Source organism: Pseudomonas sp. BTN1, from assembly GCF_001907715.1.
GTDB classification, from domain to species: Bacteria; Pseudomonadota; Gammaproteobacteria; order Pseudomonadales; family Pseudomonadaceae; genus Aquipseudomonas; species Aquipseudomonas paracarnis.
The window spans coordinates 1-57,671 of the sequence record NZ_MPBM01000017.1 but is presented as its reverse complement, the minus strand read 5'-3'; the positions used below and the strand labels follow the sequence as shown (position 1 = coordinate 57,671).

Here is a 57,671-nt window from a genome sequence, read left to right as displayed (position 1 = left end):
ATGCGCAGGTACAGTTCTTCAGGGTGAAAGGGTTTGCTCAGGTAATCATCGGCGCCGGCCTTGAGCCCTTCGATACGCTCGGCCCAGGAATCGCGGGCGGTGAGGATCAGCACCGGTATGGCCAACGCGGCGGCGCGCCATTGCGCCAGCACATCAAGCCCGGGCAAACCGGGCAGGCCAAGGTCGAGAATGATCAAGTCATAGGGCTCGCTGCGCCCTTGATACACGGCGTCCCGGCCGTCGGCCAGCCAGTCGACTGCATAACCCTGGCGCTGCAGGCCGGCCATCAGTTCGTCGGCCAGGGGCACGTTGTCTTCCACCAGGAGCAGGCGCATCAGTCTTCCTCATCTTTGATCAGGTCGCCATTGGTGGCATCCAGCTTGATCTCGCGCACCACGCCCTCGGTGGTCACCAGTTCCACTTCATAGGCGTATTGCCCGTGTTTCTTTTCCAGTTCGGCCTCCAGCAGCCGCGAGCCGGGGTATCGCGCCATGGCCTGCTGCAACAGCTGTTCCAATGGCAGGATCACGCCTTGCTGGCGCAGGGCCAGGGCTTCGTCCTGGTTGAGGTCGCGGGCCGCCAGGCTGGAACAAAACACCATGAGCACCAGCGCCACGCGACTGCCGACGCGTAAATTTACCTTCATTACGTATCCTGATGATTCTTGAGAACCTGCCCGGTGAGCGCATTCAATTCAACATCCCATTCAATGCCGTCGGTATCTCGTAGCTCGACTTCATAAACGTACTTGCCGTATTCCTCATCCAAATCGGTGTCCAGCAGCGTCGAACCAGGGTGAAGGGCCAGGGCCGTAGCGTCCAATTGATCGAAAGCGACAATTGTAACAGTGGCCGGCACGATCAGTGGCTTGTCGGGGTCCACGGCGGCGGCCGGGGTCGCCGTAACGAGGATGATAGCGGCGGCGCCCAGGGCAGTGAGGCGCTTCATGATAAGTCTCCGTTACATGATGTTTTCCTACGCCGGCCACGGTACGCGCTGCAACTTAACTGAAACTGAATTGCCACCATGGCAATTCCGGTTAAGCCATTTTTCCCACTGCCTGCGAGATTTCTTATACTGCCCCGCTCGCCTCAACAGAGACCGGTATGACAGCCATCCATATCAAGTTCCCGGCCTTGACCCTCAAGGCCGGCAAACGCGCCTTCACCCGCATCCGCGAGCAGGGCCTTGCGCCTGCCGACGTCGGTATCCTCCCCGGCGCGGCGGGCGGCCCCAAGGCCCTGGGTATCCAAGGGCTGGACCTGGTGCTGTTCGGTGACTGGTTGCCCCGTGCGCCGCGCGAGCGTGCGCTGATCGGCGCGTCCATCGGCTCGTGGCGGTTCGCCAGCGCCTGCCTGCCCGACCCGGTGCAAGGTTTGCTCGACCTGGGCCGCCTGTACAACGAGCAGCGCTTTGCCAAAGGCGTGACCATGGCGCAAGTCAGCCAGAGCTGCCAACGCATGCTCGACGACCTGCTGGCCGGGCGCGATGCGCGGGTGCTGGACAACCCCGACTATCGGCTGAACATCATGGTGGTCAAGAGCCACGGATTGCTCGCCGATGACCACCGTGGGCGGCTGGGGCTGGGCCTGTCATCGGTGATTGCCGATAATCTGCGGGGCCGCGCACGGCTGTCGCGGCATTTCGAACGGCTGATCATCCACGACCCGCGTCAGGCGCCTCCGGTACACCCCCTGAAAGATTTCCCCTCGCGCTTCCTCACCCTGGACGTGGGCAACCTGCGCCAGGCGTTGCTCGCGTCCGGCTCGATCCCCATGGTCATGCAAGGCGTGCGCGACCTGCCCGGTGCCGGGGTCGGCACCTACCGCGACGGCGGCCTGTTGGATTACCACCTCGACCTGCCCTACCACGGCGATGACATTGTGCTGTACCCGCACTTTACCGACCGGGTCATCCCCGGCTGGTTCGACAAGGGCCTGCCATGGCGACGCAGCAACCAGCAGGGCTTGCAGGATGTGTTACTGCTGGCGCCGTCCAGGGACTACCTGGCCCGCCTGCCCCACGGCAAGCTGCCAGATCGCAGCGACTTCAAGCGTTTCATGGGCGATGATCCAGGCCGCAACAAATATTGGCAAACTGCCATGAGCGAGAGCCAACGACTGGGAGATGAGTTTTTGGCATTGGCAGATAACGGCAAGCTCGGCGACCGTTTGCTAGCCCTTTGACCGCATGGGCGCCTGCGGCCGAGGGGCGGTATGCGCAGAGGTTGAGCAAACTGTTAAACTCGCCGCCTGCCAGACACCTGACCGAGCTGAAAACACTGTGGAAATCTTCAAGGAATTTACATTCGAATCCGCCCATCGCCTGCCCCACGTACCGGAAGGCCACAAATGCGGGCGTCTGCATGGGCACTCGTTCAAGGTGGCCATCCACCTGAGCGGCGACCTGGATCCCCATACCGGCTGGATTCGCGACTTCTCGGAGATCAAAGCGATTTTCAAGCCGCTCTATGAACGCCTCGACCACAACTACCTCAATGACATTCCCGGCCTGGAAAACCCCACCAGCGAAGTGCTGGCCAAGTGGATCTGGAATGAACTGAAACCCTTGCTGCCGGAACTCAGTGCGATCCGTATCCACGAGACGTGCACCAGTGGCTGCATCTATCGCGGTGAGTAAGAACCACCTGCGGGTGGTTTTTTTCGAAGCGCCGGCGGGCTGATCCATTTGGGAAACCCGCACAGACGCTGTTCGACTGAGCCAGTTTGGCTCACCGCTGCACTGCTTTTGCGCTGATTGGGAGGGGGCGGCCTTATAAAAGGCTTGCTCCCGTCAGCCCATACCTGCCTGCACCTGCATTGGCACGCAGGATGCACACGACCTGGGTCACCACTCAGGGAGCAGCCCCCATGACGCAGCAAGAACCCGGCAACGACTACCCTCTCAGCGAAGTCCCCTTGCACGCGCGTAAGGGCCTGGCCTCTACGGCCATGGTGTTGCTGGGGTTCACCTTTTTTACCGCGACCATGTTCGCCGGCGGCAAGCTGGGGGTAGCGTTCAGCTTCATGGATATTCTCGGCGTCGTGGCCCTGGGTAACCTGTTGTTGGGTATCTACGCCGCAGGCTTGGGTTACATCGCGTTCAAGAGCGGCTTGAACTCGGTGTTGATGGGGCGTTTCTGCTTTGGCGAAGTGGGCAGCAAACTCAGTGACTTGATCCTCGGTTTTACCCAGATCGGCTGGTATGCCTGGGGCACAGCCACGGCTGCGGTGGTATTAGGCAAGTATTTCCAATTGAGCCAAGGCAGTGTGCTGGGGCTGATGGTGGTATTCGGCTTACTGTTCTGCGCCACCGCCTACGTGGGGTATCGCGGCCTGGAGATCCTGTCCTACATCGCGGTGCCGGCCATGGGGCTTCTGTTGCTGCTGTCGATGTGGGTCGCCACCGTGAAGGTCGGCGGGCTGGAGGGGCTGCTGGCGGTGGTGCCCAGCGCTGAGCTGGACTTGTCCACCGCCATCACCCTGGTGTTCGGGACATTTGTCAGCGGGGCAACTCAGGCCACCAACTGGACACGGTTTTCGCGCTCGGCCAAGGTTGCGGTGCTGGCCAGCCTGATCGGCTTTTTTGTCGGCAACGGCTTGATGGTGCTGATCGGGGCCTATGGCGCCATCGTCTATCAGCAACCGGATGTGGTGGAGGTCTTGCTGCTGCAAGGTTTCGCCACGGCGGCGATGGCGATGTTGCTGCTCAATATCTGGAGCACCCAGGACAACACCATCTACAACTTCGCCGTCGCCGGTTGCAACCTGCTGCGCACCCAACGGCGCAAGAGCGTGACCCTGGCCGGCGCGGTGATCGGCACCCTGCTCGCCTTGTTCGGCATGTACGACCTGCTGGTGCCGTACCTGATCCTGCTGGGCACGGTCATCCCGCCGATAGGAGGCGTGATCATGGCGGACTTCTTCTATCGCTATCGCGGCCAATATCCCCGCTTGGCAGAGGCTCACTTACCGGCATTCAATTGGCCAGGTCTGATCGCGTATGGGGTGGGCACCGTGGTCGCGTTCAACTCGCCGTGGGTCGCGCCGTTGGTGGGAATTTTTGCCGCATCGCTGACCTATGTGTTGCTCAGCGCCATACTACGCGCCATGACCGCCTGGACATCGGTATCGCCCTGAGGATCTGGCGGCTGTCTGCCTGATTGTTTTTAGCCAAGAGGAACTTGCCCATGCACATCATCAATGCCCGCCTGCGCAACCGTGAAGGCCTGCATGATCTGCACCTGGAACACGGCCGGATCGCCACCATCACTGCGCAAACGGGGGAGCCGGCGCTGATGGCCGGCGACTTGGACGCCGCCGGCAACCTGGTAGTACCACCCTTCGTCGAACCCCACATCCACCTCGACGCCACCCTCACCGCCGGCGAGCCGCGCTGGAACATGAGCGGTACGCTGTTTGAAGGCATCGAGTGCTGGGGCGAACGCAAGGCCACCATTACTCTGGAAGACACCAAGGCCCGGGCCAAAAAAACCATTCAAGCCCTCGCCGCCCATGGCATCCAGCATGTGCGTACCCATGTCGACGTCACCGACCCGGACCTCACCGCACTCAAGGCTCTGCTGGAGGTACGTGAAGAAAGCACGCACCTGATCGACCTGCAAATCGTCGCCTTCCCCCAGGAAGGCATCGAGTCATTCCGCAACGGCCGCGAATTGATGGAAGAAGCCATTCGCCTGGGTGCCGATGTGATCGGTGGCATCCCCCACTTCGAATACACCCGCGACCAAGGCGTGAGTTCGGTGAAGTTCCTCATGGACCTGGCCGAACGCACCGGCTGCCTGGTGGACGTGCACTGTGACGAAACCGACGACCCCCACTCGCGCTTTCTCGAAGTCCTCGCGGAAGAAACCCGCAGCCGCGACATGGGTGCCCGGGTCACCGCCAGCCATACCACCGCCATGGGCTCCTACGACAATGCTTACTGCGCCAAGCTGTTTCGCCTGCTGGGGCATTCCGGCATCAGCTTTGTCTCGTGCCCCACCGAAAGCATCCACCTGCAGGGCCGCTTCGACAACTTCCCGAAACGGCGCGGTGTCACCCGTGTGAACGAACTGCTTGAGGCCGGCATGAACGTGTGTTTCGGCCAGGATTCCATCGTCGATCCCTGGTACCCGCTGGGTAACGGCAACATTCTGCGAGTACTGGAGGCCGGTCTGCACATCTGTCATATGCTCGGTTACCGCAATTTGCAAAACGCCCTGGACCTGGTCACCGACAACAGTGCCAAAGCCATGGCCCTGGGTGATCGTTATGGGTTGCAAGCAGGCCGCCCGGCTAACCTGTTGATCCTGTCGGCCGACAGCGACTACGAAGTCATACGTAGCCAGGGCTTGCCGCTGTACTCGATTCGCAACGGCAAGGTGCTGATGAAGCGGCAACCGGCGCAGGTAGAGTTTATGTAACCGCGCGGGTTAGACGATTGAGTCGATGTCCAGCGTTTGCCCCCGTGCCTGTTCGTCGTGGGCAGGCGGCGGGATTCTGGCGAATTGGGCCGGCTCACGATTCTCGCGGTGGCTGAACCAACGTTTGAGGCTCGATTGGAGATGTGCAGAACGGGCATGGCTGCCGTAGACATCGCGGGCTTCCAGGCGTCGCCAGCGCAGGCTTGCCAAGCGCTCACGACTGGTGTGCAACCGGTCGATCTCTGCGTTCAAGGCATCAGTAGGTTCATGGCTACGATCATTGGCAGGGCGCCGTAGCGCAAGTTCACGCCGCTTGGCCCGGAGTTGCTCGCGCATGTCTTCAAAGGCCCGGTCGAGCAGCTCGAACTCCCTCTGGGTCACCAACGGGCCCTCACTCTCGAGGGTTTGTTGCCAGCGGCGCAACGTCGCCCACGCCGCGGGGATGTAGCTGGTGGTCATGAAGTGCTGGTCGGCTTGAAACAGCTGCCTCAGCACATTATCGCGCTCGGGCATGTCGCCCTGCAGTTGCAATGCGCGGTTGCAACCCGCTTCTTGGAGGGATTCACAGCCAGGCTTCCATAACACCGAGGAGTGGCTGCCATCCGGGAGCGTGATCGGCATGAAGTGATATTGCTCGCCATGATGTCGATAAGGGTTACCACCCACCCGCACCAGCCCTGCGGCGAACAACAGGCCACCGGGCACGGGGTGGCTGAATAGCGTGATGGCCCCGGGAATCCAGAGCTTGGCGGTGGTGTTCATCCAGGACGCCGGGACACTGGGGACGGGGTCGTTGTGGTTGACGATACGATGGTGGATCAGGGAAGAGGCACCGGCGGTAAATTCAGAGTCGGCGGCGCGGGGGGCGCCGTAGGTGTAGAGGAGTGGGTCGTAATCTCGATCTGGCGTGCGACGTAGGGCCTCTGCCAATAAGAGTGCTATAGCCCCCCCAAGACTATGGCCACAAATGATAATTCGTTGGCCGCTGTGATATCGAAAAAGGTAACCCGATACAAAATTATGCATGGCCTGAAATGCCTGATAAAAACCTTGATGGGCTTTTCCAACGCCCTCGATGAATGGGACTTGATGGGCGTTTGCATCGCGTAGAACATCGGCACCACTAGCGGTGCCGCGTACAGCAATAAGCACCACTTCATCGTGATGACAAATGAATGCTTGAGTATCTGTTCCAAACTCTACATCGTTAAAAAAGTGTATCCGCTCCGGATGCTCGAGATCATGCGCATTGGCATTCTGCCCGTACAACTCTGGATCAAAAGGCAAAATCTCGAAACGACGGGAATAAGCTACGTCTTCATACAATGGATAAAATCGTTGCACTTGCTCTGAGTCAAACCTCCACGCCTCCCGGTGACATGACAAGCGTTCGGAAAACAAATTCCCGATACTTGGATGCCAAGGAAAGCTGACTTTATCCTTAGGTTCTGCTGAAGGATCTTGGCCAAACTCGCAATAGCTTAATGTTGCCATTAACGCCAGTTGGTACAGGTTCAATGCGCAAAATTGATCCTGTGTAGAAAGGATTGGCCGTAATGCTCTTAGAGGTCGCACCTGCAACATCGTGAATTTTTTCGGAAAGAGCACCAGCCCCTTGAAGGAAGACTCGGGAGGTCCAAAACCAAGGTCTGCCATCATCTTGAGTGCATGCCGCATTGGACGGTGAGCCTGTGACGACAGGGGCGGCAAGTGAGCGCTATGTCGAACCAGGTCACTCACTTCAACCTGATAAAAATGATCTGCATTTGGGCGTGCGGGATTTTTTTCGACAATCTGATCGTGGTTATCAAGAAAATGGGTTTGCTCGGCACGCACTTGCAACTCAGTGATAGGCAATGCATAGAATGAACGTGTCATGAGCGACTGATAGAGCGTTTCCCGACCTGAATAGCGCTCCTCCATCATCAGAATTACGGGACCACAGAAAAAGCCCTCCACTCGGGCAAAACCCTCCCCGTTCAACCGACCGTTGTATTGCTGACCAGCGACGTCACGCAGGGTGTAAGGCAGTCCCCCATAACTTTTTCCATTTCCCGTTTCATCGACTAAGCAGAAGGTCAACCAATCCCCACTCAATGAGCAAGCAGGCATCCTGTCGTTGAAAAACTGTTGCTTCCATGCAGCTTGTTCCATGAGGTTTCTCCTGATTAATCACAGGTCGGATAAATATTGCATAAACGCCCATCGGGCATTTTGAAAGCCTTGAAGTCAGAGACATTGCCGCGACAAAACGCAAATATGTCTTCCTGGCTTTCTCCCCTGCAACGCTTCCAGCCACCGACAACCTTTACCCAGTTGTCTCGCACTGCTGGTTGTTCTTCTTCCGTTAACGCCAGCACCATTCTCAGCGTCTTCCCACGCAATCCAGCACGGGACACATAACCGCCAGCACGAGCTTTCGTAAGCTGTCCGCTGGTGTTCAGCGAATTGCATTTAAGCCCCTTAATAAGGGCATGCTGGGGGCCAACAGTACGAAACAACCATTGACATTGCCCTGGGAGCTCTTGGACATAACTTTCTGACATCAATGACATTCCGTCCTCCCAACTATCTTGGATATAAACAGCGGCGTAATCCCGTCCGACATCCGACCAACGCCCTCCCCACTTTGCGTTAATCGCAAACACAAGTTTACGTAACATCAGCGAGCAGCCTTCCACCCGCTCTGTCATTGGCACCTCGAAACTCACTCTATTCGCTACGGGTTTGCTGGCAGCCTTGAATATTTTGAGATCCGCTCGCTTGCCATGTCTTCGAGGCAACTCGCACGTCTCGCCCGGCGCGGGGGTGTAGGAAGCATCGCCCACAAGGCCGAATTGCGCCGGCAAATCCACCTCCAATGTAAAACGCTCCACCGTCCTCCCCGTACACCCCGAAAGCCACGCAGCCGCAACAACCAGCAACACCCACCCTATCCAACTATTCACCTTTCCCTACCTCCCCGTGCCATTGCTCCACCACTCGTTCAAAATGCTCCCCTGGCGCCTCGCCAATCCTCGGTAACCAATGAATAACACTGTTGCCGGTCGACTCTGCCAACCGGCGCACCACCAAAAATTCGAGCTGCTCCGGCTCCCGCCATTGCCAGGTGCGCGCCTGTTCCAGTACCTGGGCCAGCCAAATCCTGGGGTCTTGGAATTCGACTAATGCCGCCAGGTCTTCACTGTGCTCAGCCAGCAGGTAGCGCAGGATATTAGCGTGCAGGATGGCTTCGGCCTGGGGGTTGGGTGTGTTGAGCCACGGCGGGGGCTCAGGCACAGGGTAGTCGCCCGGTGCAGGGTTTTCGTGGTGGCACCAACGGCCTTCGTGCCAATAGCACACGCTGATCAGTGGCCCGAGGTAGACCGGCCAATGCTCCTCGGCCAGATGGGCCAAGGCACGCGCCAGGGTGCGGTTGTCGTGAAAGCGATAAAGCGCCTGTTGGCCTTCTGGCCCCCGCAGCAGTCTCTCGCGCCAATGGCGCGCCACACCCACCAGGTCGCTGGCCGACAGGCTGGCGAGCCAGCCCCAGTTCGACTCGGGGTGTAGCAACAGGTCGGCCAAGGCAGGCTCATTCAGTTGTTCCAGTAACAGTATGAGCGGGCCTGTATTCGCCAACTCCGCCGCAGCGGTCTCGCTGTAGAGGTTGCAATAGTGCGACGGAGCACGGTTTGCCATCAGGCGTTGGCGAGCCTCGTGGTTACCATCAAGCATCAGGCACAATGGGTGTCCGCTCTGCTGTTGTTGGGCCATCCAACAATGGAGCAAGCTGTCCATCAGGCCGCCCTCCCTGGGATATCGCACAGGCCTTCGCGGCAGCCTTCGCACAGAGGGCAAAAGTCGGCGCCCAGTTGCTTGGCCAAGTCCATGATGACGTTTTGCACAGCAGAGATTTGCGTGCCGGCAACCCCTGATGGGTTCACCGAACGGCTTGCAGACGGCGAACCGCCCAGAGTGATGGACCGGCTGCTGGAAATACTGCCGGCTTGCATCACCAGGTGTTCCCCGCCTGCCTTCAAGCTCAGTTGTGCGCCGGCCTCTATCACCAGGCTGGCGCCGGCCTTGAGATGAACCTGCTGCCCGGCTTCGATCAACAAGCTCTTGCCAACGCGAGTCACGCTATCGCCCTCCACCTCCAGGCGACTGTCATGCCCCACCCGTTGCTCCAGGTCACGCTGGGCACGCAGGTAGATGAGTTCTTCGCCGCGCCGGTCTTCCAAGTGCAACTCGTTGGCGCCTCCGCCGCCCGGCGAGCTGCGGCTACGCAGTACGCTGCGTGTCTTGTGCTGCGGCAAAGCGTACGCCGGCAAGTGCGATGCATTGGGCAGGCAACTGGTGACAAGGGGTTGGTCCGGGTCGCCCTCCAAAAAGCTCACCAGCACTTCCATGCCCACCCGTGGAATGACCATGGCGCCAAACCCATCACCCGCCCAACCGGACGCCACGCGCAGCCAACAACTGCTCGTCTCGTCGCCCTTGTCCGCGCGATCCCAATGAAAGCGCACCTTCACACGGCCATAGGCATCGCAGTGCACGTCCTCGCCGGCAGGCCCGGTTACCGTCGCGGTCTGGCTGCCACTGATCGTCGGTTTGGGGTGCTTGAGGGCAGGTCGATGCACTGCGCGCCAGGGGGTTGCAGTGAACCGGTTGCGATAGCCTTGGAACCCATTGGCATCAACGATCGACTCCTCCAGCACCTGCGGCTGGTAACCCTCATGACGCACCGAGGTCAGCAACCATAAGTCGTTGCAGGCTGGGTCCGGGTGATCACACAGTTCAAGGAAGTGGCCACTGCATAGCGCCGGTTGATCGCTCTTGCCCAGCACTCGATGGCGATCACGCTGGTGACGCTCCAGGCTGCGTCGCGCCAGCTTCGCACCACGTGCATGGCCCGTAAAGCCAGCAGGGTAGCCATAGTCTTCCAAAGGATCCGCCGGCCCGGCACCGGCTTGGTCATGCAGGCGAAACGAAGGGTGCTCAAAGTCATAGTCACGACGTACGGTGCGCCGGCTGCGCGTGACCAGGCGCCGGTCGAAACGTTGGACGACCGGGGCCCCAAGCGATGGATCAGCCGAGGAACAATAACGCTGTACCGGCAACCGGCGAAACACCGTCTGGTCATCACCAAACACCAGCAGATGATTCTCTGCGCTGTGACGAAAGTGATAGTGAATGCCCTCCTCTTCACACAGCCGTTGGATGAAATGCAGGTCGGACTCCCTGTACTGCACGCAAAAGGCGCGTGGTGGATACACCACCGGCCCGAGCTCAAAGGCATAGGCGTCGGCGAAGATGCCGTGCTGTTCGAGGACCGCAACAATGATCTGCGGTACGCTGCGCTGCTGGAAAACCCGCTGGTCGCAACGATAGGCAAGGGATGCCAGACGTGGCGCCAGTGTCAGGTGATAAAGGGCGAGCCGCATACCGGGATCATCCCGACCGATGGCAAAGATTTGCCCATGCAAGCCCTGACCTGCTTCGCCCAAGTGCAGATAGGCGGGTTGATGAAGCAATGCCTCCAGGTCAAGGGAGGGGTCTTCGCTGACTAACTGCACCTGTATAAAGTAGGGCTGGTCGAGGGCTTCGCTGCCTTTGAATGCCACTATCTGAAAATCTGTCTTTATACCTGCAAGGACCAATTTGAAACGTGACGAAACAAACGCGTTAACCATCCTTTGTTACCCGTCTTCAACTTTTCGTTTGAACAGCTTTCCCTCGTCAACGCCATTTGGATTGAGAAAAAGCACCTGAATGCGCTAAAGCTTAGCGATTTCAGGCGACTTTCGGCCCTTCAGAAATAATAAAGAAGTTTCGTACAGCAAAGATGGAAGTGTCTTTTACAGAATATAAATACAGCCAAAAAATCATCTAATAATTAGAGGCAAACTCTGACTGCGGCTTGTACTCTCTTAACTGAGTTTTAAGGAAACGGCTGACGCTTATTTAAGGCATCAGTCATTTCCGATGTTCAGACTTTTAATTGCGCTGTCCCGAAAAGACTAACACTCAGCACGTCTCCTGATTCGATCTGCAAGCGCACTGGCGCCGTGCCACCCGGCATTACCACCGCTACGTCGCCCCCCTCAACCCAACCTGCTCGCCATGCCGCGCACGCCACTGCACTGGCGCTGGTCCCCGAGGACGCCGTAGGCCCCTCTCCTCGCTCAAATACGCGTGCGATGATTCGATTGCCAGCGTCTCGAGCAACCCATTGCAGGTTGACCCCACCGACACAGGGTTGGCCGCACCCTGCCGGCGGTGCAAAAGCGATGGCCTTCAACTGCTTGAAAAGTACCGACTGATGCATCGTGTCACAGCCTGGCAATGCCGAAACCTGCTCAACCAGCGTCACACAATGGGGGTTGCCAACCCGGACAAATTGACTGCTCCCCCATTGCGGATTGAGCGACGTCAAGGCTGCCACACGACTGAGTTCATGCCGCCCCACAGCCACCGGGCTCACGCCAACCGCCCCCACCGCCAAGGGGCCAAACTCGGGCCGGCCCAAGGCCAGCCAGAAGCCTGGCACCTGTTCATGCTCAGCCGGCTCGACACAGGTGATTACGGGCGATACCGCATCCGGCTTGTCGTGATACACCCGCAACTCGCTGCCATGGACCAGCAAACCCTGGTCGGTCAACGCTTGGGCAAAGATAGTCAGCCCATTACCACTGCGTTCGGCGAGAGAGCCGTCGGTATTGATGATCAGCAGATCAAACGGTGGCTGGGCCTGAAATGGCCCGACCAACAAACCATCGCAGCGATGCGCCTTGGCACCAGCAGGACGCGGCAACGAACCCCAACCACATTCCGACGCAATCGCCGATGCGGCCCACGCCTTACGCGTGCTCGCAGCCAAGCCGGCAGTGTCGGGCACGGCAATACCCTGGCGGCATAAATAGGCGGGGCTGACCACCCCATAGATATTGCCGCGCGCGTCGTAGAATCGGGTCATAACCACGCCAACCGGAAATTCTTCATCGGTTCGTCCGTTCACTTATCTACTATCGGGACAGCAGCGTATTACACAACGGCCGGTCTGTGGGAAGTGAGCTGGAAGGTGGTAATCCTCCACAAGAAACCTGGGGTTCAGCCACTCCTGCAGGGATTACACACCTTCCAGCCCACCTCCTACAGGCTCGATCATTTCTACGTGGTGACCGGCCACCAAAGCGTTCCGTGTTTGTAAAAAGAATTTGCCTCACGCCCCGTAACACCAACGGAACCCGATTCGCTCAAGAGGGCCTGATATGCAAGGATGTCGCGCCGGACATCGTTCGTTGAACGCCAAACCAAGGATTTTCCATGACTGCCATTCCCACTCCTGCCCCCGTGGTTCCCGGGCGACTGGAGCAGATGTCGACCCGCATCGCTTTTTTTATCGCAGGTTTTGGTATCGCCGCCTGGGCGCCGCTGGTGCCGTACGCCAAGGCGCGTGCGAATCTGAATGAAGGCACCCTTGGCCTGCTGCTGTTATGCCTGGGGGTGGGGTCGATCATCGCAATGCCGGCAGCGGGCGCGCTGGCCTCGCGTTACGGTTGCCGACGCGTGCTGAGCGCAGGGACACTGATGATCTGCCTGGCTCTGCCGATGCTGGCCACCGTCAGTTCCATCCCGTTGCTGATTGCCGGGTTGTTCCTGTTTGGCGCAGGCCTGGGCACCGTGGACTCCACCGTCAACCTGCAAGCGGTGATCGTTGAGCGCGCCAGTGGCAAAACCATGATGTCGGGTTTCCATGGTTTGTTCAGCCTGGGGGGCATTGTCGGCGCTGCGGGGGTTGCGGGGTTGCTGGGCCTGGGCCTGTCGCCATTGCAGGCGACCCTGGTGGTGGTGTTTATTACACTGGCGGCGCTGTTGAAGGCTGCACCGCACTTACTGCCTTATGGCAGTGAAAGTTCGGGGCCGGCATTTGCAGTGCCCCATGGTGTGGTGTTGTTTATCGGTTGCCTGTGTTTCATCGTGTTCCTGGCTGAAGGCGCCGTACTGGATTGGAGCGCTGTGTTCCTCAGCGCCGAGCGCGGCCTGGATGAGGCTTACGCCGGCCTGGGCTACGCGGCATTTGCCTTGACCATGACCGCTGGACGCCTGACCGGTGATGCGATTGTTCGACGCCTGGGCCCCACGCGGGTCATCGTGATGGGCGGCACGCTGGCCTGTGCCGGCTTGCTCCTCGCGACGCTATTGCCTGCGTGGGAAACTGCGCTGCTGGGGTATGCGCTGGTGGGGGCCGGGTGTTCGAATATCGTGCCGGTGCTGTACACCGCCGTGGGTAAGCAAACGGTAATGCCGGAGCATATTGCAGTGCCTGCCATCACCACATTGGGCTACGCCGGCATTCTCGCCGGCCCCGCCGTGATTGGTTTTATCGCCCACGGCAGCAGCTTGAGCACTGCCTTCATCCTGATCGCCGTATTGCTGGCGGCGGTGGCCATCAGCGGCAAAGTCCTCAAGGTGTAGCTTGCCTTTCAGCGTGCCTTGCGTGCGGCGTCTTGCTCATGCCAGCGTTCGAGGCTTTTGTTGCTGAGCCACCCCTCTTTGTGAGGCGGGCCAAATAGTCGTGTGCCATTGGCGCGCTCCAACGAAGGCAGCAAACCTGGACGCTCAATAATGTTCTTCGCGGTGTAGACACAGAGTTCGCTGTATTTGGACTGGGGCATGCCCGTGGACGCATCCAGCACCGGCGCGCCCTGCTGATCAACCTCATGCGGGTCCTGCATGACCTCCCGCAGCCTGGCTATTTCAACATACTGATGCGGTTCAAACAGGTAGGTTCGGTCCATGGCCTTGTCTCTCAACAGCGGAAACTGGCTTTGTAGCGCCTCCACCACCTGCGCATTGCCTTGCGCATGAAACGGGTCCTGACTGAACTCGGTTGCCGAGCTGTTCCCCTGCAACGCTTGGGCCGCCGCGCGGAGGCTGTCACGGGTGATATCGCCGTCACGACTGAAGATCGCGTCACTTAACCGCGGGCGCTTGAGCATTTCCCCGACGACCTGAATCACGCCGTCCAACGCCTCGCTTTCACCCATAGGATGAACGGCGATCCGCTGCAAAGACATCCACGTCAAGCGCCCATCATTCAGAAAGGAGTGCAGCAGGCCGAAGGATTTTTCCAGGGCCTTCGCCAGTTGGTTGTCCGTTGAGCTAGCACCCGGCGGGGTACCACTGGCCCGCCCAAGGGGAAAGTTCTGCAAGTCACGATGGCGTAGAGCGGACAATGTTCCGCGTAAAAGAAAAGGCTTGCGCGACCCCTCGCCCGACGTCGATGAAGGGGGCTGATGCCAGGCCTCAGGGTGGATGGCCGCTGATGACGTAGTTGAGTGTACGGCCGGCTTGTCGGGGGGCAGAGGCCGTCCGGAAGGTAATACACCCTCGATTGTCATGGGTTTTCTCCAACACTTTTCAGATGCATATCCGCAGGGTGATTTTTACCTTGATGGGCAAAATCAACGAATGGACTCTACCCAGGCAGGCACCTCATGTGTGGTTGGAGGAACTCGGCAGTTCCGAGTCAACGATACCTACCAATGACAATATGTAAAACCGTGGTCAGCCGCGGTTAACCCAGCTTGCGCCTACGCCACCAGCCTGCCAGGCAATTGATCAAGCCCGTGTCGTTCAACGAATCGGCGCCCTCCCCCCTGACCTGCGGGTCTGCCAGCATGCCCCGGGAAAAGTCGTCCGACACGGGCGCCTGGAATCTACGCTCGCCGGCATAAGCCTTCATACGCCGTGCTTCTGCCTCATATTCCGTCGACGCAAAAGGGAAGCTACGCGAGGGGCCGCGCTCCTTGGATACTGGTGGACTTGTACGTTGGGTACTGCGCAACAGGTCGATGGGACCGTTTGGGGAAGAATTAAACGAGGCTGAAGTCATATGTTTTCCCTCATTCAGAATCTGAAAAGCGGCGGGTCGAATTACAACCGCAAGTATCACCTCTGTGGCAAATGGGCGTAATTCGTTCCTTGAAACATATTGGACTGGCGCCGCCCCCGAGAGGCGGCGCCTGATGAGCGGTCAGCGGGACAACAAGTACAGCCCTGTACGGCTGATTTTCCCGTCGTCATCTTTACTGGCGCGGTTATCCATTTTTTCAAGCAGATCACTGCGCTTGAGTATTATTTCCTGGGATAACTGAATCAGATGGTCCTTGGCTGCGTCGCCGGTAAGTGGCTGGCGGGCCCACTTTTTCAGGTCGCGGATTTTAAGGCTTGAGCCCCCGCTCCCGTTTTTCAACTCGTCGAAATGCTCAAGCAGCTCACCGGCCAGTTCCTTGTCGGTCTTGTACTTGAAGTAGTTTTCTCCTTTGATTACCGCGTTCAGGCTGTGCCGGTCGATCAGGCCATCCAAAGCGCCCGTGGAACCGTGCCGGTCCAATGCGGCCATCAGTTCCGGACGTCGTAGCAGTTCATTGGCCAGGCGAATGTTCTCGTTCATGACGGGGTTGGGCGACCACCCTCTTTTTGCCATTGCAAGAATGCTGTCAACGCTAATGGAACCAGGGTTCTTCGGGTCTCTGAAGGCGTTGAAGTTATCGCGCAACTGCTGCGCCAGCTCTTCTCTATTTTTCAGCGAGTACTGCGGATCAGGCCTGCCGGGGGCGGGCGGATACGGCCGACCTGCAGTGGGGTCCGGCCTCGGTGGCGGATTACTCCCAATGGGGTTCGGCCTGGGTGGCGGGTTGCTGCAACCTGGGTTCGGCTTTGGCGGCGGATGCCCACAGCCAGGATGCATAGACGGCCGATGCCCGAAGAACCAATGACTGATCCAGTGCGGGAGTTGGCCCAGGAAATTCTGCATCGCCGGTGATCTGTGGTGATGTCCAGGCACTTCAGCTGCGGAGGTGGGTGCCTGGGGGTTACCGAATACCGGCCCGGCTTTGTTGTCCCCCGATTGAAAATTCACATGGGCAGCATTCTGGCCCTTGAAGGAAGGTGCAGCCTGGCGCGTGTTTTTGACCTCGGCCTTGGCGCTGGCCTGTGAAAGGTCAGGCGTTGATGAAGCAGAGACGGGTGTATCCAACATCGATACCGACATAAGTTTCTCCATACAGTGGGCGATTTTCAGCTTGTCGCTCCAACGCAGTGTCGAAGCCCATCAGCTTTCCCATGTGTGGTTTTGCGTGGGAATCAGTTCCTGATCCAGCCATAATCTGTGCTGTGGTGATGTAGGAAACAGAGTGTGGTCTTGCAGCAATGAGTGCGCGGAGCGCTTTGCCCAGGCAAAAAAAATCGCCCCCCTGAGGTTGCGATTTTTCCCAGAGACGACAGATCAGAACCCGACGCTTGCCTGTACAAAGAACGTGCGAGGCTCACCCAGGTACAACCCTGCATTGTTGTCGCTAGAGCGTGTGTAATGCTGCTGGTCGAAGACATTTTTCACGCCCACGCCCAGCTTCAGGTTCGACAACTGCGCGCCAAAGTCATAACCGCTGCGCACGTTGACCGAGACATACCCAGGGATATCACCGTATTGGCCATCCGCGGTGCCTTGGGTGATGTAGGTGGTTCCGGTGCCTGGCGCCCGTTGGCCGGACTGGGCATAGACGTCCAGGTTGTGGGTCCAGTGGTTGACGTCGTAGCGCAAGCCCAGGGTCGCCACTTGGCGGGAATACAGTGGCAGGTCGCGGCCCTTGAACGGCACATCACCTTCGGAGGTGGCCTTGGTGTAGGTGAAACCCGCGTTGGCGGTCAGGCCGTCGAGGCGCGGGTCGAGGTTGGACAGGTCGTAATGGGCCGATGCTTCGATGCCGCTGTGCTTGGTGGCGCCGAGGTTGGTCCAGCCCACGTCATTGCTGACGTATTGCAGTTCATCCGAGAAGTCGATGTAGAACAGCGTCACTTCGCCGCCCCAGACGCTGTCGTTGTAGCGCGTACCGACCTCGTAGGTCTTGGCCTTTTCCGGGTTCAGGCCGTTGGCCGTCTGGTCGCCGGTACCGCCCTGGCCCAGTTGGAAATACTGCAGGCTGCCGAAGGAGGTTTCGTAGTTGGCGAACAGTTTCCAGGCGTCAGACACGTGGTACATCACGCTCAGCGCCGGCAGCGGTTCGTTGTTGTGGACCTCGCGGCGTTTTTCCTCGGTACGCTTGCCGTTCAGGGCCACGACTGGGCGGTCATGCCATTCGGTACGGATATCTTCAAAGCGAATGCCCGGGGTGATGGTCCATTTGCCAATATCGATTTTGTTATCGATATAGAAGGCGTTGGCTTCAGTGCCCCCCGTGCGGTCCTGATACACGTGACCGTCGCTCTGCCCGCCCGGCGTCGGTACGTTGTTGACCAGGTTCAGGCTGGTGGCCTCCTCGTGCATGCCTTCTTTGAGGTAGCGATAGCCCACGCTGACTTCCTGGGTACTGGGCCCCAGGTCAAACACATGGGACACACGCGGCTCGATGCCGAAGGTGTAGTAGGTGCGCGGGTAGGAACTGAGGGTCTTGAGGTCGCGGTTGGCAATGTTGCTGCCACGGAAACTGTCGGAATAGTAAGTCAGCACTTCGGCCTGGGTGCGGTCGTCGATCTGGCGGATGTACTTGAAGGAGATGTCCTTGCGGCGCCCGCTGAAGTTGTCCCAGTCACGCACCGATTGGTACGGGTTGGCATCGAACTGCTTCTGGGTCAGGCCGCCGGGCATATCGGCGCTGGCATCGTAATAGTGGAAGTTCAGCGAGAAATCGTCTTGATCGGTCGGCGCCCAGTGGGTCTTGAAGATCACATCATCGATGTCGTTGCCGTTGTTGCTGTTGCGGTAACCGTTGCCATTGACTCCGGAGTACAGCAGCGCGGCACCGATACCGTTGTCGGCCGTGCCGCCGATAAAGGCGTTTTCCACATGCTTCCAGCCCCCGTGGGCAGACGTTTGCAGGGTGGTGCCGACTTCCCCGGAGAAGTCTTGCGGGATCGCACGGGTTACGAAGTTGATCACGCCGCCGACGTTCTGTGGCCCATAACGCACCGAACCCGCGCCACGGACAACGTCGATACTTTCCAGGTTACCGGCAGAAATTGGCGCCATCGACAGCTGTGGCTGGCCGTAGGGAGCGAACGCAGCCGGTACGCCGTCAATCAGCACGGTGGAGCGCGGCGACAAGCGTGACGTCAGCCCGCGCACACCGACGTTGAGGGAAATATCACTGCCGCCGGTGCCGTTGGATTCCTGCACTTGCACGCCAGGCACACGGCGCAGCACATCACCGACGTTCATCGCGCCCTGCTCTACCATGGCCTCGCGGCGAATAACCGTGCGCGCACCGGGGTGGTTCTGCACCACTTCGGCATCGGCGTCGGCAAGCCAGTCGCCCACCACTTTGATATCGGTGACCCCCAGTTCCAGCGGTGAGCCCGCTTCACCGGTGCCGCTGCGCACCGGACGCAAGGTCACGGAGCCGGCGTCAATCTGGTAATCCAGGCCACTGCCTTGCAGTAATTGCCGCAGGGCTTGTTCGGGCGAGAGGTTGCCATCGACCGCGGGAGCTTGCTTGCCAGCCACCATATCGGGGCTGAAGAACACTTGCAGCGAGGTCTGCTGGCCCAATTGGCTCAAGGCTGCGCCGAGGGATTGGGCACGAATGTGGATGCCCTCGGCAGCCTGTGCGGTACTGATGGCAACGGCCAGGGCCAAGGGCGCCCAGCGGGAAATTTTATTGTTGTGAAGAGCAAGTTTTTTCACGTCGAACCTAGTCCTGTGATCGCAAGCATGCGCAGCCGTTAATGCAAACCAGTTGCAGTTGTACGAGAAGACGAAGAACTCGAAAAAAACCTGAACGTCAGCGTGAAATAATTTCCTGGCTACCGTCCGGCAAAGTGCGCAAGGCGACCGGCAGGATGTGGGGCAAGGCCTTGAGCAAAGCGTCGGTGTCGCTGGATTTGAAGACGCTGGTCAAGCGCAGGTTGCCCACCGCTGCCGTGCTGACCCGCAGCGGTTGCTCGCGGTAGCGCGACACTTCCCGCGCCACGTCTACCAGGGTGGCGTTGTTGAACACTAGTTTACCGCTGCGCCACGCGGTCAGTTCTTCAGGGTTCACCGCGTAGGCCGCCGCCACTTGGCCTTGGGGATCGACATGGGTGCCACGCCCGGCGGTGAGCGTGACGATGTGATCGGATGCCCGGCCCTGCACCTTGACCGTGCCGGCTTCGACCGCCACGCGGGTCTGGTCTGCCTCCCGACGTACATCAAAGCGCGTGCCGGTGACGGTCACCTGCCCTGCCCCGGCTGCGACCACAAACGGGCGTTCGGCGTCATGTTGCACGCTGAACATCGCCTCGCCCTGCTTGAGCTCTACGCCCCGACGGCTCTTTTCGTAGCGAACCGCGACCACGCTGCGGCTGTTGAGGTCCATCACGGAACCGTCAGGCAAGGTCACCTGACGATGCTCGCCTAACCGCGTGCTGAATTCGGCATTGTAGGGCTTTGGCTGCCCCAGACCGCTGTACGCACCCAGGCCCACTGCAACGGCGACCACACTGGCGGCCACGGCATAACGCAGAAGCGCACGCCGTCCAAGGCGCTCGGTTGGCGCATCGCCCAGCGCCTGCAAGCGGGCCTTGGGCAGCAAATCCGTCGCACTCCATAGCCCTTGCAGCACATCGATTTCGTACTGATGCGCGGGCTGCGACCTGCGCCAGGCATCGAAACGTTGACGTTCCTGGGCGCTCAATGGGCCGTCTTGCAGGCGTACAAACCACTGCGCGGCCTCATCACGGACACGGTTATCCATCGTGGAAGATCCTGTTTCAAAGCCGGTCATGGCGCGCTCGCATCCAGACGATCACGCAGATGCCGCAAGGTGCGGATCATATACTTTTCCACCATGTTTTTAGACAGCCCCAGGCGTGTGGCGATTTCCTGCTGGGTGAGCCCTTCGATCTTCTGCCAGATAAAAACCCTGCGACAGTTGAGCGGCAATTCGGCCAGCGCCCGCTCGATGGCGTCGGCCAATTGGATCGCGTGCATGTAATGTTCCGGGTCGCTACTGTGCGGCGTACTGTGATCAACCACCTGCAGCGTCAACGTCTCGCGACGGTCTTCGCGGCGGTAGGCGTCCACCGCAATATTGCGCGCGGTTTGATGCAGGTAGGCGCGCGGTTGCGCCACCTCGCAGGCAGCGGACTCAAGCACACGCACGAAGGTGTCGTGCGCCAGGTCTTCGGCTTGCTGACGGTTTCTCAGGCGGCGTGTCCAGGTGCCGATCAACTCTTCGTAGTGCTCGAAAAAGCCTGTTCTGCGGGGCGGCTGAGGAGTCATCGCGAGAGCACTGGGGAGGCGGGGCGTGAATGGTAATGCTTCCTATTAAGTGGGGCAATTGCTGCTCATCGCCCACCCACTATCTGTTTGAAATGACCTCACTCATGTATTGATGCAAATCGCGAAAGTCTTTAACACTCCAGGCATGTGGCGCGATCTTTACGCCATTGTCTTGCAGCGTCTTGGGGATCAGGTTGCCATTGGGGCGAAGAATGACCGAGGAGACAATAACGCCAGGATATTCATGGAGTCGTTTCTTGAAGGCGGCGGTTGTCAGGTCGGGGGTTGGCGGATTACTTTTTTTAGCCAATGGCCCGGTGCCTTTGATATCGGGCCCATGGCATACAGCACAGCGCTGTAGATACAGCGTTTTACCATGGCTGTTATCGGCAAGGCACAGGGCTGTTTGAGTCAGTGATAAAACGGCCAAGACGCCGCTGACTAACAGTTTGATCAATCTGGTATCGGCCCGCGCCTGCATTCCATCGCTTCCTGTATTGCCCTTTGTTTTCAGCATCATACGATAAAGTCGCGCTTTTACCCGCGCTGGGCGTAAACGCGAGGGGGTGAACTTCCGCTCCCCGCCGCCAGTCAGCAAGAAGGACTCTCATAAAACGGTGGGTGGGCGATGCAGATTTCCTTGCAGCAACAAGTGGCCCTGGTCACCGGGGCCAGTTCCGGCATTGGCGCGGGCGCGGCCAAAGCCCTGGCCGCAGCAGGCGCCGCGGTGGTGCTTAACTACAACTCCCAGGCGGCACCGGCTGAGGCTCTCGCCGCGCAGATCAATGCCAACGGCGGCCGAGCGCTTGCGATTGGCGGCGATGTGTCCAAGGAGGCTGATGTCGAACGCCTGTTCGCCCAAACCCTCGACGCCTTCGGCCATCTGGATATTCTGGTGGCCAACTCCGGCCTGCAAAAAGATGCCAATCTGGTCGACATGACCCTTGAGGATTGGAACACGGTGATTGGCGTCAACCTCACCGGGCAGTTCCTGTGCGCGCGGGCGGCGGTGCGTATCTTCAATCGCCAGGGCGTTCGCGAAGGTGTGTCACGGGCGGCCGGCAAAATCATCCATATGAGTTCGGTGCATCAAGTCATCCCCTGGGCCGGGCATGTGAATTACGCCGCGTCCAAGGGCGGCGTGGAGATGCTGATGCGCACCCTCGCCCAGGAAGTCAGCGAACAGCGCATCCGTATCAATGGCATTGCGCCAGGGGCGATTCGCACGGCGATCAACCGTGCGGCCACCGAAGGCGCGGCAGAACAAGAGCTGCTTAAATTGATTCCCTATGGTCGTGTCGGTGACGTCCAAGACGTGGCCAACGCCGTGGTGTGGCTGGCCAGCGATGCCTCTGATTATGTGGTTGGCAGCACCTTGTTCATCGATGGCGGTATGAGCCTCTACCCGGAGTTTCGTGGCAATGGTTGATTTCAAGAACGAACCTCAAAGCGCCATTGATGCCCACGGGATCATTGGCGACATGCGCAGCGCGGCACTGGTGAACGACCGCGGCAGCATCGACTTCTTCTGCTGGCCGGAATTTGACAGCCCGTCGGTGTTTTGCGCATTGCTCGACACGCCCGAGGCCGGCACATTTCAGCTTACCCCGGACCTGCCCAACGCCCGCCGCGAGCAGATCTACCTGCCCGACACCAACGTGCTGCAGACCCGCTGGCTGAGCGATGAAGCGGTGGTGGAGATCACCGACCTGCTGACCGTCAGCGAAAACGTCGATGAACTGCCTTTGCTGATCAGGCGGGTACGGGTGGTCAGTGGCAAGGCGACTATCCACTTAAGCTGCGCCGTGCGCCACGACTATGCCCGGGCCGCTACCGAGGCGAAGGCCGAGGCTGCCAGTGTCGTGTTCACCGCCAACGGCCAACCCGGCCTGCGCCTGACCGGCAGCCAGTCGCTGACCCTCCAAGACAACACCGCCATCGCCACCTTTACCCTCGCCCAGGATGAAGGCGCCGAATTTGTCCTCGGTGGCCAGGAGGATGCGCGCGTCACCAACGACTGTACTGACCTCTACCTGGAGCGCACCTTGAAGTTCTGGCGCGGTTGGATCAGCCAGTCCAACTACCGCGGGCGCTGGCGCGAGATGGTCAACCGCTCGGCACTGGCGCTGAAACTGCTGACCTCGCGCAAACACGGCGCCATTATCGCCGCGGCCACGTTCGGGCTGCCGGAAACGCCCGGCGGCGAACGCAACTGGGACTACCGCTATACCTGGATCCGCGATGCGTCGTTCACCGTCTATGCGTTCATGCGCCTGGGTTTCGTCGAGGAAGCCAACGCCTATATGCGCTGGCTCAGGGGTCGGGTCAGCGACTGCTGCGGCCAGCCGACCAAGATCAACATCCTGTACGGCATCGACGGTCGCCAGGAACTGCCGGAAACCACCCTCGACCACTTGAGCGGCCACGGCGGCGCCCAACCGGTACGGGTGGGCAATGAGGCGTTCGATCAGATCCAGCTGGATATCTATGGCGAACTGATGGACGCGGTCTATCTGGTGAACAAGTACGGCGAAGCCATCTCCCACCAAGGCTGGAAACACACGGTGGAAGTGGTCGACCAAGTGTGTGAGATCTGGAACCGCAAAGACGTAGGCATCTGGGAAATGCGCGGTGAGCAGCACCACTTCCTGCATTCACGCCTGATGTGCTGGGTGGCCCTGGACCGTGCCATTCGCCTGGCCTCCAAACGTTCGCTGCCGGCCCCGTTCGCACGCTGGGACCAGACGCGCCAGGCGATCTACGCCGACATCTGGAGCAACTTCTGGAACGAAGAACGCGGGCATTTCGTCCAGCATATCGGCAGTACGGCGCTGGACGGCTCGATGCTGTTGATGCCGCTGGTGCGCTTCGTTGCAGCCACCGACCCGCGCTGGCTGGCGACGCTGGAAGCGATCCAGAAAAGCCTGGTGCGCGACGGCATGGTCTACCGCTACCGCAATGACGACAGCCAGATCGATGGGCTGCAAGGCGTCGAAGGCGCGTTTGCCGCCTGCTCGTTCTGGTACGTCGAATGCCTCGCGCGCGCCGGGCAAGTCGAAAAAGCCCATCTGGAGTTCGAGCAGTTGCTGCGTTACGCCAACCCGCTGGGGTTGTACGCCGAAGAGTTCGACAGCCAGGCCCGGCACTTGGGTAACACGCCCCAGGCCTTGAGCCACTTGGCATTGATCAGTGCGGCAACGTTCCTGGACCGCAAACTCAGCGGGGAGAAAACCGTATGGCAACCGTGACGTCCCCTGCCCCGCTGCTGTATGTGCGCACAACTCTACTTGATGTGGCTTACGAAACCCACGGCCCCATCGATGGCGAACCGGTGATCCTGTTGCATGGCTTCCCTTACGACCCACGGGGCTACGACGACATCGCGCCGGTGCTGGCTGAACGTGGTTATCGGGTATTGGTCCCGTATTTACGCGGTTATGGCCCGACGCGATTTATCAACACGCAAGTGATGCGCTCCGGCCAACAGGCGGCGCTGGCCAAGGATTTGCTCGACTTCATGAATGCATTGTCGATCCCGCAAGCCACCCTCGCCGGCTTTGACTGGGGTGGGCGCGCCGCCTGTATTGTCGCGGCGCTATGGCCACAGCGGGTGCGCGGGCTGGTGACCGGCGATGGCTACAACATCCAGGCCATCAGCCAGTCGCTCAAACCCCGGCCGCCTGAGACAGAGCACCGGCTCTGGTATCAGTACTACTTTCACACCCAGCGCGGGGTCGACGGCTTGACGGCCAACCGGCGTGAACTCTGCCAATTGCTCTGGACGCTGTGGTCACCGTCCTGGGCCGAAGGGCCAAGCCGCTACGCCCTGACCGCGCCGTCGTTTGATAACCCGGATTTTGTCGAGGTGGTGATTCATTCCTATCGCCATCGCTTTATGTATGCGCCGGGTGATCCCGCGCTGGAATACATCGAGCAGGCGCTGGTGCCCCAACCGGCGATATCGGTACCGAGCATTTCGTTGTGTGGGGCCGATGACGGTGTGGGCCCGCCGCCGCTTGTGGATGACGATGTGGAGCACTTCAGCGGCTTTTATCGCCGGCAGGTGTTGCCCGGCGTGGGTCATAATGTTTTCCAGGAAGCGCCGCAGGTCACGCTTGAAGCACTGCTGGAACTACTGGAGCGGTGAAAAACGCTCTCGATAAGCCTGGGGCGTCACTGACAAGGCCCGCAGAAAGCTGCGGCGCAAAGTCTCTTCACAGCCAAAACCGCATTGCATGGCGATACGTTTGATGGAGGTCGTGCTGTCTGCCAGTTGCCGGCGTGCGTTTTCGACGCGAATCAGTTCCACGGCCCGCGCCGGTGTTTGGCCAGTCTCGGTGCGGTAATGGCGTACAAAGCTGCGCTCGCTCATGCCAGCCTGGGCTGCCAGGGTGGCGATGCTCAAATCCAGCGTCAGGTTATCGGCGATCCAGGCATGCAGCTCGGCAAAACGGCTGTCGCTTTTTTGCAGAGATAACGTCACGCTGAATTGCGACTGACCGCCAGGGCGCTTGAGGAACACCACCAAGTGGCGCGCCACCTCCAGGGCAATCGCACGCCCCAGGTCATCCTCTACCAGGGCCAGGCACAGGTCGATCCCGGCGGTCACGCCAGCAGACGTCCACACCGCGCCCTGCTGGATGAAAATCGGATTGGCCTCCACCGTGAGTGCAGGGAACTTGCGCGCCAGTTCTTCACAGCGCGTCCAGTGCGTGGCCACGCGGCAACCATCAAGCAGACCACTGGCGGCCAGCAGAAAAGCCCCGGTGCAGACCGAGGCCATGCGCCGGGTGTGCAGGGATTTATCACGCACCCATTGCACCAGCGTCGGGTCCTCGGCAACACCGTACACACCCCAGCCACCGGCGATCACCAGCGTGTCGCAGGGCTGGTCAATGGCGGGCAGCGGCTCGGCCAGCAGTGCCAGGCCGGCCGACGTCATTACCGGCCCAGCCTGAGTAGCAATGACGTTGACCGCGTAGGGCAATGGCAAACCACGTTGGCGCGCCAGATCGTTAGCCGATGCGAACACTTGTAGAGGCCCGGTGACATCGAGCACCTGGGCATTCTCAAACGCGAGTACATGAATAATTTTTGGCATGATTGGCGCGATTAGTGGGCTCTATGGCGTACTCGCCAAAGCCTAGGCTTCTACAGTGAGGACGTCCATTCCTTTTCGGAGCTTGAACCATGACTTTGCAGATCGGTTTTCTATTGTTCCCCGGCATCCAGCAACTGGACCTTACCGGCCCCTATGATGTCCTCGGTTCGCTGCCAGACGTGAAACTGCACCTGGTGTGGAAAGACCTCGCGCCGATCACCTCCAGCACGGGCTTGGTGTTCACGCCGACCATCACTTATGCCGACTGCCCGAACCTGGATGTGCTCTGCGTACCCGGCGGCGCCGGTGTGGGCCCTTTGATGGAAGACCCGCAAACCCTGGACTTCCTCAAGGCCCAGGCACAGACAGTGCGCTACATGACCTCGGTGTGCACCGGTTCATTGGTATTGGGCGCGGCAGGGTTACTGCGCGGTCGCAAGGCCACCACCCATTGGGCCTACCACCACCTGCTCGCCCCGCTCGGTGCTATTCCCGTACAGGAACGTGTGGTGCGTGACGGCAACCTGTTTACCGGCGGCGGGATCACCGCCGGCATCGACTTTGCCCTGACTCTGGCCGCGGAGTTGTACAGCGAAGCGGCGGCGCAACTGGTGCAACTGCAGATCGAATACGCGCCAGCCCCACCGTTTGACTCAGGCCGCCCGGAGACGGCGCCCAGGCATGTGCTGGAGGAAGCCAACAAGCGCACGGTGGAGTCACGCAGAGTGCGCGGGGAGATTGTTGCGCGGGCAGCTGCGCGGTTGGGGTGAATGTTTATTCGTGGCGAGGGAGCTTGCTCCCGCTGGGGCGCGAAGCGGCCCCGTTCTTGGTTCGAGAAGAATGGGACTGCTACGCAGTCCGGCGGGACGGTTCGACGCCTCGACAAGCTCCCTCGCCACAGTACAGCGCTGCTTCTTAACTGACGGGCATCGCCGTTACTGCGCTCGCGTCTCGCCGCCTCCCTCTACTACCCGATCAACCAGCAACTGAACGCCCTCCACCATTCGGCAAATCCCCAGCACTACACTGCGCTGCGAACCTTCAACCTCAAAGGCCAGGTGCGCCGCAATGGCATTGATGGAGTCCAGATCCTGAGAGGCATTGACCAGCAGGGTTTCGGTGTCGAGGTTGGGATGGAGGGTGAAGAGCAGGTTTGAATCTGAAGGAGGATTGGGGCTGTCTTTGATCATGATGTAGTTCCTGAGAGTAATGGACTACCACCGAGTTTTTCTCACGAACTGAAGGTGGCAGCTGTACGCGGAGTGAGAAAACCAAGACCCCAGGAGCTTGGCCACGCCGAAGCGTGCCCGCGCACAGCCGCCATAACAGCGAGCCGAAAAGCGCGTGCACTGTATACGGTGAGCGCTTTTGCGCCAATGGAGTAGTTCGGATTTCTCACGTCCGGTCGCTGAATTGGCAGCGACTGGGCAAGACTAGTGATGACCATTCTTAGCAGCAACCTTAAAGGGTTGTGGGAAAAAACCGGCTTCAGCGCCTGGACGCAAGGTGAGTCCTAGGCTGCTGTACGAAACTTCTTGCGATTCTTTCGGTGCTAAACGGCCTGTCCGGTTGTAGCCGACTGTAACCACGATGCGAAGCGAGCCGCTCTTGATCTGCTTTTGATCTTAGGCGCCCCGTTAACCGTCAGGGCGGAACCCTAAGTAGCGGTTACCGCAGGAATGGATATGCTCTCGGTATAACTGCGTCGCCTGTTAGGCCGCCTTCGCGAGCAAGCCCGCTCCCACAGTTTGATTGCGGGGTGCCAAGTAGATAGGCGTCGGCTGGCATGCCGTCATCGCAGGCAAGCCAGCTCCCACAGTTGGATTGCGGGGTGTCTGGTAGATGAGCATTGGCTGTCGGGCCGTTGCGGGAGCAAGCTCCCCCGCCACAAGAAACTTGCTTGGCTTCCCGCCTGTCATTCAGGCAGGACGCGACATCACCGCCAAGCGCACGGCCAACGCCGTCAGCACCGTTGCCAAGCCCCACTTCTGCAGCCAGGCGCTTTTGGTGCGCTTGGCGAAGAAGCGGCTGAGCGCCCCGCCAAACAGGCCCAATAGCATGTGAAACACGCTCGCGATCAACGTCAGCACGCCGCCCAGCACCATCAGTTGCAAGGCGATGGGCCCCGCCTCGGGCCGCACAAACTGTGGCAGGAACACCATGAAAAACAACAACGCCTTGGGGTTGAGCAAACTGTTGAGTATGGCTTGCAGAAACACTCGGCCCAACGCCACGCGACCGACGCGAGCGGTGTCCAGGCCGGGGCGTTTTTGCAAGGTTTTGAAGGCCAGCCACAGCAGGTAAATCACGCCTGCATAACGGATCAGGTCGAATGCCGGCGGCCAGCTGGCGACCAACGCCGTCACCCCCATGGCGGTCAACGCTGTCAGCAACAGGTCGGCCACGCCAATGCCCAGGGCCGAAGCAACGCCGCCGCGCCAGCCATGGGTGACGCCCTGACTGATGACAAATGCCATGTTCGGCCCCGGTGACAGCAACAACAGCAACACAGCGCCGGAAAAAACACCAAGTGTGACGAGGCTGATCATGGTCGAACCGTCCGCTGGGAAAAAATCCAGATTAATCGGCGCTGGCAGGCGCTACAAAAAATTGTGCTGGATACATTGCTCACGCAGCGAACCGAGTGATTGCTGAATGCCACAACCAACGTCTAGAATGCGAAACATTATCAATTAAGCCTGCTGCGCCAGGATGACCATGTCGAGCAATCACCCACTGGACCTTGCTGCCATCGGCCAGCTTTACCAAGCCCACCATTCCTGGCTGCGGGGCTGGTTGAGCCGGCGCACGGGTTGCCATGAGCGCGCCGCCGACCTCGCGCAGGACACCTTCGTGCGCCTGCTCAACGCGCGTCAGCAACAGACCTTGCAGCAGCCGCGCGCGTACCTGAGCAGCATCGCGCGCAGCTTGATGATCGACCAATACCGGCGCCGCGAACTGGAACGCGCCTACCTGGAAAGCCTGGCGCACTTTGCGCAAATGGAGGTGCCGAGCGAGGAAACACGGCTGCTGATCCTCGACAGCCTGGAGCGCATCGACCGTTTGCTCGACCAGCTCAAGCCACGGGTGCGCGAGGCGTTTCTGTTGGCCCAATTGGACGGCCTGACCTGTCCACAGATCGCCCTGCGCCTGGGCGTGTCCAAGGCCACAGTGGAGCGCGACCTGTCCAAGGCGCTGCACGCCTGTTACCGGTTGCGCTATGCCGACTCCTGACTCGCGCCTGGTCGACCAGGCCATCCAGTGGATGATCAAGCTGCGCTACAACACCGCCGACGACGCCAGCACCGCGGCCTTTGAGCAGTGGCTGCAGACCAGCGAGGCGCATCAGCAGGCCTGGCAACGGGTCGCCACCCTGAATGACGATTTCAACCACTTGCCGGCGCATGTCAGTCGCCATGCACTCGACGGCGCACGCCAGCACATCAGCCGTCGTGAAGGTCTGAAAATGCTCGGGCTGTTTGCCGGCGCCGCAGGTTTGGCCTGGCTGGGTCGCGACTACACGCCCCTGCCCGCCTTGATGGCGGACTACCGCACCGCCACTGGCGAGCGGCGCTGGGTAGCATTGGAGGATGGCAGCAAAGTCCAGCTCAACAGCGCCAGCGCCGTCGACATTACCTCCAGCGCCGAACAACGGCTGGTGAACCTGCGCCAGGGTGAAATATTGATCAATACCGGCGTCGACCGCCGTCCGCTATGGGTGCATACCCGCGACGGTTACCTACGCGCCCTGGGCACACGCTTGCTGGTGCGCGAAGAACCCCAAGGCACCCTGCTGGCCGTGCAGCAGGGTGCGGTGGCGGTGTTTGCCGACCGCCATGACGGCACGGCACGCCAAGTGATCAAGCCTGGCGAACAGGTAGTGTTCAACCGTAGCGGTATCCGCCCGTCCCCCAACAACGGCCTGGACCCTTGGGCCTGGAGTGACGGCGTGATCAGCGCCCACAACATGCGTCTGGAGGACTTCCTGGCCGAGCTGGGCCGCTATCGCAATGGGTTGCTGCGTTGCAGCGAAGCCGTGGCGGGGCTGCGGGTGTCGGGCACTTACCAACTGGACGACACCGACCAGGTGCTCAAGTTGGTGGCGCAATCGCTGGCTATCGATGTGACCTACCGTAGCCGTTACTGGGTGACCGTCTCCGCTCGCGTGTGACCTTGCAAAATAAATGAGGTGAATTCTCATTGCCATTCGACCTGTAAGGAGAGGCCGATCAACAGGCCCGTGTTGTCCACTTCCTTCAGGAGCATCCCGCGGTCATGCAAGCGTTCCCCTCCAAACGTTCACCCCTCAGGCACGCCCTCAATGCCACCCTCCTTGGCGCGTGCGTGGCGGCCAGCGCCTTGCCGTATACCGCAAGTGCCCAGGAGCCCGGCAGCGAGCGCCAGGCCCGCGCCTGGAATATTGCGCCTGGGCCGCTGGCGGGCGCCCTTGATCAGTTTGCGCGGCAGGCCGGTATCAGCCTGTCGTATGACGCTGGCAGCGTGGCAGGCAAAAGCAGCCCGGGGCTGAGCGGCACCCTGGCCCCACAACAGGCCCTGAACCGGTTACTTCAGGGCCAGGGCTTGCAGGCGCAAAGCCAGGGCCAGAACGCTTGGTTACTGCTACCCCAGCAGCAAGCCGGCTCGACGCTGAACCTGGGCGCCACCACCATCACCGGTGATCGTTTGGGCGCCACCACCGAAGGCACCGGCTCCTACACCACCGGCGCCGTGACCATCGGCAAGGGCGAACACAGCCTGCGACGCACGCCGCAATCGGTGAGTGTGATGACCCGCAAGCTGATGGATGACCAGAACATCACCACCATCGACCAATTGCTGGAGCGCACCCCAGGCATCACCAGCTACGAATCACCCATGGGCGGCAAGTATTTTTACTCCCGGGGCTTCAAGATGCTCGGCCAATACCAATTCGACGGCGTGCCACTGGATATCGGCAAGGACTACGTACAGGCCGACAGTTTCAGCGCGAACATGGCGATCTATGATCGGGTGGAAGTCCTCAAGGGCGCTGCTGGCATGCTCAAGGGCGCCGGCACCGCCAGTGGTGCGGTGAACTTCGTACGCAAACGGCCCCAGGACAAGCCCACCACCAGCCTTGGCCTCTCGGCGGGCACCTGGGATAACTATCACGCCGAATTCGACACCGGCGGCCCATTGAACGACAGCGGCACGGTGCGTGGCCGCGCGGCGGTTAGCCAACAGAATCGTGGCTCGTACATGGACCTTGCCAAGCGTCAGGACCAGGCGTTTTACGCGGCCCTGGACATGGATGTCAGCCCTGACACCACCCTGGGCTTCGGGGCCAGCTATGAGGATGTCGACTCCACGCCGTGCTGGAGCGGCCTGCCGCGTTATCGTGACGGCAAAAGCCTCGGCCTGAGCCGCTCCACCTGCCTGGGCCAGGCCTGGAACGATTGGCAAAGCCAGCGCACCACGCTGTTCGCCGATCTGACCCATCACTTCAACGACGACTGGAAGCTCAAAGTCAGCGCCGTGCATAGCCGCAACCTGCAAGACATCAAATACGCCGCCAGCGAAAGCACCGTGGACTATGGCAACCCGGCCCCCACGCTCACCAGCTACGCAGCCTTGCTGGACTACGATCACAAAGACTACGGCCTGGACGCCTACATCGATGGTCAATTCGAAGCCTTTGGCCTGCAACATGAGTTGATCCTCGGCGCCAATGGCAGCCGTGGTACCCAGGACGATGTCTATGCGATCCGCAACCTGCCCCAGCGCCAAAGCGTCTTCAACCCCAACCACCACTTCCCGGAACCTGCCGACGACACCTTCTGGCCCAACATGTACCGTGGCGGCACGGTCAAGGAAACCGCCACTCAATACGGTGCCTACGCCACCTTGCGCCTGCGTCTGGCCGAACCTTTGATGCTGGTTTTGGGCAGTCGCGTCAGTTGGTATGAAAACCGCCGTAAGTCCCTGAACCTGGCCTGGGGCGAGTGGACCGACCAGGATGCACGCACCAAGGAAACCGGGGTGGTCACGCCGTTCGCCGCGCTGATCTACGACCTCAATGACAACCTTTCGGTGTACACCAGCTACGCCGATATCTTCCAGCCACAAAGCTCCTACGCTACGGTCAGCGGTTCGGCCCTCAAGCCGAAAATGGGTGAGAACTATGAGTTGGGCATCAAGGGCGAATGGTTTGACGGGCGCCTGAACAGCTCCCTGGCGCTGTTTCGCGCCATCGAAAAAAACGCCGCCCAAACCGATTTCGAGACCCGCTGCGGCAGCTCCTCCGACGGCTACTGCTACACCGACACGGGCAAAGTTCGCGCCCAAGGGGTCGAGGCCGAGCTGAGCGGCGAATTGATCGAGCGCCTGCAAGTGTTTGGCGGCTATACCTACACGCAAACCAAGAACCTGAAGAACATCGACAGCGCAGCCGAAGGCGCGGTGTCCAACACTTACGTGCCACGGCATATGCTGCGCTTGTGGGGCGACTACCAGTTGGACGGTGCGCTGTCGAAATGGACAGTCGGCGCAGGGGTCAACGCCCAAAGCAGCAACTACCGGCTGCAAACCATCAAACTGGAACAGGCCGGGTATGCGTTGTGGAATGCACGCCTGGCGTATCAGGTGGATGACACCTGGACCGTGGCGCTCAATGGCAACAACCTGTTCGATAAAAATTACTACCAGACCGTGGGCACCTCAGGCTGGGGTAATCTCTATGGAGAGCCGCGCAACCTGACCCTGAGCCTCAAAGGCAACTTCTAGCCACTGCCCCTCCTGTAGGAGCGAGCATGCTCGCTCCTACAACTTCCCCTTCCTGCCATCGTCAGAAAGCTTTTTTTCGCTGCCAGGCAAATCCCTACGTTTGTTCCTACACTCCAAAAAGCCAGCATCAATTCTCGATTTTTCTGAAAGCGTCCCCTTTTATGTCAATTAATCGTCATATCATGGAGGCCTTACGAGAGCCATTGACGGCAAAGGCCAAAAAGCCAAAACATTGACACGGACCCTCAAGAGAGCCACTACTTAGCCATCACTCCGTAAATTCCTGCGTCTGAACAGGCATTACGTATTACCCAGCAACAGCAGTTGTTCGATTTGCACCACTTGTAAAGCAAAGCTGCCTTATGGATGAGCAAACGAATAGGAACGTTCTGGTGGTGTATTGAGGATCTGATTTATGCGCGGTAAATCGTCGGTCGATAGCCTGTTTCTGACTCGTCCCGGTTTCGTTGAGTTTTTTGTCGTTTTCGTGAAACTGATCCACGGCCTTACGGCTGTGGTGCCGGCCATTATTCTGTTGTTCTACCCGGACCCCGTCGCCGAGCACATGCGCAACCACTACCTGGGCCTGCTGGTGTTTTTTGCGCTCCTGACCATCATTCTGTTCCAGGCTCTGGGGGTGTACTCCGAGGATCTGTTCAGCAACCGCCTGCGTTTTCGCGTGATGCTGGTGGCCTGGGTCTCGGCGTTTTGCATCCTGCTGTTCATGTACCAGATCCTGCTGCTGTTCCCACAGTTGAGCCCACGCAACCTGGCGGCCTGGTTTTCCATGAGCCTGGTGCTGTTTGGCGTGGAGCGGATATTGATGCTGCGCCTGTACCGCCATCTGATGGATAACGGCAAATTCCTCCAGCGCACCGTGATCCTGGGCTTTACCGACACGGCCGTGCATGTGGCTGAACACCTGTCGCGCAACAGTGACATCCGCTCCGGCCTGATCGGTTTTATCGACGACCGTACCGAGCGCATTCCCAAGGAATTGAGCCGCCTGCCGTTGCTGGGCAATACCCGCGATCTGGAAAAGCTGATCCGCTCCGAACAGGTCAACCAGGTGATGATCACCCTGCCCTGGGCCGCCGAGCAGCGCATCAACGGGTTGGTCAAGCGCCTGCGGCAGATGTCGGTGAACGTCATGCTGGTGCCGGATATGGCCGCCCTGCGCTACGGCCATAACCGCATCACCGATGTGGGCGGCATCCTGATGTTCAACACCTCGCAGTTGCCACTGCGGGGCTGGTCGCCCTTTATCAAACGTTGTGAAGACCTGCTGCTGGCCAGCATCGGCCTGCTGCTGCTGTCGCCGGTGATGCTGGTGACCGCCATCGCGATCAAACTCGATTCCAAGGGCCCGGTGCTGTTTCGCCAGAAGCGCTTTGGCTACAACGACAACCTGATCCGGGTATTCAAGTTCCGCTCGATGTACGTCGAACAGACCGACCTCAACGCCGAAAACCAGACCACGCGCCAGGACCCGCGCATTACCCGGGTCGGCAGGATCATCCGCAAGACCAGCATCGATGAGCTGCCCCAGCTGTTCAACGTACTGCTGGGCAATATGTCGATGGTCGGCCCGCGCCCCCACGCCACGGCCACCAAGGCGGCCGGGATTCCTTTCGAGCAAGCGGTCAGCGAATACAGCTCGCGCCATCGGGTCAAGCCTGGCATCACCGGCTGGGCGCAGATCAATGGTTACCGCGGCGAGACCGACACGCTGTTCAAGATTCAGAAACGGGTCGAATACGACCTGGAATACATCGCCAAATGGTCCGTGTGGCTGGACCTCTACATCGTTTTCATGACGGTCCCGGCCGTTCTTTCCACCAAGGAAGTCTATTGATGAACCCACTTAACGGATTGATCCCGTGCATCATCTCCGGTGGTTCGGGTACGCGGCTGTGGCCGGTTTCGCGGCAGAACATGCCCAAGCCGTTCATGCGCATGCGCGACGACCAGAGCCTGTTGCAGAAGACCTTCCTGCGGGCCAGTCACTTGCCGGGCGTCGACAGCATCCTGACCGTGACCAACCGCGACCTGCTGTTTCGCACCCTGGACGACTACCGCGCGGTGAACACCCAGCGCCTGGGCCTCGACCTGCTGCTGGAGCCGTTTGGCCGCAACACCGCCGCCGCCATCGCCGTGGCTGCGTTGCATGTGCAGGAGCATTTCGGCGCAGACGCGCAGTTGCTGGTGATGCCGGCCGATCATCTGGTCCTCGATGAAGGCGCCTTTGCCCAGGCGGTGGAAAAAGCCCGCGCGTTGGCCGAGGCCGGTTACCTGGTGACCTTTGGCATCCAGCCTGACCGAGCAGAAACCGGCTTTGGCTATATCGAACAAGGGCCGGCACTGGGCGCTGGGTTTCGGGTGCAGCGCTTTGTCGAAAAGCCCGACCAAGCCACCGCCCAAGGCTACCTGGACGGCGGCAAGCACCTGTGGAATGCCGGCATGTTCTGCTTCAAGGCAGCCACCCTGCTGGAAGAATTGGCCAGCCACGCCCCGGCGGTTCTGGAGGCGGCCAAGGCTGCACTGGAGCACAGCCAGAGCCTGCAAAACAGCAGCAGCCGCCAGCGCGAACTGAGCCCTGAAGGTTTCGGCACCGCGCCGGATATCTCCATTGATGTGGCGCTGATGGAAAAATCCGCCCAGGTTGCGGTCGTGCCCTGCGACATTGGCTGGAGCGATATCGGCTCCTGGGAAGCCCTGCGCCAACTCACGCCCAGTGACGACAATGGCAACCAGATCAATGGCGAGGCGATCCTGCACGACGTACATAACTGCTACATCGATTCGCCCAAGCGGGTACTCGGTGCGGTGGGCGTGCGCGACCTGATCATCGTCGACACCCCGGACGCCCTGCTGATCGCCGACGCCCATCGCAGCCAGGACGTGCGGCATATCGTTGCCGAACTCAAGCGCCAGAATCACCCGGCGTTCAGCCTGCACCGCACCGTCACCCGGCCTTGGGGCACCTACACGGTGCTGGAGGAAAGCACGCGGTTCAAAATCAAGCGCATCGTGGTCAAGCCCAAGGGCTCGCTGTCCCTGCAAATGCACCATCACCGCAGCGAGCATTGGGTAGTGGTCAGCGGCGCAGCGATGATCACCAATGGCGAACGCGAGATCCTGCTCAACATGAACGAGTCCACCTACATTCCCGCCGGGCACAAGCACCGCCTGACCAACCCCGGCATCATCGACCTGGTGATGATCGAGGTACAGAGCGGTGAGTACCTGGGTGAAGACGACATCGTGCGATATGACGACATCTACGGCCGCGCGCCGGTTGAAGTGAAGCCCTGATGCGTACGTCATTGATCATCCCCACCCGCAACGCGGCCAGTCACCTGGACCGCCTGTTGCCAGCGCTGCGCATGCAGACGTTGCAACCGGACGAGATGCTGGTGGTCGACAGCGCATCGAGCGATGACACCGTGGCGCGCTTTCGCGAGTTTGGCGCACGTGTGGAGGTGATTGATGCCCGCGACTTCAACCACGGCGGCACCCGGCGCTGGGCCAGTGAACAGGTGGGCGGCGACGCCTTGATCGTGATGACCCAGGACGCGATTCCCGCCACCGCCGAGACCTTCGCCAACCTGATCAGCGAGCTGCAACTGGAGCCGCTCAATGGCGTGGCCTATGGACGGCAGCTGCCGCACCCCGGCGCCGGCGTGCTCGGCGCGCAGTCGCGGCACTTCAATTACCCGGCGGCCAGCCGCACCAAGCGCCTGGACGATGCAGCGCAACTGGGCATCAAGACCTGCTTCAGCTCTGACTCGTTTTCGGTGTACCGGCGCAGCGCCCTGAGCGCGGTGGGCGGTTTCCCCCGGGATGTGATTGGCAGTGAAGACGCCTATGTGGCCGCGCGCATGCTGCTGGCCGGTTACCAGGTGCGCTATGCCGCGAGCGCGCAGGTGTATCACTCCCACGATTACCGCTTGCTGGAAGAGTTTCGCCGCTACTTCGATATCGGTGTGTTCTACGGCCGCGAACCGTGGATTCGCCAGGCGTTTGGCGACGCCGGCGGCGAAGGCAAACGTTATGTGCTGGCCGAACTGCACGCATTGCGCGAGGCCAACGCGCTGTATCGCGCCCCCGAAGTGGTGGTGCGCAGTGCCTTTAAATTGCTGGGCTATCGCCTCGGCCACCTTGAACGCCACCTGCCCAACGCGCTTAAACGGCGCCTGGGCATGTTTTCCACCTACTGGACTTGAGCCGTCATGAAGACTATCAACCGACGTTTCCGTCTTACCCTGCTCGGCCTTTTGAGCACCTCAATCTGGCTGGCCGGTTGTTCGACCCCCGCGCGGGTGCCGCTTCCTGACAACACTACGCTCAAGGCCGGCCATCAAGCGGCGCTGACCCTGGCCGACCTGCCACCGCCGCAGGTGCTGATCCAGAGCGGCGACTCGCTGCGTATCGTGCGTGATGCCCAGGAACCGGCGGCGGCCGATGACATGACGGTGTTCGTGGTGCGCCCCGACGGCGTGATCTCGGTGCCCAACATTGGCCGGGTCAAGGCGGCCTTGCGCACGCCCGAAGACCTGGGCAAGGAGATCACCGAGAAGTATAAGCGCATCTACCGCGAACCTGCGGTGACGGTGAACATCGCCAGCGCACCGAGCAACAAGGTGTTTATCGGCGGCGCGGTGTCCAACCCGGCGTTTTTCGACCTGGCCGGCAACGTCAGCGTCGAGCAGGCGCTGCTCAGCTCCGGTGGTGTATTGCCCTCGGCGGATGCCTCCAACGTGGCCTTGCTGCGTACCGGGCCCGACGGCAAGTACAGGACGTACTTCATCAGCCTGGAAAGCATGCTGACCAACCCCAATCACCCGCGGGTGGCGTTGCAGCGCGGCGATTTGATCTTTGTGCCGCAGTCGGGCATCGGCGCGACGGTGGAGGCCGTGGACATGTACTTCACCAAGCTGTTTCCGATCAACAAAGGGATTGGCATTGGCTTGAATTACGACCTGAACAAGAGCGACGTGAAAAACAGCGGCAACACCATCTACAACAACCCAACCATCAACGCAGGCCAAGGATTATGAAGCGGGCTTCGTATCACTCGAACCAAGCGTTCCCGCCTTTCGTAACCCCCATATGCAATGGAGTGATCCTGTGATCGAAATCCGCTCTCTTCGCGACCTGCTGCGGCTGTTTTTCATCTACCGCCGCGAATTCAAACTGGCCGTGATCACCACGATCGTCGTTGCCGTGCTGGGTGCCTTCCTGTTGCCGGCTCGCTACGAGTCGGACGCGCGCTTGCTGGTCAAGCCGGGCCGGGACAACACCACGTTGCCGATCGAAGCCGCCAACCGTCAGACGCTGATTGCCCCGAGCACCCAGCACGACCCGATTGTCGACGAAGAAAAAATGCTCACCGGCCGACCCATCGTGCATATCGTCGCCGAGCGCTATATGGCGATGACCGCCGAACCGCCGCAAGGCTTCTGGAAGGTCACCAAGTTCTACATCAAAAAGGGCGTTGGCGAAGTCATCAATGGCATTCGTAGTGTGCTGCAGTTCGTCGGCCTTGCCGAGAAACAAAGCCCGCTGGAACGCCTGGCGACCTCACTGGAGAAGAACTTTACCGCCGGCCACGAGCCGGGTTCTTCGGTGATCGAGATTTCCTTCACCTGGGACGATCCGGCGGTGGCGCAAAAAATCGTCGAGGAATGGGTCAATGCCTACCTTGAAGAGCGTGCACGAATTCTCGGGCGCAAGAGCCTGCACACCTTCTATGAAACCGAACGCGCCAAGGTGGCAGAGAACATCCAGAGTCTGAAAGATCAGTTGCAAGGCCGCTTGAAGCAGATCGACTCGATCAGTGTCGATGCACGCCTGAAGAACCTGACCAACCAGATCGACCGCGTCACCGATGCCAAGGTCAGCGCACAGAACCAGATATCGGGGATTCGCAGCCTCCTGGCCAACGCCAGCCAGCAGATCAAGAGCCAGCCGGCAGACGTGGTCACGATGCGCGAAACCAGCCTCAACCCCACCCAGCTCGACCTCAAGCGCCAGCTTAATGCGCTGCAAGTGGAGCGGGCTCGGCTGCTGCGCACTTACCTGCCGGGCACGCCGCAGGTCAATCAGATCGAGCAGAACATCCGCGACATGGAAGCCCTCAGCGCCCAGGAAGCTACACGCCTGGAACGCTCGCAGAACACCGCGCCCAACAGCCTGGTGATCAACGTTAAACAGCAAATGATCGACGCCCAGTTGCAAGAGCGCAAACTGGCCGGGGAGATCGAGAACTACGACAAGACCCTTGCCGAACTGCGCGCCCAGCGTGACCAGGCGATGACCGATGAACCGCAACTCAACACCCTGAGCCAACAACTGCGCACGGCCGAAAAGAGCTATGCGTTGTACTCGGACAATCTTGAACAGGCGCGAATCGACCACGAACTGGACAATAGCCAGATCAGTAACATTGCCCTGATCGAACACGCCACCCTCAACCCGGCCCGCGTGTTTCCCAAGAGCCTGCTGATGCTGTTGTTCGCCATTCCCGCCGGCGTGGCCGTGGGCTTGCTGACCATCTATGTGCTGTACCTGCTGGACCAGCGCATCCACGATGGCACGCGCTTGCAGGAGATGTTCCATGTGCCGCTGTGGAGCAGCATTCCCGATGTGCAAGATGCAACGCCGGCAGCCGTCACCGCCAGCCTTTATCGCTTGTACAGCCTGTTGCCCCTGGATCGCATTGCCGCCGACGGTTTTGCCCTGGGCCTGACCTCGGCGCGCCATGGCGAGGGTGTGACCTTTATCGCCTCGCAACTCAAGCGTTTGCTGGAGGAACGTGGTCACCGCGTCTCGGTCGATGGGGCGAGCGCGCCAACGCCGGGTGAGGTGTTGCTGCTGGACGCCTCGGCGCTGTCCTCCAACCCGCAGGCCTTCCTGACGCTGCGCCGCGCTGACCAGATCGTACTGGTGATCGAGGCCCGCACCAGCACCGTACCGACGATCGAAAATGCCGTGTCGTTGCTGACCACTGCGTTCGGCAAAGTCGACGGCATGATCCTCAACCGCCGTCGCTTCGAAGTGCCGGCCAAGGTGCTGGCACGACTCAACAGCTGGCGCGGGGCGGCCTGATGCGTATCGCACTGCTGGCGCCGCTGCCACCGGAGCAGACCGGGATCGCCGATTACGCCGCGCATCTGCGCCATGCGTTGATCGAACAGGGGCTGGAGGTGGTGACCCCGCTCGCCGGCTGCCTGGAATTGCCTGAACAGTTGAAGCGCCTGCAGGCCTTCGACTGGCGCGGCGTGGACCTGGTGCATGCCGAACTGGGGGGTGGGCGCTTCGGTGAGTTCCAGGCGCTGGAGTACCTGCGCCGGGCGCAACCGCACCTGCCGTTGACCGCCACGGTGCATGACCCGGAGCGCCTGATCTGGCGCCGGGCCAAGCTGTTTTTCCCCTTGACCCTGCTTGAACGCCTGCCCCATCCGCTGCCCCAGGCGGCGGCGCTGCTGGCCGACCCGTTGACCTTGCACGAAGAGCGGCGCCTGGCCAAAGGCATGCGCCGCCTGATCACCCTCACCCGCCTGGGCGGCGACTGCCTGCGCCAGCGCATGGGCCTGCGCCCGCAACAGGTGGCGGTGATTGCCCATGGCAACCTGCCCATCGTGCCCCAGGCGTTGCCGCCATTGGCGCCACTGCGCCTGTTGTATTTCGGTTTTATCTACCGTGGCAAGGGCATTGAAGACCTGCTCCAGGCCCTGGCCCAGTCACTGGCCGCCCACCCGCAATGCCGAAGCCAGGTACGCCTGACCCTGGCCGGTGGCACCGCGCCGGAAATGACCTTTGACCCCGCCGGCAACTACCTTGATGGCCTGCGCGAGCAGATCAGCGCCCTGCATCTTGAGGATGTGGTGGACTGGCAACTGGACCTGCCATCGGCGCAGATCCCTTCTACGATCCAGGCGCACCACGTGATGGTGCTGCCCTATCGCGAATCGAAAAAACTCAGTTTCCTAGGGCAAATGCGCGGCACCAGTGGCGCGCTGTCGTGGGCCAATGCATGCGGGCGCGGGGTGATCACCTCCAACGCCCGCGCCTTTGCCGAAGAGGTGGCTGGCGGTAATGGCATCACCTATCAGCAGGGCGATACAGCGTCCTTGAGCAACGCCTTGAGCCGATTGATCCTTGACCCGCAACAGGCGCAGCAATGGGCCGCCCGGGCTGGAGAAATCGGCCACCAACGCCAGTGGGCCAACACGGCCCAGCGGTTTGCTGAATTATTTCGGGATGCTTGTGAGGAGCCGTTGCGATGAACCTGTCATCCGTTCGCCCACTGTGGCGCTACTTGCCGCTGGCGCTGTCAATCGCCGTCGGTAGCGCCCTGCTGTTGAGTGAAAAAGTCGATGCGCAGCCGGTGAACCTGGCCCCGGAGCGCACCGTCGTCTGGAAGGACTTTCTCGGCGTAAACGCACACTTTCTGTGGTTCACACCCGAGCAGTACCACAAGCAGATTAAGCAGTATAAAAAGCTTGGATTGCAATGGGTGCGGGTCGACCTGCACTGGGATCGCCTGGAACCCAAAGAAGACGGTTATCAGCTCAACACCTTCGATGAACTGGACCGCACCCTGACCGCTGAAAAAATCCGCTCGGTGTTTTACCTGGTGGGCTCGGCGCCCTTTATCACCACCGCCCCCAAGGGTGCGCAGTTCCAGGATCAGTACCGACCGCGGGATCCGGAAGTGTATGCGTTGCGCCTGGCACTTCTGGCCAAACGCTACCCCACTATTGATGCCTGGCAGGTGTGGAACGAGCAGAACCTGCCGAACAACTGGCGCCCCAAAGTCGACGCCAAGGAGTACGGGCAATTGTTATTGGCCAGTCACCAGGCGCTGAACCTTGCCGCGCCCGGCAAACTGCAGGTCATGGGCGGCATGGCGTACTACAGCCAAATGCCGCCGCGTGGCAAAACCCTGATGTTTGAAGCACTCGGCGCGCTGGGTGTGCAAAACCTGGGCATGGTCGCGGCCTATCACCCTTATTCGATGACCCCGGAAACCGATGAGCCGGGCAAGAACGAAGTGCTGCTGCGCGGTGATCAACTCAACTCAATGCTGCACGGCGCCGGGATCAAGAACGTATGGGCCACCGAGTGGGGCTGGTCCAGCTACGCCGGCCCCAAGGAGATGCAGGACTTGATCGGTATCGACGGGCAGGCCGACTACACCTTGCGCCGCCTGGCGTTGATGGCGTCCCAGGACTACCAGAAGATTTTCCTGTTCGCGCTGTCCGACCTCGACCAACGCGCCTCGCCACGCGACCAGCATTACGGCCTGTTGAACCTTGATGGCGAACCCAAGCCGGTATACACCGCCCTCGCCCGCTTCCTGGAGATTACCGGCCCCACGCTTAAACCCGGCAACACGCCGCAGTTGCAGGATGTACCGGACAGCTTCTACAGCGTGGCCTGGACCCGCCCTGACGGAAAACACCTGCTGATGTATTGGAGCGCCAAAGGCAGCAGCATCAGCCTGCCCGGCATCAAACACGCAGAACTGCTGGACCCGCTGACCGGCGCCCGGCAAACCCTGAGCGACGACAACGGTATTCGCCCAGCGGTGAAGCCAAGTTTGCAGATACTGGTGTGGTAGCCCCGGGCATGGAGAGCTGTACATGAGAATCCTCTGGATTGTGCCCTACCTGCCGTGGCCGACCACCAGCGGCGGCAAGACGCGGCAGTACCATTTGCTGCGCACCTTGAGTGAGCGCGGGCATCGCATCACGCTGCTGGCGCAATCGAAAACGCCGGCCGATGACGCGGCGCATGCGGCCTTGGAGCCGTTACTCGAACGCCTGATCGTCGTTCCACGCCGGCCGCTGAAACATCCGCTGACCCTGCTCGGCGGCCTGTTCGCGCCCTGGCCGCTGTTGACCACGGTCAACGGCCTGTCGGCACCGTTGCAGGCCCAGTTTGCGCAACTGTTGAATGAGCGCTGGGACGTGATTCAGGTAGAACACAGCTACAGCCTGCAGCCGTTTCTGCGCACCTTGCAGCAGCAACGGCGCGAGTTTGTGCTGACCGAGCACAACCTGGAATCGAGCCTCGGCGGCGCCACTTACGACCGTTTCCCCAAGTGGGCCGCACCGTTTGTACAGTATGACCAGTGGCGCTGCCGGCAATGGGAACGCAAGGCGTTCGATGCCGCCGCTCATGTGGTCGCCGTGACCGAGGCGGACGCTCAGGCCATGCGGCCGTTGTCCTCGACGCCGGTAAGCGTGGTGGTCAATGGGGTCGACAGCCGCGCCTTTGCCGAGGTCAGCGCCAATGCGCAGAGCCAGCGCCTGTTGTTCGTCGGCAATTACGAGTACGCACCGAACCTGGACGCCGTGCAGTGGCTGCTCGACGAGATCTTCCCCAGGCTCTGGTTGCAGTGCCCGAGCGCACGCCTGGCAGTGGTCGGCTATGGCTTACCCGAACACTGGCGCGAGCGCTGGCCCGATGAACGTATCGAGTGGCTGGGGTTTGTTCCCGACCTGTGTGCCTTGCAACGCCGCTGCGCCGGTTTTGTCGCCCCGTTGCGCCATGGCGGCGGCTCCAAGCTCAAGGTGTTGGAGGCGATGGCCGCCGGCTTGCCGCTGGTGAGTACGGCCCAGGGCGTGTCCGGGTTGGCGGTACAGCCACAGGTACATTACTTGGCCGGCGAAAACGCTGAGGCCCTGGCCGACGCCGTTGTGCGCCTGCTGGATGAACCGGCGCTGGCCGGGCGACTGGCCGATGCGGCACGCGACTACGCGCGGCAATACCACGACTGGGCGGTGGCGGCTAATGAACTGGAGCACCTCTACCGCAGCTTGCTCACCGCCAAGGAGTCTCAGCCATGCGTGTAGCCCTGGACTATCGCCCCGCCACGGTTGCGCCGTCTTCAGGCATCGCCCGCCAGGTCGTGGCCCTGGAAGACGCCCTGCGCGCGCGGGGCAACACCGAGGTGGTGCTGTTCAGCGAAGCGCCCCTGGAGCATCCGCAGCGCCAGACTGCCGTTTGCCCGGCCTGGGCCAGCCCGCTGGACGGCCTGCAACGCCCACAAGTGCGCCTGCGGTTCGAGCGCGGGTTCTTGCCCAGGGCGCTGCACGAGCAGCAGATCGACCTGTACATCGCCACCGCCAATATGGGCTTGCCGCTGTGCCGTAAACCCGCCGGCACCCGCTATGTACTGGTGCTGCATGACCTGTTTCAGTTGACCCACCGCAACTTCCATCGCTCCAAACTCAAGGCCCTGGCCTACCGCCTGATCGACGGGGCCTCGATTGCCTGGTCGGTGTGGCAGGCTGATCGGGTGTGGTGCCCGTCGCAGTTTTCCTGCAATGAAGCCGCGCGCCTGTTCCCCTGGGCACGGGCCAAGTTCCGCGTGCTGAACAACCTGGTGCCTGAATTGAATGCAGCGCCAGAACCGCTGCCCGCCAACCTGCCGGCGCGTTACTGGCTGGTGGTGGGCACGCGGGAGCCGCGCAAGAACATGGAGTTCTTTCTGCGCCAATGGCAGGCCTGCCGTGCGCTGAACCCTGATGTGCCGGACTTGGTTCTGGTGGGCCACGCCAGCGATGTACCGGCGGCACTCGGTGAGCTGCCGGGCCTGCATTGGTGCAGCGGTTTATCGGACGGGCAACTGCAAGCGCTCTACTGTCATGCGGCGTGCCTGTGGCAGCCGTCCTATGCCGAGGGCTTTGGCTTGCCGGTGGTGGAAGCCTTGAGTGTCGGCACGCCGGTAGCAGTGGCACGCGGCAGCGCCCTGGATGAAATCGCGCCGCCCGACGCCCCGCGCTTCGCCCCCCATGACGCCGAGCAATTGCACAAGGTCATGCAACAACTGGCAGGCGCCGAGGCCACGCAAGACGGCGACACACACCGCGCCTGGGCCCGGCAATTTGCCGAACCGGCCTATCGCGCGCGCCTGGACACTTTGCTCAAGGAATTGGACCGCTAATGCTGCCAGGAAAATTCGTCAGTCTGCTGCTGGGCCTTCTGTTCGGCGGGTTGCTGTTGGCCCTGTCGCCGATCAAGGTCATGCTGGTGGTGGCCGGTGTGGCCGTGGCCTTGACCCTGATCCGCTTTCCCCTGTGGGGCTTGCTGATTTTCGCGGTACTGGCCACCAGTATTCCCTACACCACCTTGCAATTGGGCATCCGCACCACCGTCAGCGAGGCGGTGCTGGGGCTGACCTGGGTCGGGGTGTTCTGGCAATCGTTCATCGGCAAGACGCGTGGCTTCATGCTGTGGCGACCGACCGAGCGGGCGCTGATGTGGCTGATGCTGTTCAGCACCATTCCGTTTATGTGGGGCATGCTGATCATCCATGCCGAAGGCAACGGCCCGGTGAACTGGGTGCGCTGGCTGATGAACCTGTCGATGTTGTTTATCGTGCCGCTGTTGCTGCGCACCGACGCCGACCGCGACAAGGTGGTGGTCGCCCTGTTGCTGGGTAACCTGGCGATGCTGCTGCTGTCGATCTTCATGTTCCTGAAGACGCGCAATGCGATGTCGATGATCGATATTCTCACCGACCTCAAATACGCCCACCCGGAAGCGGTGAAGGATATTTTCTCTGCCAACTACACGCGCATGGCCTCGCCCTGGGTGCACCCCAACCTGACCGGTGGCGTGCTGGTGCTGTTTATTCCCCTGGCGCTGTTCTATGGCTGGACCCGCAGCGGCTGGCGTCGGGCCCTGGGCCTGGCGGTGGCGGTGCTGGGGTGTGCCGGCCTGCTGCTGAGTATTTCCCGTGGTGCCATCGTGGCCCTGGCGCTGGTATTGATCTGGCTGGCCTACAAGCGCGTGCCGAACAGCGGACGCATTATCGGTATCGGGGCGGCGTTCGCCGTTGCGCTGGTGATGTTCTATCCGCCGTTGCAGGAGCGCTTGCTGACCATCTTCTCGACCACCAACGCCAGTACCGAAATCCGCTTTGACGAGTACGCCCGGTTCCCCACCGCCATGGCGACCTACCCCCTGGGGATCGGCTTCAAGATCGACCCGCCCGTGCCCGGCTCCAATCTGTTGGGGATCTCCAACCTGTGGCTGAACTTCATCTACAAAGTCGGCATTCCAGGGATGCTGCTGTTTATCACCGTCACCCTGTTGTGGTGGCGCGAAGTGCGCCCCCTGGGCCAGGTGCGCAAAGTCACCGCCGACAATGCGCTGTGGCTGGGGTGCCTCTGTGGTGTGTTGGCGGCACTGCTGACGGGGATTTTCGACCATTATTTCAGCTTCACCTTTGTACTGATCGCGCTGTTCTGGCTGTTGATGGGCATGAGCCTGCAACAGGTGCGTCTGCGCCCCTCCATTACCGCCCCTGTTGCTGCTATTGCGCCAAAGGATAACCAACCATGAAGCACCGGATGATCCACTCCACCGACTTGCGTGACCGCCTCCCCACGCTGGCCGCTGAAATGGGCGTGAGCCTGCCGGACCTGGAAGAGGCGCTGGACTGGTGCCTGGCCAACGACGTGGTATTTGAAGAAGGCGAAGGCGACAACAAGCGCTTCTGGATCAGCTCCATCGATCTGGAAACCGCGATTGAGCACCCGGTGGCGCGCCGCCTGTTCCACCGGATGAAACAGGACCTTGCGGCCCAGCTACTGCCGCGTTACGGCAAAAACTGGGCGACCGTCAAAGACCGGTGGCGCAGTGTCTGGGACATGGCCTACAACATCTTGATCAACAAGATCCCCAGCCACCATGTACGCATCGCCTGGCTGCGCCTGGGTGGCGCGAAGATCGGCAAGGGCTCCAGCTTGTGGCGTAACACCGAGGTGCTGGGCATGCACAATCTGGTGGTCGGCGACGATTCGGTAATCGGTTGGCATTGCCAGGTGGACGCCCGTGCCGGGCTGGTGATCGGTAACCACGTGGCGATCGCCTCCCACGTGCTGATCATCGCCGGCAGTCATGATTTGCAGGCTCCGGAGTTCTGGTCGATTTCCGGGCCGATCTACATCGACGACTACGTGTGGATCGGCAGCCGGGCGTTGATCGGCTATGGCACGCACCTGGGCTATGGTTCAGTGATCAGCGCCAATACCGTGGTGGCCAAGGCAGTAGCCCCCTACAAAATCATTGGCGGTTCCGGGGCCAAAATCATGGGCGAACGTTGCCATGATCTGAACTACAAGGTGGGTGGCAAAGGCCTGTTCACCCTGTTTCACTGATGTTCGGCAGCACGCTCTGGCTGACCATCGCAACCCTCGCAGGGCTGGTCGCCGGTTTCGCCCGCGAATGGCTGCTGGTGGCGGCCTGGGGCGCGGGCAGTCGCAGCGACGGGTTTCTGGTGGCGGTGTTTTTGCCCGAAGCATTGCGCATGACCCTGGCCGCCGGCCTGCTTGCGGCGGCTGCCCTGCCCCTCTATCAACAACGCGACCCACACCGCCAGCAGGCCTGGCTGGCCAGCCTATCCCCACGCCTGCTGGGAGTGGGCCTGGCGCTGTTTGCCGTACTGGCGCTGGGCGCGCCACTGTGGGTGCGCCTGATCGGCCCCGGCCTGGACGTGGCGGCCCATGCCGAAGCCGCCGCTAACTTGCGTTGGCTGGCAGCCTGTGCGCCGGGCCTGGTGATGCATGGGCTGTTCAGTATTCCCTTACAGGCACGCCAACGTTTTGTCCTGCCGGGCCTGGGCTCTTTACTGTTCAATCTGCCACCGGTGCTGTACCTGTTTATCCGTGGCAGCTCCAGCGACAGTGCCGAACTGGCCATGAGCTTTTTTGCCGGCAGTGTGTTGATGTGCCTACCGTTGCTGGTGCCGGTCTGGTCTTTCGGCTGGCGGCCGTGGCAGATCAGCGGCGACCCGCTGGCAGGCCGCGAATTGCTGGGCCGCATCGGCCCGTTGTTGGCCAGCAACGTGGCCAGCCAGGGCCTGGCGCTACTGGAGCGATTGATCGCCAGTTTCCTGGGGGAAGGCGCGGTGACGTGGGTTAACCTCGCACGCAAGCTGATCAACCTGCCATTGATCGCCCTGATGAGCCTCAACCAAGTGCTGCTGGGCATGATGAGCGGCGAACAAGGTCAGCAGCGCCTGGCCCTGCTGCGTCGCGGCCTGGATGCAGCGACCCTGCTGAGCCTGCCTGCGGCCTTCGGCCTGATTGGCGCCAGCCCCACGCTGATCCATCTGCTGATGCCCGCCCAGAGCGTCGATGGCCCACTGCCGGCGCTGCTGGCCTGGTTCGCCACGCCTCTGGTGTTTGGCGCCTGGAACGCGATGCTCGCTCGCTATGCCTATGCCAGCGGCGACACGCGCCTGCCGCTCAATTGCGAACTGCTGGGCAGCCTGGTCAACGCCGCCTTGCTGGTGGTGCTGCCCTATTGTATCGGCCTGCCGGGGATCGCCTTGGCGGCGTTGGGTGGCGTCGTGGTGACGAACTTGTTGCTGATGCACCGCCAGCAACTGCTCGGCCAACTGGGCTGGCCATTGCAGTGGGGCTTGAGCGGGGTGCTGTTGGGTGTGGCGGCGCTGGCCCTGCACCCCTTGCACAACGATGGGTGGCAGTTGGGGTTGAGTAGCCTGGCCGGCGCGCTGGTGTTGGTGGGGTTGGGGCTTTGGCTCAAGCCGTGGAAAGCCTGAGGCCGGTTCCCACCAGAACGGTGGGAGGGGACCTGTTCAATCTTCCAGCGGCTTGGGGGCTTTGTTGCCGGGCTTGGCGGGCTTGGTGCCCTTGGCCGCAGCCGCTGGCGCGGCTGGAACAGGCTCCGGCTCCGCAGGTGCGGCAAGCTCCTTTTCCGCCTGAGGCATCTGGTCAATGGCGCTGAAGAACTCCTTCAGGTCAAGGCTGTCCGGCGGCACGGTTTTTTCGAGTTTCTTCTCACCGTCCTTGCCGATCAGAATCACCTTGGTGCCGCTGCCGACGCCGAGCTTGAGGGCGCGGATCAGCGCGTTGGTTTCAGGCGGCGTGAGCTTTTTGCTGTCCTTTGGGTCCTTGGCGAACTTCTCTCCTTCAGCGCCAATGCTGCCGAACTTCACGGTATAGAACACCATGCTGCGCTCTTCGAAGGACTGCTTGGTGGCAGCCTCTTCCAGTTGTTTCTTCAGCGTTGCCAGTGTCGGGTTTCCAGCATCAAGCTCCACGACCACCAGGGGGCGCGTCTTGCCCAACTCCTGCTTGAGCGGATTATCATCAGCGGCCAACAACGGCCCCGTAAAAGCCATCAAGGTAGCCAGGGTCAGCGACCGGATGAGCATGCGCACCTCCTTTGAATTCCATGCAGGGTTCTTGAGTTTCATGTCTGCGACAGCCAAATTCAAGGATGATTCCTACAACACCTTGAGAAGCGTAGGTCAGGAAGCCCGCTACGCAAGGGCTTGGACAGTGGCCTGGTCATTGTTTCTTCCGGTTACGAGACCTTCCACTGCGGCCAATGCCGGGCAAAAACGGGGGCCACGACAGGGTCGGCATCTACCCGCTCCAGGCTCTGCGCAAAGCCCGGCGCCAGGTTGCCGAGCACCTCGCGCGCGTCGTCCCAACGCGATACCGCCGCCGCCATGATGCCCAGTGCATTCGGCGCGTTGCTGGGTGTAAACAGTTGGCCGGCAAACTGATCGGCAAACACGACCCAGGCCTGATGCAGGTAGCGCCGTGTGCCGCTGACCAGTTGTGCTTGCTGCACCTCATCGGCATTGCCCAACCAGCGTTGCGGGTAGTCGATGATGCCGATCGCCGAATAGCAGTTGGCGGCGATGTACAGCAAGCCGCGCAGGATCTGCGTACGATCGCCAGCCAGCAACTCGGCCTTGGGATACTCCAGGCCCAGGTGGATCAGAATCGCGGCGCTTTCGGTCAGTACCTGGCCATTTGGAGTGACCAGGGTGGGGATCTGCTTGAGTGGATTGATACGTGCAAGGGCGTCGCTACCCTCGCCGTCCTGCCAGGAACTGGCCTGCACGCGATGCCACGGCACTGCGCAGCGCTGCAGGGCGATTTCGATCATGCAGGATCCGGATTCGTCGGTGCCGTAAAGGGTGTACATGGGCGTTTCCTCCTGAGCGATGGGCAATATTGAGCCTGTGGTGATTACCTAGAATAGCCCCATCTGCCCGCCTACCAGGGTACCGAAATCGTCATTCACGAACGGCAGGATTGCGTCAGCCACGGGCTGCAATTGGCGCGTGACGTAGTGGTCGTAGTCGATGGGTGCCTGCCGCACTTCCAGCGGTTCCGGGCCGTTGACGCTGATCACGTAGCTGATCCAGCCACCGCGCTGGTACTGGCGCGGGCGGCCCAGGCGATCGTTGTACTCGTCCGCCAGTCGCGCGGCGCGTACGTGGGGCGGGACGTTGCGTTCGTAGTCGTGCAAGGGCCGGCGCAGGCGTTTGCGGTAGATCAGCAACTCATCGAATTCGCCGCTCAAGGTACGCCGCACGTAGTCGCGTATGTAGTCCTGATGGGGTTGGCGATGGAAGATGCGTTGGTAGAGTTCCTGCTGGAATTGCCGGGCCAGGGGCGACCAGTCGCTGCGCACGGTTTCCAGGCCTTTGTAGACCATTTCTTCGCCGCCATCTTCGCGCACGACCAGGCCCGCATAGCGCTTTTTGCTGCCCTCCTCGGCGCCACGAATGGTCGGCATCAGGAAGCGGCTGAAGTGGGTTTCGTATTGCAGCTCCAGGGCGCTTTGCAGGCCGTACTCGTTGCTCAGGTGCGCGCGCCACCAGTCGTTGACGTGCTGCACCAGCGCCAGGCCGATGCGATTGGCGTCCTGCGCAGAGTGCGCGCTGCCCAGCCAGACGAAGGTGGAGTCGGTGTCACCGTAAATCACCTCGTACCCTTGGGCCTCAACCAGCGCGCGGGTCTGGCGCATGATCTGGTGCCCCCGCAGGGTGATCGAGGATGCCAGCCGGGTGTCGAAGAACCGGCAGCCGCTGGAGCCGAGCACACCGTAAAAGGCGTTCATGATGATCTTCAGTGCCTGGGACAACGGCGCATTGCGCTCGCGCTTGGCCTCTTCGCGGCCTTCGGACACTCGGGTGACGATGGACGGCAGGCAATGCCGGGTGCGGGAGAAGCGTGCGCCGCGAAAGCCTTCCACCGAGTCGCTGTCGTCAGGATGCTTGAGGCCTTCGATCAAGCCGACCGGGTCGATGAGGAAACTGCGGATGATCGATGGGTAAAGGCTTTTGTAGTCCAGCACCAGCACCGATTCATAGAGGCCCGGGCGCGAGTCCATGACAAACCCGCCGGGGCTGGCTTGGGGCGGTTTGTCACCCAGGTTCGGCGCGACGAAACCCTGGCGGTGCATCAACGGCATGTACAGGTGGGTGAAGGCGGCCACCGAGCCGCCGTTACGGTCGGCCGGCAACCCGGTGACGCTGGCGCGTTCGAGCAAGAACTTGAGCAGCTCGGTCTTCTCGAAAATCCGCGTGACCAGTTCGCAGTCCTTGAGGTTGTAGCGCGCCAGGGCGGGTTTGTCCTCGGCGAACATGCGGTTGATTTCGTCCATGCGCTGGTACGGCGTGGAGATGTCCTTGCCTTCGCCAAGCAGGGTTTGCGCGACGTTTTCAAGGCTGAAGGATTCAAAACTCCAAGTGGCCGAACGCAACGCTTCGATACCGTCGATGATCAACCGCCCCGCCGCCGCCGCGAAGTAGTGATTGCGGCTGCCGTGTTCGCGCCAGGCCATGGTTTCACCGCCACGCCCCAGCAACAGCGGCACGTTCAGGCGCTGGGCGTGTTCGTGGAGTACGCGCAGGTCGAACTGCACCACATTCCAGCCGATGATCGCGTCGGGGTCGAAAGTGGCCAGCCATTGGTTGAGGCGCTCGAGCAGTTGAGCACGGGTGTCGCAATAGTCGAGCTTGAAATCCACCGCGTCGGTTTTGTTCGGCGGGCCGAGCATGTACACCTGGCGCTCGCCGCAGCCTTCGAGGGCGATGGAATACAGATCGCCCTGGGCGGTGGTCTCGATATCCAGGGACACCAGCTTCAAGGGCGGGCGATAGTCGGGGGCAGGCTTCATCTGCGCGTCGAGCACGGTGCCGCTTGCATCAGCGGTGCCCCCGAACCAGACGGGAGCGGTGATAAAACGCTCCATCATGTAGCGCTCCGGCGGGCGCACGTCACCTTCGTAGACATCGACTCCGGCAGCGCGCAGGCGCTTCTCGATATCCATCAACTGGCGGTGCTGGCGCGCATAGAGGCCCAGAACCGGGCGGTGATGAAAGTCGCATAGCTGCAAGGGGCGCAACTCGAGATCACGTTCACCCTTGAGCAGCCAATCGAGCGGCTTGCGGTGGGCTTGCGGGATGAACACCACCGAGGTCTGCACGGGTAGGCGAATGCACCGTGGCCCTTGGTCGGTGGCCAGCCAGAAGCTGACCTCGGTACCCGCCGGGGTATCGCGCCAATGCCGGGTCAGGACAAAACCCTGCTGTAAATCCACCGTACCGCACCTCAAGAATCGCGTTCAGGGCGTAATTCTACTCGGCATCCGTACAAACGCGTCGGGTAAACGCACACGCAGTGCGCGATCGCATAAATTTGTTGCAGAACATTAATGGTAATTACTATCATTTGCGCTGGAGCCGTATCCGCGCAGTGAGGAAGCGCGACGTTGTTGTCCACTTCCTCCTAGTGACGGTTCGCCGTCAGGATCGACCATGCCCATCTGTCACCCTCTCGCTGTGCCGTTTCGCCCTGCCCTGCTTGCCATGTGCTGCTCCCTGAGTGTTACGGCACAGGCGGCCCCCCCATCGACGTCAGACACCGTGCTGGAGCTGGGTGCCACCCGCATCAATGCCGAAGCGCCGGCGCCCACTGCGCTGCCCCCCGAGTTTGCCGGCGGCCAGGTTGCACGTGGCGGCCAACTGGGTGTGCTGGGCAACCAGGACATTATGGATGTGCCCTTCAGCATGTCCTCCTACACCGAGAAGTTGATTCGCGACCAGCAGGCAGAAACCGTTGGCGACGTGCTGCTCAATGACTCCTCGGTGCGCCAGGCCTCGGGGTATGCGAACCAGTCACAGACGTTCATGATCCGTGGCCTGCCATTGAATGGCGACGACATTTCCTATAACGGTTTGTACGGTGTCCTACCGCGTCAGATCATCTCCACCGATGCCCTGGAGCGGGTGGAAGTGTTCAAGGGTCCCAATGCCTTCATCAATGGCGTCACGCCCACCGGCTCGGGCATCGGCGGCGGTGTGAACCTGCAACCCAAGCGCGCCGATGATGTGCCGCTGCGTCGTTTCAGCACCGACATCAGCAGCGATGGCCGGATTGGCGAGCACCTGGATATTGGCCAGCGCTTTGGCGAAGACAACCGTTTCGGCGCACGGGTCAACCTGTCCCAGCGCGAAGGCGATACCGGCATTGATGATGAGAACCAGCGTTCGAAGCTGTTTGCCGTCGGCCTCGACTACCGCGGCGATGCGTTGCGCTTGTCCGGTGACTTTGTGTATCAGAAGCAGCGTATCAACGGTGGGCGCAACTCGGTCTTTCTCGGCAAGATCACCCACGTACCGGATGCCCCTTCGGCAGACACCAACTACGCACCGAGCTGGAGCAGTACCAACCTTGAGGACACCTTGGGCATGCTGCGCGCCGAGTACGACCTCAACGAACACTGGACCGCATACGCGGCAGCCGGCGCCAAGCACAGCCGCGAAATGGGGCGCTACTCGTCGGTGACCCTGAGCGATAACCTCGGCAATGCCAGCGCCAGTGGCTCGACGATCGCCCACGAAGAAAACAACACCAGCGCGATGGGTGGGCTCAATGGCAAGTTCCAGACCGGCCCCGTCAGCCATCGGCTCAACTTTGGCTTGGCCGGCATCTGGACCGAGGCGCGCAACGCCTATGTGTTCGCCAGCGCAAAAACGGCAACCAACATCTACCACCCAGTGACCGGCGCGCCACCGGCCCTCAATAGCCCGCGCAATACCCCAGGTACCGACTTCAGCGATCCGACCATCACTGGCAAGACGTTCGTACGCAGCCTCGCGGCATCCGACACTTTAGGGTTCTTCGACGACCGCTTGCTGGTGACCGTCGGCGCACGCCGCCAGCAGATGGTGGTACAGAGTTACAACTACATGAGCGGCACCCGCACGGCCAATTATGACGAGTCGATCACCACGCCGGTATACGGCATTGTGTTCAAGCCTTGGGAGCATGTGTCGCTGTATGCCAACCGTATCGAAGGCCTGGCCCAGGGCCCGACATCGCCGCTCAAATCTGGCAGCCTCACGGTCATCGGTGGGGGGCAGGCTTATGCGCCTGCACGGTCCAAGCAGATCGAAGCGGGTGTCAAAGTGGACATGGGCTCCTATGGCGCGACCTTGGGTGTGTATCGTATCGAACAGCCAGGCGCGGGTTATGCCGAAGCCATCGACGCCACCAGCGCCCGCTATGTGCGTGAAGGCCTGCAGATCAACAAAGGCGTCGAGCTGAACGTCTTTGGTGAGCCCGTCAGCGGCCTGCGCCTACTGGGCGGAGTGACGCTGATGAATACCGAACTCAAGGGCACACTCAACGGCGCCAACGACGGCAACCGCGCCATTGGCGTACCTTCATTCCAGCTCAACGCCGGGGTGGATTGGGATGTGCCGGGCTTGCAGGGCGTGACGCTCAACGGCCGTATGCTACGCACCGGCGGCCAGTACGCCGACGCAGCCAACGAGCTGAGCCTGCCGGCGTGGAACCGCTTCGACGTGGGTGCGCGCTACACCTTCATGCTGCAACAGCGCGAGGTGACTGTGGGTGCCACGGTGGAGAACGTGGCCAACGAGAAGTATTGGGAATCGGCCCAGGGTGGATTCTTGAGCCAGGGGGATCCGCGGGTGGCGAAGTTGTCGGCGACGATTGATTTCTGAAAACGTAAAAGAGCTGGGGGCAGAACTCCCCCTGCGCCCCATCACTTTATTGGGGGCTTGCTCAGATAATCTTCGATATTGCTCATTTGTTCGTCCCAGCCACGGGAGTTCATCTTGAAGGCTTTCTGGCGCCGCGCTTCGGGGATCTGGTCAAAACCGGACTCGACGACCCGCAAGAGGATGCCTGGAGCGCGATCCTCAATCGTGAACTCCACCAGCGTCGGTGTTTCCTTGTCGTAGTCGACGCCCTCTTCCACTGCGAAAGGATGCCACCAGAAAGAAAACAGCGTTTGCGGCAGGATGCGTTCGATCCTGGCCTTCCACACGACATGTTCGTAACCTGGGTAGGTAATTGGCGCTTCGATGGTTTCTCCGGCCACAAAGGTTTTACCTTTAAGCGCGATACCGAACCAGTTACCAAATTGCTCGGCCTGCGTGAGTGCCTCCCAGACCTGTTTACGTGATGCGTTGAGCAGCACTTTGCGTTCGATGCGATCTAATACGTGCATGAGTCACCTCCTTCACTAAACACTAGGCGACATCAACCAATGCGCAACCTTGCGTTGTGCGCGATGATGATGATCCCCTCCTTGCCTGGCCATAGGTTATGACTGACCCACTGAATGGAAGTTGCTTGTGCAAAGGTGTGCGTTACCAAGTCGACAGCCTGGACATGCCCATCAGCCACTGCCACTGCAAAAGCTGCCGCAAGGCACACGCGGCCGCGTTTGTTGCCACGGCCGGGGTGATGCGTGAGCATTTTCGCTGGACCCAGGGTGAGGAGCTGCTGTCGTCCTTTGAATCTTCGCCGGGCAAATTCAGGCATTTCTGCTCGCGTTGCGGCGCGCATCTGATTGCTGAACGTGGGCATCAGCCCCACGTGATCGTGCGGGTGGCGACGCTAGATGATGATCCGGGCGTCAGGCCCACCTCGCATATCTGGACAGCCCATGACGTGCCTTGGCTGGCCTATGACGGCGTAGCGCGCTGGGACGAGTGGAGGGTTTGAGTCAAACCCGTGGATCACCCGGTGCCTTGGCCGGCGCCGCATATTGCGGCTTGAGGTGGCCTTCCTGGTCGAGCAGCCAGGCATCCATGATCTGGCGCACCACAGGCCCGGCTACACGGCCGCCGGCCTCACCGTTTTCGATCATAACTGAAATCACGATTTTCGGATGTTCGGCCGGCGCGAAGCCGACGAACAAGGCGTTATCGCGATGCCGCTCCAAGGTCTTGTTGCGGTTGTAGCGCTCACCCTGTTTGATCGCCACCACCTGGGCGGTGCCACTCTTGCCGGCGATGCGGTATTGCGCGCCTTGCGCTGCCGCTCGGGCGATACCGCGGGGATCGTGCATCACCAATTGCATGCCGTGGTTGACCTGCTCCCAGTCACGCGGGTCCTTGAGCACCACGTTGGGCATTGGGTGCTCATCTACAGGCGCCACGCCATTGATGGTCTTGGCCAGGTGCGGGCGGTTCCATACACCTTTGTTGGCAATCAATGCTGTGGCCTGGGCCAATTGCAGTGGCGTCACCTGCATATAGCCTTGGCCAATGCCGAGGATCACGGTTTCGCCTGGGAACCACGGCTGGCGACGGGTCGCACGCTTCCAGGCTTGGGATGGCATCAGGCCGGCAGACTCTTCGAACATATCCAGGGACACTTTCTGGCCCAGGCCGAACTCGGCCAGATAGTCGTGCAGGCGGTCGATCCCGAGCTTATGGGCCAGGTCGTAGAAGTAAGTGTCGTTGGAACGCATGATGGCCGCGTCCATGTCCACCCAGCCGTCACCGCTGTGGTTCCAGTTGCGGTATTTGTGGTCAAAGTCTGGCAACTGATAGTAACCCGGGTCGAACACTCGGGTTTGTGGGGTAACGACACCGCTGTCGAGACCGGCAATGGCCACTTCCGGCTTGATGGTTGAACCTGGCGCGTAGAGCCCGCGTAGCACGCGGTTGAACAGCGGCCGGTCAATGGAGTCGTGCAGCGCGGCGTACTCCTTGAAGCTGATGCCGGTGACGAACAGGTTCGGATCGAAACTCGGTTTACTGACCATAGCCAGTACTTCACCGGTTTGCGGGTCCAGGGCGACCACTGAACCGCGACGGTCGCCCAAGGCCTCTTCGGCGGCTTCCTGTAGCTTGACGTCGAGGCTCAGGACGATGTTTTTGCCAGGGATCGGATCGGTGTGCTTGAGCACGCGCAGCACACGGCCCTGTGCGTTGGTCTCGACCTCTTCATAACCGACATGGCCATGCAGTTCTGACTCGTAAAAGCGCTCGATTCCGGTTTTGCCGATGGATTGGGTACCGCGGTACTCCACCGAATCCAGGGTCTTGGATTCTTTTTCGTTGATGCGGCCGACGTAGCCGATGGAGTGGGCAAAGTGCGCGCCCAGGGGGTAGTGGCGAACGAATTGTGGCTCGACGTCCACACCAGGTAGACGGAACTCGTTAACGGCCAAAACGGCGATCTGCTCTTCGGTCAATTCGTAGAACAACGTGACGGGAACAAACGGGTGACGGGCCTGCTTGAGCGCCTTATCAAACACCGCACGGTCTTCGGCAGGCAGGTGCAACAGATTGACGATTTCGTCCAGCTCACCCTTGAGGTCGGCGGTGCGCTCACGGGTGATGGTCAGGTTATAACTCGGGCGGTTGTCGGCCAGCACCACGCCATTACGGTCGTAGATCAACCCGCGAGTCGGTGTGATGGGCAGTACGTGGACCCGGTTGTTTTCCGAAATTGTGGAGTGGTAGTCGTACTGCACCACCTGCAGGAAATACATGCGCCCTACCAGCGCACAGGTGATCCCAATCACCAGCACCGCACAGGCGAGCAAGCGCTTGTTGACCAGGCGGTTTTCTTTTTCGTGATCTTTGATAGGTATCGGTTCAGGCATTTCTACAGCATCTCGTTGGAAAAGGTCGACGCCGCATCCTGCGGATAAGGATCAATCCTTGTGAAAATGTGCTGCACCATAGCAAAAATGCAGAAACACTTTGTATCGAATTCCCTCAACGGCAGCTTATTTAATGTTGCCAGAAGCGCTGGAATTTTCGAGCGCCCAAAACAAAACCCCTGTTTGCGTTAGCAAACAGGGGTTTCGGAATTTAATCTTGACGATGACCTACTCTCACATGGGGAAACCCCACACTACCATCGGCGATGCATCGTTTCACTGCTGAGTTCGGGATGGGATCAGGTGGTTCCAATGCTCTATGGTCGTCAAGAAATTCGGGTACTGAGTCGTGGCCAGTTGGCCTCGCTTCAGCAAATTGGGTATGTGATACATCGTGGTGTTTTGTGAGCGTCGAA

49 protein-coding genes and 1 rRNA gene (1 of these 50 running past the window's edge) are annotated in these 57,671 nt (G+C 60.7%); 26 read left to right on the top strand and 24 right to left on the bottom strand.

The window, feature by feature from the left end; genetic code table 11:
- The 3 genes in view from BMH52_RS06775 to BMH52_RS06765 are tightly spaced (each overlapping or abutting the next) and all read right to left on the bottom strand, a layout consistent with a single transcriptional unit that may run on beyond the window.
- Positions 1-335, bottom strand: the 5' portion of a protein-coding gene (locus BMH52_RS06775) for a response regulator transcription factor (protein WP_003190268.1). It extends 334 nt beyond the left edge of the window; the window shows 335 of its 669 coding nt (coding positions 1-335); it begins with the start codon at positions 333-335; its stop codon lies off the left edge, out of view.
- Entirely contained in the window at positions 335-646 is a 312-nt protein-coding gene (locus BMH52_RS06770; protein ID WP_003190266.1) for a PepSY domain-containing protein, read from the bottom strand. Before BMH52_RS06770 ends, BMH52_RS06775 begins: the two co-directional genes overlap by 1 nt.
- Complete coding sequence (locus tag BMH52_RS06765; RefSeq protein ID WP_014717943.1) at positions 646-948, bottom strand: PepSY domain-containing protein; 303 nt, start codon at positions 946-948, stop codon at positions 646-648. The genes BMH52_RS06770 and BMH52_RS06765 overlap by 1 nt, the downstream gene beginning before the upstream one ends.
- Positions 949-1,106: 158 nt before the next feature.
- Between BMH52_RS06765 and BMH52_RS06760 the strand changes: the two genes are divergently transcribed.
- From BMH52_RS06760 to codA, 4 genes are all read left to right on the top strand, one after another.
- Positions 1,107-2,186 carry a hypothetical protein gene (locus tag BMH52_RS06760; RefSeq protein WP_073843245.1) on the top strand — a complete coding sequence of 360 codons (1,080 nt, stop codon included), beginning with the start codon at positions 1,107-1,109 and terminating at the stop codon, positions 2,184-2,186.
- 97 nt (positions 2,187-2,283) lie between these two features.
- The gene (gene queD, locus BMH52_RS06755) at positions 2,284-2,640 is read left to right on the top strand and encodes a 6-carboxytetrahydropterin synthase QueD (protein WP_003190259.1); all 357 of its coding nucleotides are present in this window, start codon (positions 2,284-2,286) and stop codon (positions 2,638-2,640) included.
- A 230-nt stretch (positions 2,641-2,870) separates the two neighbouring features.
- A complete protein-coding gene (codB, locus tag BMH52_RS06750) occupies positions 2,871-4,139 on the top strand; it encodes a cytosine permease (protein WP_073843243.1) in 1,269 nt (422 codons plus the stop codon).
- Between the two features lie 50 nt (positions 4,140-4,189).
- Positions 4,190-5,425 carry a cytosine deaminase gene (gene codA, locus BMH52_RS06745; protein ID WP_073843241.1) on the top strand — a complete coding sequence of 412 codons (1,236 nt, stop codon included), beginning with the start codon at positions 4,190-4,192 and terminating at the stop codon, positions 5,423-5,425.
- Between the two features lie 9 nt (positions 5,426-5,434).
- On the opposite strand, the gene BMH52_RS06740 is transcribed toward codA, so the two are convergent.
- The 5 genes from BMH52_RS06740 to BMH52_RS06720 all read right to left on the bottom strand — a co-directional run bounded on the left by BMH52_RS06740 (position 5,435) and on the right by BMH52_RS06720 (position 12,380).
- Entirely contained in the window at positions 5,435-7,579 is a 2,145-nt protein-coding gene (locus BMH52_RS06740; protein ID WP_073843239.1) for a lipase family protein, read from the bottom strand.
- Positions 7,580-7,593: 14 nt separating this feature from the next.
- Positions 7,594-8,352 carry a hypothetical protein gene (locus BMH52_RS06735; protein WP_256575754.1) on the bottom strand — a complete coding sequence of 253 codons (759 nt, stop codon included), beginning with the start codon at positions 8,350-8,352 and terminating at the stop codon, positions 7,594-7,596.
- Between the two features lie 13 nt (positions 8,353-8,365).
- Positions 8,366-9,202 carry a DUF4123 domain-containing protein gene (locus tag BMH52_RS06730; protein ID WP_073843237.1) on the bottom strand — a complete coding sequence of 279 codons (837 nt, stop codon included), beginning with the start codon at positions 9,200-9,202 and terminating at the stop codon, positions 8,366-8,368.
- Complete coding sequence (gene tssI / locus BMH52_RS06725; protein ID WP_073843235.1) at positions 9,202-11,097, bottom strand: type VI secretion system tip protein TssI/VgrG; 1,896 nt, start codon at positions 11,095-11,097, stop codon at positions 9,202-9,204. The genes BMH52_RS06730 and tssI overlap by 1 nt, the downstream gene beginning before the upstream one ends.
- A 296-nt stretch (positions 11,098-11,393) precedes the next feature.
- A complete protein-coding gene (locus tag BMH52_RS06720; RefSeq protein WP_020301889.1) occupies positions 11,394-12,380 on the bottom strand; it encodes a hypothetical protein in 987 nt (328 codons plus the stop codon).
- A 350-nt stretch (positions 12,381-12,730) separates the two neighbouring features.
- On the opposite strand from BMH52_RS06720, the gene BMH52_RS06715 reads away from it, so the two are divergent.
- Positions 12,731-13,882, top strand: coding sequence for an MFS transporter (locus tag BMH52_RS06715; RefSeq protein WP_073843233.1), 1,152 nt, complete (start codon positions 12,731-12,733; stop codon positions 13,880-13,882).
- A gap of 8 nt (positions 13,883-13,890) precedes the next feature.
- Here BMH52_RS06715 and BMH52_RS29515 read toward each other — a convergent pair whose 3' ends face one another.
- The 7 genes from BMH52_RS29515 to BMH52_RS06680 all read right to left on the bottom strand — a co-directional run bounded on the left by BMH52_RS29515 (position 13,891) and on the right by BMH52_RS06680 (position 21,147).
- Positions 13,891-14,808 (bottom strand): type III secretion protein, encoded by a 918-nt coding sequence (locus BMH52_RS29515; protein ID WP_256575751.1) that lies wholly within the window; start codon positions 14,806-14,808, stop codon positions 13,891-13,893.
- Between the two features lie 176 nt (positions 14,809-14,984).
- Complete coding sequence (locus tag BMH52_RS29510; RefSeq protein WP_020301887.1) at positions 14,985-15,152, bottom strand: hypothetical protein; 168 nt, start codon at positions 15,150-15,152, stop codon at positions 14,985-14,987.
- 291 nt (positions 15,153-15,443) lie between these two features.
- Positions 15,444-16,226, bottom strand: coding sequence for a type III secretion effector protein (locus tag BMH52_RS29260; protein WP_256575750.1), 783 nt, complete (start codon positions 16,224-16,226; stop codon positions 15,444-15,446).
- 471 nt (positions 16,227-16,697) lie between these two features.
- On the bottom strand, positions 16,698-19,091 hold the full coding sequence (locus BMH52_RS06695; RefSeq protein WP_019818702.1) for a TonB-dependent receptor: 2,394 nt from the start codon (positions 19,089-19,091) through the stop codon (positions 16,698-16,700).
- Positions 19,092-19,188: 97 nt separating this feature from the next.
- The gene (locus tag BMH52_RS06690; RefSeq protein WP_019818704.1) at positions 19,189-20,139 is read right to left on the bottom strand and encodes a FecR family protein; all 951 of its coding nucleotides are present in this window, start codon (positions 20,137-20,139) and stop codon (positions 19,189-19,191) included.
- A 26-nt stretch (positions 20,140-20,165) separates the two neighbouring features.
- Positions 20,166-20,666 (bottom strand): sigma-70 family RNA polymerase sigma factor, encoded by a 501-nt coding sequence (locus BMH52_RS06685; protein ID WP_073843231.1) that lies wholly within the window; start codon positions 20,664-20,666, stop codon positions 20,166-20,168.
- A 79-nt stretch (positions 20,667-20,745) separates the two neighbouring features.
- Positions 20,746-21,147, bottom strand: coding sequence for a cytochrome c (locus BMH52_RS06680; protein ID WP_073843229.1), 402 nt, complete (start codon positions 21,145-21,147; stop codon positions 20,746-20,748).
- A gap of 147 nt (positions 21,148-21,294) precedes the next feature.
- Here BMH52_RS06680 and BMH52_RS06675 point away from each other — a divergent pair, with 147 nt between their 5' ends.
- The 3 genes from BMH52_RS06675 to BMH52_RS06665 are packed head-to-tail and all read left to right on the top strand — an operon-like array spanning position 21,295 to position 24,813.
- Positions 21,295-22,095, top strand: a complete 801-nt coding sequence (locus BMH52_RS06675; protein ID WP_072435693.1) for a glucose 1-dehydrogenase — start codon at positions 21,295-21,297, stop codon at positions 22,093-22,095.
- On the top strand, positions 22,088-23,914 hold the full coding sequence (locus tag BMH52_RS06670) for a glycoside hydrolase family 15 protein (protein ID WP_019818710.1): 1,827 nt from the start codon (positions 22,088-22,090) through the stop codon (positions 23,912-23,914). The genes BMH52_RS06675 and BMH52_RS06670 overlap by 8 nt, the downstream gene beginning before the upstream one ends.
- Positions 23,902-24,813 (top strand): alpha/beta fold hydrolase, encoded by a 912-nt coding sequence (locus BMH52_RS06665; RefSeq protein WP_072435694.1) that lies wholly within the window; start codon positions 23,902-23,904, stop codon positions 24,811-24,813. Before BMH52_RS06670 ends, BMH52_RS06665 begins: the two co-directional genes overlap by 13 nt.
- Here the strand turns inward: BMH52_RS06665 and BMH52_RS06660 are convergent.
- Complete coding sequence (locus BMH52_RS06660) at positions 24,799-25,767, bottom strand: GlxA family transcriptional regulator (protein WP_014717847.1); 969 nt, start codon at positions 25,765-25,767, stop codon at positions 24,799-24,801. The genes BMH52_RS06665 and BMH52_RS06660 overlap by 15 nt on opposite strands.
- Positions 25,768-25,856: 89 nt before the next feature.
- Here BMH52_RS06660 and inhA point away from each other — a divergent pair, with 89 nt between their 5' ends.
- Complete coding sequence (gene inhA / locus BMH52_RS06655; RefSeq protein WP_019818712.1) at positions 25,857-26,537, top strand: isonitrile hydratase; 681 nt, start codon at positions 25,857-25,859, stop codon at positions 26,535-26,537.
- Positions 26,538-26,702: 165 nt separating this feature from the next.
- On the opposite strand, the gene BMH52_RS06650 is transcribed toward inhA, so the two are convergent.
- Together BMH52_RS06650 and BMH52_RS06640 are read right to left on the bottom strand one after the other, a co-directional pair.
- Complete coding sequence (locus BMH52_RS06650; RefSeq protein WP_019818714.1) at positions 26,703-26,957, bottom strand: DUF6124 family protein; 255 nt, start codon at positions 26,955-26,957, stop codon at positions 26,703-26,705.
- Between the two features lie 729 nt (positions 26,958-27,686).
- On the bottom strand, positions 27,687-28,316 hold the full coding sequence (locus BMH52_RS06640; protein WP_072435697.1) for a LysE family translocator: 630 nt from the start codon (positions 28,314-28,316) through the stop codon (positions 27,687-27,689).
- 169 nt (positions 28,317-28,485) lie between these two features.
- Between BMH52_RS06640 and BMH52_RS06635 the strand changes: the two genes are divergently transcribed.
- From BMH52_RS06635 to BMH52_RS06565, 15 genes are all read left to right on the top strand, one after another.
- Entirely contained in the window at positions 28,486-29,001 is a 516-nt protein-coding gene (locus tag BMH52_RS06635) for a sigma-70 family RNA polymerase sigma factor (protein WP_014717844.1), read from the top strand.
- Positions 28,988-29,938 (top strand): FecR domain-containing protein, encoded by a 951-nt coding sequence (locus BMH52_RS06630; RefSeq protein WP_019818717.1) that lies wholly within the window; start codon positions 28,988-28,990, stop codon positions 29,936-29,938. The genes BMH52_RS06635 and BMH52_RS06630 overlap by 14 nt, the downstream gene beginning before the upstream one ends.
- Before the next feature lie 104 nt (positions 29,939-30,042).
- Entirely contained in the window at positions 30,043-32,529 is a 2,487-nt protein-coding gene (locus BMH52_RS06625; RefSeq protein ID WP_072435699.1) for a TonB-dependent siderophore receptor, read from the top strand.
- A gap of 415 nt (positions 32,530-32,944) precedes the next feature.
- Positions 32,945-34,384, top strand: coding sequence for an undecaprenyl-phosphate glucose phosphotransferase (locus BMH52_RS06620; RefSeq protein WP_014717841.1), 1,440 nt, complete (start codon positions 32,945-32,947; stop codon positions 34,382-34,384).
- Positions 34,384-35,844, top strand: coding sequence for a mannose-1-phosphate guanylyltransferase/mannose-6-phosphate isomerase (locus BMH52_RS06615; RefSeq protein WP_014717840.1), 1,461 nt, complete (start codon positions 34,384-34,386; stop codon positions 35,842-35,844). The genes BMH52_RS06620 and BMH52_RS06615 overlap by 1 nt, the downstream gene beginning before the upstream one ends.
- Positions 35,844-36,755, top strand: coding sequence for a glycosyltransferase family 2 protein (locus BMH52_RS06610; RefSeq protein WP_014717839.1), 912 nt, complete (start codon positions 35,844-35,846; stop codon positions 36,753-36,755). The genes BMH52_RS06615 and BMH52_RS06610 overlap by 1 nt, the downstream gene beginning before the upstream one ends.
- Before the next feature lie 6 nt (positions 36,756-36,761).
- Positions 36,762-37,589 (top strand): polysaccharide biosynthesis/export family protein, encoded by an 828-nt coding sequence (locus BMH52_RS06605; RefSeq protein WP_014717838.1) that lies wholly within the window; start codon positions 36,762-36,764, stop codon positions 37,587-37,589.
- A gap of 70 nt (positions 37,590-37,659) precedes the next feature.
- Positions 37,660-39,639, top strand: a complete 1,980-nt coding sequence (locus tag BMH52_RS06600; protein WP_073843227.1) for an exopolysaccharide transport family protein — start codon at positions 37,660-37,662, stop codon at positions 39,637-39,639.
- Positions 39,639-40,820, top strand: a complete 1,182-nt coding sequence (locus tag BMH52_RS06595) for a glycosyltransferase (RefSeq protein WP_019818724.1) — start codon at positions 39,639-39,641, stop codon at positions 40,818-40,820. The genes BMH52_RS06600 and BMH52_RS06595 overlap by 1 nt, the downstream gene beginning before the upstream one ends.
- Positions 40,817-42,157, top strand: a complete 1,341-nt coding sequence (locus BMH52_RS06590; RefSeq protein WP_019818726.1) for a glycosyl hydrolase — start codon at positions 40,817-40,819, stop codon at positions 42,155-42,157. Before BMH52_RS06595 ends, BMH52_RS06590 begins: the two co-directional genes overlap by 4 nt.
- Before the next feature lie 22 nt (positions 42,158-42,179).
- Positions 42,180-43,394, top strand: coding sequence for a glycosyltransferase family 4 protein (locus tag BMH52_RS06585; RefSeq protein ID WP_072435703.1), 1,215 nt, complete (start codon positions 42,180-42,182; stop codon positions 43,392-43,394).
- Positions 43,385-44,488 (top strand): glycosyltransferase family 1 protein, encoded by a 1,104-nt coding sequence (locus tag BMH52_RS06580; RefSeq protein ID WP_073843225.1) that lies wholly within the window; start codon positions 43,385-43,387, stop codon positions 44,486-44,488. Before BMH52_RS06585 ends, BMH52_RS06580 begins: the two co-directional genes overlap by 10 nt.
- Complete coding sequence (locus BMH52_RS06575; RefSeq protein WP_073843222.1) at positions 44,488-45,891, top strand: O-antigen ligase; 1,404 nt, start codon at positions 44,488-44,490, stop codon at positions 45,889-45,891. Before BMH52_RS06580 ends, BMH52_RS06575 begins: the two co-directional genes overlap by 1 nt.
- Positions 45,888-46,709, top strand: a complete 822-nt coding sequence (locus BMH52_RS06570; RefSeq protein WP_014717831.1) for an acyltransferase — start codon at positions 45,888-45,890, stop codon at positions 46,707-46,709. Before BMH52_RS06575 ends, BMH52_RS06570 begins: the two co-directional genes overlap by 4 nt.
- Entirely contained in the window at positions 46,709-48,115 is a 1,407-nt protein-coding gene (locus BMH52_RS06565) for a lipid II flippase MurJ (protein ID WP_032903756.1), read from the top strand. The genes BMH52_RS06570 and BMH52_RS06565 overlap by 1 nt, the downstream gene beginning before the upstream one ends.
- Positions 48,116-48,151: 36 nt before the next feature.
- On the opposite strand, the gene BMH52_RS06560 is transcribed toward BMH52_RS06565, so the two are convergent.
- The 3 genes from BMH52_RS06560 to BMH52_RS06550 form a co-directional block, all read right to left on the bottom strand.
- Positions 48,152-48,730 (bottom strand): DUF4174 domain-containing protein, encoded by a 579-nt coding sequence (locus BMH52_RS06560; RefSeq protein WP_019818734.1) that lies wholly within the window; start codon positions 48,728-48,730, stop codon positions 48,152-48,154.
- A 152-nt stretch (positions 48,731-48,882) separates the two neighbouring features.
- Entirely contained in the window at positions 48,883-49,515 is a 633-nt protein-coding gene (locus BMH52_RS06555; RefSeq protein WP_014717828.1) for a glutathione S-transferase N-terminal domain-containing protein, read from the bottom strand.
- A 48-nt stretch (positions 49,516-49,563) separates the two neighbouring features.
- Complete coding sequence (locus tag BMH52_RS06550; RefSeq protein WP_032903753.1) at positions 49,564-51,921, bottom strand: DNA polymerase II; 2,358 nt, start codon at positions 51,919-51,921, stop codon at positions 49,564-49,566.
- A 217-nt stretch (positions 51,922-52,138) separates the two neighbouring features.
- Here BMH52_RS06550 and BMH52_RS06545 point away from each other — a divergent pair, with 217 nt between their 5' ends.
- A complete protein-coding gene (locus BMH52_RS06545) occupies positions 52,139-54,352 on the top strand; it encodes a TonB-dependent siderophore receptor (protein WP_072435706.1) in 2,214 nt (737 codons plus the stop codon).
- A 41-nt stretch (positions 54,353-54,393) separates the two neighbouring features.
- On the opposite strand, the gene BMH52_RS06540 is transcribed toward BMH52_RS06545, so the two are convergent.
- Positions 54,394-54,861 (bottom strand): SRPBCC family protein, encoded by a 468-nt coding sequence (locus BMH52_RS06540; protein ID WP_072435707.1) that lies wholly within the window; start codon positions 54,859-54,861, stop codon positions 54,394-54,396.
- Positions 54,862-54,959: 98 nt separating this feature from the next.
- Between BMH52_RS06540 and BMH52_RS06535 the strand changes: the two genes are divergently transcribed.
- Entirely contained in the window at positions 54,960-55,361 is a 402-nt protein-coding gene (locus BMH52_RS06535) for a GFA family protein (RefSeq protein ID WP_073843220.1), read from the top strand.
- A gap of 1 nt (position 55,362) precedes the next feature.
- Here the strand turns inward: BMH52_RS06535 and mrdA are convergent, their stop codons facing one another.
- On the bottom strand, positions 55,363-57,255 hold the full coding sequence (gene mrdA, locus BMH52_RS06530; RefSeq protein ID WP_014717825.1) for a penicillin-binding protein 2: 1,893 nt from the start codon (positions 57,253-57,255) through the stop codon (positions 55,363-55,365).
- Positions 57,256-57,470: 215 nt separating this feature from the next.
- Positions 57,471-57,586 (bottom strand): 5S ribosomal RNA (rrf, locus tag BMH52_RS06525).
- Between the last annotated feature and the right edge of the window lie 85 nt (positions 57,587-57,671).

What these genes read in the sequence shown, in the direction of transcription:
- BMH52_RS06770 (WP_003190266.1), bottom strand. Translation starts at nt 646, where the DNA reads ATGAAGGTAAATTTACGCGTCGGCAGTCGCGTGGCGCTGGTGCTCATG.
- BMH52_RS06765 (WP_014717943.1), bottom strand. Translation starts at nt 948, where the DNA reads ATGAAGCGCCTCACTGCCCTGGGCGCCGCCGCTATCATCCTCGTTACG.
- BMH52_RS06760 (WP_073843245.1), top strand. Translation starts at nt 1,107, where the DNA reads ATGACAGCCATCCATATCAAGTTCCCGGCCTTGACCCTCAAGGCCGGC.
- codB (WP_073843243.1), top strand. Translation starts at nt 2,871, where the DNA reads ATGACGCAGCAAGAACCCGGCAACGACTACCCTCTCAGCGAAGTCCCC.
- codA (WP_073843241.1), top strand. Translation starts at nt 4,190, where the DNA reads ATGCACATCATCAATGCCCGCCTGCGCAACCGTGAAGGCCTGCATGAT.
- BMH52_RS06740 (WP_073843239.1), bottom strand. Translation starts at nt 7,579, where the DNA reads ATGGAACAAGCTGCATGGAAGCAACAGTTTTTCAACGACAGGATGCCT.
- BMH52_RS06730 (WP_073843237.1), bottom strand. Translation starts at nt 9,202, where the DNA reads ATGGACAGCTTGCTCCATTGTTGGATGGCCCAACAACAGCAGAGCGGA.
- tssI (WP_073843235.1), bottom strand. Translation starts at nt 11,097, where the DNA reads ATGGTTAACGCGTTTGTTTCGTCACGTTTCAAATTGGTCCTTGCAGGT.
- BMH52_RS06720 (WP_020301889.1), bottom strand. Translation starts at nt 12,380, where the DNA reads ATGACCCGATTCTACGACGCGCGCGGCAATATCTATGGGGTGGTCAGC.
- BMH52_RS06715 (WP_073843233.1), top strand. Translation starts at nt 12,731, where the DNA reads ATGACTGCCATTCCCACTCCTGCCCCCGTGGTTCCCGGGCGACTGGAG.
- BMH52_RS29515 (WP_256575751.1), bottom strand. Translation starts at nt 14,808, where the DNA reads ATGACAATCGAGGGTGTATTACCTTCCGGACGGCCTCTGCCCCCCGAC.
- BMH52_RS29510 (WP_020301887.1), bottom strand. Translation starts at nt 15,152, where the DNA reads ATGAAGGCTTATGCCGGCGAGCGTAGATTCCAGGCGCCCGTGTCGGAC.
- BMH52_RS29260 (WP_256575750.1), bottom strand. Translation starts at nt 16,226, where the DNA reads ATGCAGAATTTCCTGGGCCAACTCCCGCACTGGATCAGTCATTGGTTC.
- BMH52_RS06690 (WP_019818704.1), bottom strand. Translation starts at nt 20,139, where the DNA reads ATGGATAACCGTGTCCGTGATGAGGCCGCGCAGTGGTTTGTACGCCTG.
- BMH52_RS06685 (WP_073843231.1), bottom strand. Translation starts at nt 20,666, where the DNA reads ATGACTCCTCAGCCGCCCCGCAGAACAGGCTTTTTCGAGCACTACGAA.
- BMH52_RS06680 (WP_073843229.1), bottom strand. Translation starts at nt 21,147, where the DNA reads ATGCAGGCGCGGGCCGATACCAGATTGATCAAACTGTTAGTCAGCGGC.
- BMH52_RS06675 (WP_072435693.1), top strand. Translation starts at nt 21,295, where the DNA reads ATGCAGATTTCCTTGCAGCAACAAGTGGCCCTGGTCACCGGGGCCAGT.
- BMH52_RS06670 (WP_019818710.1), top strand. Translation starts at nt 22,088, where the DNA reads ATGGTTGATTTCAAGAACGAACCTCAAAGCGCCATTGATGCCCACGGG.
- BMH52_RS06665 (WP_072435694.1), top strand. Translation starts at nt 23,902, where the DNA reads ATGGCAACCGTGACGTCCCCTGCCCCGCTGCTGTATGTGCGCACAACT.
- BMH52_RS06660 (WP_014717847.1), bottom strand. Translation starts at nt 25,767, where the DNA reads ATGCCAAAAATTATTCATGTACTCGCGTTTGAGAATGCCCAGGTGCTC.
- inhA (WP_019818712.1), top strand. Translation starts at nt 25,857, where the DNA reads ATGACTTTGCAGATCGGTTTTCTATTGTTCCCCGGCATCCAGCAACTG.
- BMH52_RS06650 (WP_019818714.1), bottom strand. Translation starts at nt 26,957, where the DNA reads ATGATCAAAGACAGCCCCAATCCTCCTTCAGATTCAAACCTGCTCTTC.
- BMH52_RS06640 (WP_072435697.1), bottom strand. Translation starts at nt 28,316, where the DNA reads ATGATCAGCCTCGTCACACTTGGTGTTTTTTCCGGCGCTGTGTTGCTG.
- BMH52_RS06635 (WP_014717844.1), top strand. Translation starts at nt 28,486, where the DNA reads ATGTCGAGCAATCACCCACTGGACCTTGCTGCCATCGGCCAGCTTTAC.
- BMH52_RS06630 (WP_019818717.1), top strand. Translation starts at nt 28,988, where the DNA reads ATGCCGACTCCTGACTCGCGCCTGGTCGACCAGGCCATCCAGTGGATG.
- BMH52_RS06625 (WP_072435699.1), top strand. Translation starts at nt 30,043, where the DNA reads ATGCAAGCGTTCCCCTCCAAACGTTCACCCCTCAGGCACGCCCTCAAT.
- BMH52_RS06620 (WP_014717841.1), top strand. Translation starts at nt 32,945, where the DNA reads ATGCGCGGTAAATCGTCGGTCGATAGCCTGTTTCTGACTCGTCCCGGT.
- BMH52_RS06615 (WP_014717840.1), top strand. Translation starts at nt 34,384, where the DNA reads ATGAACCCACTTAACGGATTGATCCCGTGCATCATCTCCGGTGGTTCG.
- BMH52_RS06610 (WP_014717839.1), top strand. Translation starts at nt 35,844, where the DNA reads ATGCGTACGTCATTGATCATCCCCACCCGCAACGCGGCCAGTCACCTG.
- BMH52_RS06605 (WP_014717838.1), top strand. Translation starts at nt 36,762, where the DNA reads ATGAAGACTATCAACCGACGTTTCCGTCTTACCCTGCTCGGCCTTTTG.
- BMH52_RS06595 (WP_019818724.1), top strand. Translation starts at nt 39,639, where the DNA reads ATGCGTATCGCACTGCTGGCGCCGCTGCCACCGGAGCAGACCGGGATC.
- BMH52_RS06590 (WP_019818726.1), top strand. Translation starts at nt 40,817, where the DNA reads ATGAACCTGTCATCCGTTCGCCCACTGTGGCGCTACTTGCCGCTGGCG.
- BMH52_RS06585 (WP_072435703.1), top strand. Translation starts at nt 42,180, where the DNA reads ATGAGAATCCTCTGGATTGTGCCCTACCTGCCGTGGCCGACCACCAGC.
- BMH52_RS06580 (WP_073843225.1), top strand. Translation starts at nt 43,385, where the DNA reads ATGCGTGTAGCCCTGGACTATCGCCCCGCCACGGTTGCGCCGTCTTCA.
- BMH52_RS06575 (WP_073843222.1), top strand. Translation starts at nt 44,488, where the DNA reads ATGCTGCCAGGAAAATTCGTCAGTCTGCTGCTGGGCCTTCTGTTCGGC.
- BMH52_RS06570 (WP_014717831.1), top strand. Translation starts at nt 45,888, where the DNA reads ATGAAGCACCGGATGATCCACTCCACCGACTTGCGTGACCGCCTCCCC.
- BMH52_RS06565 (WP_032903756.1), top strand. Translation starts at nt 46,709, where the DNA reads ATGTTCGGCAGCACGCTCTGGCTGACCATCGCAACCCTCGCAGGGCTG.
- BMH52_RS06560 (WP_019818734.1), bottom strand. Translation starts at nt 48,730, where the DNA reads ATGCTCATCCGGTCGCTGACCCTGGCTACCTTGATGGCTTTTACGGGG.
- BMH52_RS06555 (WP_014717828.1), bottom strand. Translation starts at nt 49,515, where the DNA reads ATGTACACCCTTTACGGCACCGACGAATCCGGATCCTGCATGATCGAA.
- BMH52_RS06545 (WP_072435706.1), top strand. Translation starts at nt 52,139, where the DNA reads ATGCCCATCTGTCACCCTCTCGCTGTGCCGTTTCGCCCTGCCCTGCTT.
- BMH52_RS06540 (WP_072435707.1), bottom strand. Translation starts at nt 54,861, where the DNA reads ATGCACGTATTAGATCGCATCGAACGCAAAGTGCTGCTCAACGCATCA.
- BMH52_RS06535 (WP_073843220.1), top strand. Translation starts at nt 54,960, where the DNA reads ATGACTGACCCACTGAATGGAAGTTGCTTGTGCAAAGGTGTGCGTTAC.
- mrdA (WP_014717825.1), bottom strand. Translation starts at nt 57,255, where the DNA reads ATGCCTGAACCGATACCTATCAAAGATCACGAAAAAGAAAACCGCCTG.